General features: G+C 65.3%; 58 protein-coding genes and 1 pseudogene (1 of these 59 running past the window's edge). 50 read left to right on the forward strand and 9 right to left on the reverse strand.

The window, feature by feature from the left end:
- The 17 genes from AB3X08_RS00240 to AB3X08_RS00320 form a co-directional block, all read left to right on the forward strand.
- Nucleotides 1-1,246, forward strand: the 3' portion of a protein-coding gene (locus AB3X08_RS00240; protein ID WP_369935394.1) for a LamG-like jellyroll fold domain-containing protein. 2,603 nt of this gene lie to the left of the window's left edge; only the last 1,246 of its 3,849 coding nucleotides appear in the window; its start codon lies off the left edge, out of view; it ends in the stop codon at nucleotides 1,244-1,246.
- 577 nt (nucleotides 1,247-1,823) lie between these two features.
- Nucleotides 1,824-2,102, forward strand: coding sequence for a hypothetical protein (locus tag AB3X08_RS00245; protein ID WP_369935395.1), 279 nt, complete (start codon nucleotides 1,824-1,826; stop codon nucleotides 2,100-2,102).
- 80 nt (nucleotides 2,103-2,182) lie between these two features.
- Nucleotides 2,183-2,647 carry a hypothetical protein gene (locus AB3X08_RS00250; RefSeq protein ID WP_369935396.1) on the forward strand — a complete coding sequence of 155 codons (465 nt, stop codon included), beginning with the start codon at nucleotides 2,183-2,185 and terminating at the stop codon, nucleotides 2,645-2,647.
- Between the two features lie 60 nt (nucleotides 2,648-2,707).
- Complete coding sequence (locus AB3X08_RS00255) at nucleotides 2,708-3,103, forward strand: hypothetical protein (RefSeq protein ID WP_369935397.1); 396 nt, start codon at nucleotides 2,708-2,710, stop codon at nucleotides 3,101-3,103.
- A 76-nt stretch (nucleotides 3,104-3,179) separates the two neighbouring features.
- The gene (locus AB3X08_RS00260; RefSeq protein WP_369935398.1) at nucleotides 3,180-3,770 is read left to right on the forward strand and encodes a mobilome CxxCx(11)CxxC protein; all 591 of its coding nucleotides are present in this window, start codon (nucleotides 3,180-3,182) and stop codon (nucleotides 3,768-3,770) included.
- 274 nt (nucleotides 3,771-4,044) lie between these two features.
- Complete coding sequence (locus AB3X08_RS00265) at nucleotides 4,045-4,911, forward strand: AbiJ-NTD4 domain-containing protein (RefSeq protein WP_369935399.1); 867 nt, start codon at nucleotides 4,045-4,047, stop codon at nucleotides 4,909-4,911.
- Nucleotides 4,912-4,971: 60 nt separating this feature from the next.
- Nucleotides 4,972-5,559 carry a hypothetical protein gene (locus tag AB3X08_RS00270; RefSeq protein WP_369935400.1) on the forward strand — a complete coding sequence of 196 codons (588 nt, stop codon included), beginning with the start codon at nucleotides 4,972-4,974 and terminating at the stop codon, nucleotides 5,557-5,559.
- Between the two features lie 1,452 nt (nucleotides 5,560-7,011).
- On the forward strand, nucleotides 7,012-7,260 hold the full coding sequence (locus tag AB3X08_RS00275) for a SymE family type I addiction module toxin (protein WP_369935401.1): 249 nt from the start codon (nucleotides 7,012-7,014) through the stop codon (nucleotides 7,258-7,260).
- 109 nt (nucleotides 7,261-7,369) lie between these two features.
- Complete coding sequence (locus AB3X08_RS00280; protein WP_369938622.1) at nucleotides 7,370-8,395, forward strand: transglutaminase family protein; 1,026 nt, start codon at nucleotides 7,370-7,372, stop codon at nucleotides 8,393-8,395.
- Between the two features lie 5 nt (nucleotides 8,396-8,400).
- A complete protein-coding gene (locus AB3X08_RS00285; protein ID WP_369935402.1) occupies nucleotides 8,401-8,994 on the forward strand; it encodes an RHS repeat-associated core domain-containing protein in 594 nt (197 codons plus the stop codon).
- Nucleotides 8,991-9,356, forward strand: a complete 366-nt coding sequence (locus tag AB3X08_RS00290; RefSeq protein WP_369935403.1) for a hypothetical protein — start codon at nucleotides 8,991-8,993, stop codon at nucleotides 9,354-9,356. Before AB3X08_RS00285 ends, AB3X08_RS00290 begins: the two co-directional genes overlap by 4 nt.
- 325 nt (nucleotides 9,357-9,681) lie before the next feature.
- A complete protein-coding gene (locus AB3X08_RS00295) occupies nucleotides 9,682-10,032 on the forward strand; it encodes a SymE family type I addiction module toxin (protein WP_369935404.1) in 351 nt (116 codons plus the stop codon).
- 452 nt (nucleotides 10,033-10,484) lie between these two features.
- Entirely contained in the window at nucleotides 10,485-10,865 is a 381-nt protein-coding gene (locus AB3X08_RS00300) for a hypothetical protein (RefSeq protein ID WP_369935405.1), read from the forward strand.
- A gap of 322 nt (nucleotides 10,866-11,187) precedes the next feature.
- Entirely contained in the window at nucleotides 11,188-11,541 is a 354-nt protein-coding gene (locus tag AB3X08_RS00305) for a hypothetical protein (RefSeq protein WP_369935406.1), read from the forward strand.
- 91 nt (nucleotides 11,542-11,632) lie between these two features.
- Nucleotides 11,633-12,103 (forward strand): OmpA family protein, encoded by a 471-nt coding sequence (locus AB3X08_RS00310; RefSeq protein WP_369935407.1) that lies wholly within the window; start codon nucleotides 11,633-11,635, stop codon nucleotides 12,101-12,103.
- A gap of 64 nt (nucleotides 12,104-12,167) precedes the next feature.
- Complete coding sequence (locus AB3X08_RS00315) at nucleotides 12,168-12,386, forward strand: hypothetical protein (RefSeq protein WP_369935408.1); 219 nt, start codon at nucleotides 12,168-12,170, stop codon at nucleotides 12,384-12,386.
- 210 nt (nucleotides 12,387-12,596) lie between these two features.
- Nucleotides 12,597-12,995 (forward strand): DUF4431 domain-containing protein, encoded by a 399-nt coding sequence (locus AB3X08_RS00320; RefSeq protein ID WP_369935409.1) that lies wholly within the window; start codon nucleotides 12,597-12,599, stop codon nucleotides 12,993-12,995.
- A 45-nt stretch (nucleotides 12,996-13,040) separates the two neighbouring features.
- On the opposite strand, the gene AB3X08_RS00325 is transcribed toward AB3X08_RS00320, so the two are convergent.
- Nucleotides 13,041-13,469 carry a Dabb family protein gene (locus tag AB3X08_RS00325; RefSeq protein WP_369935410.1) on the reverse strand — a complete coding sequence of 143 codons (429 nt, stop codon included), beginning with the start codon at nucleotides 13,467-13,469 and terminating at the stop codon, nucleotides 13,041-13,043.
- Nucleotides 13,470-13,623: 154 nt separating this feature from the next.
- Here AB3X08_RS00325 and AB3X08_RS00330 point away from each other — a divergent pair, with 154 nt between their 5' ends.
- Nucleotides 13,624-13,869 (forward strand): hypothetical protein, encoded by a 246-nt coding sequence (locus tag AB3X08_RS00330; protein WP_369935411.1) that lies wholly within the window; start codon nucleotides 13,624-13,626, stop codon nucleotides 13,867-13,869.
- 58 nt (nucleotides 13,870-13,927) lie between these two features.
- Nucleotides 13,928-14,443, forward strand: coding sequence for a hypothetical protein (locus tag AB3X08_RS00335; RefSeq protein ID WP_369935412.1), 516 nt, complete (start codon nucleotides 13,928-13,930; stop codon nucleotides 14,441-14,443).
- 77 nt (nucleotides 14,444-14,520) lie between these two features.
- Here the strand turns inward: AB3X08_RS00335 and AB3X08_RS00340 are convergent, their stop codons facing one another.
- Nucleotides 14,521-15,204, reverse strand: a complete 684-nt coding sequence (locus AB3X08_RS00340) for a hypothetical protein (protein ID WP_369935413.1) — start codon at nucleotides 15,202-15,204, stop codon at nucleotides 14,521-14,523.
- 316 nt (nucleotides 15,205-15,520) lie between these two features.
- Between AB3X08_RS00340 and AB3X08_RS00345 the strand changes: the two genes are divergently transcribed.
- The 9 genes from AB3X08_RS00345 to AB3X08_RS00385 all read left to right on the forward strand — a co-directional run bounded on the left by AB3X08_RS00345 (nucleotide 15,521) and on the right by AB3X08_RS00385 (nucleotide 20,946).
- Nucleotides 15,521-16,510, forward strand: coding sequence for a DUF1028 domain-containing protein (locus tag AB3X08_RS00345; protein WP_369935414.1), 990 nt, complete (start codon nucleotides 15,521-15,523; stop codon nucleotides 16,508-16,510).
- Between the two features lie 92 nt (nucleotides 16,511-16,602).
- Nucleotides 16,603-17,283, forward strand: coding sequence for a hypothetical protein (locus AB3X08_RS00350; protein ID WP_369935415.1), 681 nt, complete (start codon nucleotides 16,603-16,605; stop codon nucleotides 17,281-17,283).
- Nucleotides 17,280-17,675 carry a VOC family protein gene (locus AB3X08_RS00355; protein WP_369935417.1) on the forward strand — a complete coding sequence of 132 codons (396 nt, stop codon included), beginning with the start codon at nucleotides 17,280-17,282 and terminating at the stop codon, nucleotides 17,673-17,675. Before AB3X08_RS00350 ends, AB3X08_RS00355 begins: the two co-directional genes overlap by 4 nt.
- Before the next feature lie 110 nt (nucleotides 17,676-17,785).
- Entirely contained in the window at nucleotides 17,786-18,319 is a 534-nt protein-coding gene (locus AB3X08_RS00360) for a hypothetical protein (RefSeq protein ID WP_369935418.1), read from the forward strand.
- 234 nt (nucleotides 18,320-18,553) lie between these two features.
- On the forward strand, nucleotides 18,554-19,102 hold the full coding sequence (locus tag AB3X08_RS00365) for a hypothetical protein (protein ID WP_369935419.1): 549 nt from the start codon (nucleotides 18,554-18,556) through the stop codon (nucleotides 19,100-19,102).
- A gap of 195 nt (nucleotides 19,103-19,297) precedes the next feature.
- A complete protein-coding gene (locus tag AB3X08_RS00370) occupies nucleotides 19,298-19,555 on the forward strand; it encodes a type II toxin-antitoxin system Phd/YefM family antitoxin (protein ID WP_263111662.1) in 258 nt (85 codons plus the stop codon).
- Nucleotides 19,543-19,860, forward strand: a complete 318-nt coding sequence (locus AB3X08_RS00375; protein ID WP_369935421.1) for a type II toxin-antitoxin system RelE/ParE family toxin — start codon at nucleotides 19,543-19,545, stop codon at nucleotides 19,858-19,860. Before AB3X08_RS00370 ends, AB3X08_RS00375 begins: the two co-directional genes overlap by 13 nt.
- Before the next feature lie 151 nt (nucleotides 19,861-20,011).
- The gene (locus tag AB3X08_RS00380; RefSeq protein WP_369935422.1) at nucleotides 20,012-20,416 is read left to right on the forward strand and encodes a Na+:solute symporter; all 405 of its coding nucleotides are present in this window, start codon (nucleotides 20,012-20,014) and stop codon (nucleotides 20,414-20,416) included.
- 134 nt (nucleotides 20,417-20,550) lie between these two features.
- Nucleotides 20,551-20,946, forward strand: a complete 396-nt coding sequence (locus AB3X08_RS00385) for a hypothetical protein (protein ID WP_369935424.1) — start codon at nucleotides 20,551-20,553, stop codon at nucleotides 20,944-20,946.
- A gap of 6 nt (nucleotides 20,947-20,952) precedes the next feature.
- On the opposite strand, the gene AB3X08_RS00390 is transcribed toward AB3X08_RS00385, so the two are convergent.
- On the reverse strand, nucleotides 20,953-21,690 hold the full coding sequence (locus AB3X08_RS00390; protein ID WP_369938625.1) for an OBAP family protein: 738 nt from the start codon (nucleotides 21,688-21,690) through the stop codon (nucleotides 20,953-20,955).
- 299 nt (nucleotides 21,691-21,989) lie between these two features.
- On the opposite strand from AB3X08_RS00390, the gene AB3X08_RS00395 reads away from it, so the two are divergent.
- From AB3X08_RS00395 to AB3X08_RS00430, 8 genes are all read left to right on the forward strand, one after another.
- Nucleotides 21,990-24,383, forward strand: coding sequence for a TonB-dependent receptor (locus AB3X08_RS00395; protein WP_369935425.1), 2,394 nt, complete (start codon nucleotides 21,990-21,992; stop codon nucleotides 24,381-24,383).
- Between the two features lie 385 nt (nucleotides 24,384-24,768).
- Nucleotides 24,769-27,030: a TonB-dependent receptor gene (locus tag AB3X08_RS00400; protein WP_369935427.1), complete on the forward strand. Its 2,262-nt coding sequence runs from the start codon at nucleotides 24,769-24,771 to the stop codon at nucleotides 27,028-27,030.
- Nucleotides 27,024-27,320 carry a hypothetical protein gene (locus tag AB3X08_RS00405; RefSeq protein ID WP_369938627.1) on the forward strand — a complete coding sequence of 99 codons (297 nt, stop codon included), beginning with the start codon at nucleotides 27,024-27,026 and terminating at the stop codon, nucleotides 27,318-27,320. The genes AB3X08_RS00400 and AB3X08_RS00405 overlap by 7 nt, the downstream gene beginning before the upstream one ends.
- On the forward strand, nucleotides 27,310-27,582 hold the full coding sequence (locus AB3X08_RS00410; protein ID WP_369935428.1) for a hypothetical protein: 273 nt from the start codon (nucleotides 27,310-27,312) through the stop codon (nucleotides 27,580-27,582). The genes AB3X08_RS00405 and AB3X08_RS00410 overlap by 11 nt, the downstream gene beginning before the upstream one ends.
- Nucleotides 27,579-29,123 (forward strand): PepSY-associated TM helix domain-containing protein, encoded by a 1,545-nt coding sequence (locus AB3X08_RS00415; RefSeq protein ID WP_369935429.1) that lies wholly within the window; start codon nucleotides 27,579-27,581, stop codon nucleotides 29,121-29,123. The genes AB3X08_RS00410 and AB3X08_RS00415 overlap by 4 nt, the downstream gene beginning before the upstream one ends.
- 269 nt (nucleotides 29,124-29,392) lie before the next feature.
- The gene (locus AB3X08_RS00420; RefSeq protein ID WP_369935430.1) at nucleotides 29,393-30,574 is read left to right on the forward strand and encodes a GGDEF domain-containing protein; all 1,182 of its coding nucleotides are present in this window, start codon (nucleotides 29,393-29,395) and stop codon (nucleotides 30,572-30,574) included.
- A 60-nt stretch (nucleotides 30,575-30,634) separates the two neighbouring features.
- On the forward strand, nucleotides 30,635-31,165 hold the full coding sequence (locus tag AB3X08_RS00425) for a hypothetical protein (RefSeq protein WP_369935431.1): 531 nt from the start codon (nucleotides 30,635-30,637) through the stop codon (nucleotides 31,163-31,165).
- 159 nt (nucleotides 31,166-31,324) lie between these two features.
- On the forward strand, nucleotides 31,325-31,609 hold the full coding sequence (locus tag AB3X08_RS00430) for a hypothetical protein (protein ID WP_369935432.1): 285 nt from the start codon (nucleotides 31,325-31,327) through the stop codon (nucleotides 31,607-31,609).
- A gap of 234 nt (nucleotides 31,610-31,843) precedes the next feature.
- Here the strand turns inward: AB3X08_RS00430 and AB3X08_RS00435 are convergent, their stop codons facing one another.
- Together AB3X08_RS00435 and AB3X08_RS00440 are read right to left on the reverse strand one after the other, a co-directional pair.
- Nucleotides 31,844-33,505 carry a carboxylesterase/lipase family protein gene (locus AB3X08_RS00435; RefSeq protein WP_369935433.1) on the reverse strand — a complete coding sequence of 554 codons (1,662 nt, stop codon included), beginning with the start codon at nucleotides 33,503-33,505 and terminating at the stop codon, nucleotides 31,844-31,846.
- Between the two features lie 180 nt (nucleotides 33,506-33,685).
- A complete protein-coding gene (locus AB3X08_RS00440; protein ID WP_369935434.1) occupies nucleotides 33,686-34,837 on the reverse strand; it encodes an alpha/beta hydrolase in 1,152 nt (383 codons plus the stop codon).
- Nucleotides 34,838-35,111: 274 nt separating this feature from the next.
- Here AB3X08_RS00440 and AB3X08_RS00445 point away from each other — a divergent pair, with 274 nt between their 5' ends.
- The 11 genes and pseudogenes from AB3X08_RS00445 to AB3X08_RS00495 all read left to right on the forward strand — a co-directional run bounded on the left by AB3X08_RS00445 (nucleotide 35,112) and on the right by AB3X08_RS00495 (nucleotide 47,181).
- Nucleotides 35,112-35,936 (forward strand): 2-keto-4-pentenoate hydratase, encoded by an 825-nt coding sequence (locus AB3X08_RS00445; protein WP_369935435.1) that lies wholly within the window; start codon nucleotides 35,112-35,114, stop codon nucleotides 35,934-35,936.
- A gap of 36 nt (nucleotides 35,937-35,972) precedes the next feature.
- Complete coding sequence (locus AB3X08_RS00450) at nucleotides 35,973-36,965, forward strand: TRAP transporter substrate-binding protein (protein ID WP_369935438.1); 993 nt, start codon at nucleotides 35,973-35,975, stop codon at nucleotides 36,963-36,965.
- A gap of 10 nt (nucleotides 36,966-36,975) precedes the next feature.
- A complete protein-coding gene (locus AB3X08_RS00455) occupies nucleotides 36,976-37,494 on the forward strand; it encodes a TRAP transporter small permease (protein WP_369935440.1) in 519 nt (172 codons plus the stop codon).
- A 3-nt stretch (nucleotides 37,495-37,497) separates the two neighbouring features.
- Complete coding sequence (locus AB3X08_RS00460) at nucleotides 37,498-38,781, forward strand: TRAP transporter large permease (protein ID WP_369935442.1); 1,284 nt, start codon at nucleotides 37,498-37,500, stop codon at nucleotides 38,779-38,781.
- 47 nt (nucleotides 38,782-38,828) lie between these two features.
- A complete protein-coding gene (locus AB3X08_RS00465; RefSeq protein WP_369935443.1) occupies nucleotides 38,829-40,412 on the forward strand; it encodes a family 43 glycosylhydrolase in 1,584 nt (527 codons plus the stop codon).
- 47 nt (nucleotides 40,413-40,459) lie between these two features.
- Entirely contained in the window at nucleotides 40,460-41,518 is a 1,059-nt protein-coding gene (locus tag AB3X08_RS00470; protein ID WP_179570398.1) for a LacI family DNA-binding transcriptional regulator, read from the forward strand.
- A 531-nt stretch (nucleotides 41,519-42,049) separates the two neighbouring features.
- A complete protein-coding gene (gene kduI, locus AB3X08_RS00475; protein ID WP_369935445.1) occupies nucleotides 42,050-42,904 on the forward strand; it encodes a 5-dehydro-4-deoxy-D-glucuronate isomerase in 855 nt (284 codons plus the stop codon).
- A 58-nt stretch (nucleotides 42,905-42,962) separates the two neighbouring features.
- Nucleotides 42,963-43,718, forward strand: coding sequence for a 2-dehydro-3-deoxy-D-gluconate 5-dehydrogenase KduD (gene kduD, locus AB3X08_RS00480; RefSeq protein ID WP_369935447.1), 756 nt, complete (start codon nucleotides 42,963-42,965; stop codon nucleotides 43,716-43,718).
- 172 nt (nucleotides 43,719-43,890) lie between these two features.
- Nucleotides 43,891-44,547: an RpiB/LacA/LacB family sugar-phosphate isomerase gene (locus AB3X08_RS00485; RefSeq protein WP_369935449.1), complete on the forward strand. Its 657-nt coding sequence runs from the start codon at nucleotides 43,891-43,893 to the stop codon at nucleotides 44,545-44,547.
- A 163-nt stretch (nucleotides 44,548-44,710) separates the two neighbouring features.
- On the forward strand, nucleotides 44,711-45,847 hold the full coding sequence (locus AB3X08_RS00490) for a GDSL-type esterase/lipase family protein (protein ID WP_369935451.1): 1,137 nt from the start codon (nucleotides 44,711-44,713) through the stop codon (nucleotides 45,845-45,847).
- A 272-nt stretch (nucleotides 45,848-46,119) separates the two neighbouring features.
- Nucleotides 46,120-47,181: pseudogene (locus AB3X08_RS00495) on the forward strand (serine hydrolase domain-containing protein).
- A 411-nt stretch (nucleotides 47,182-47,592) separates the two neighbouring features.
- On the opposite strand, the gene AB3X08_RS00500 reads toward AB3X08_RS00495, so the two are convergent.
- On the reverse strand, nucleotides 47,593-48,204 hold the full coding sequence (locus AB3X08_RS00500) for an NAD(P)H-dependent oxidoreductase (RefSeq protein WP_369935453.1): 612 nt from the start codon (nucleotides 48,202-48,204) through the stop codon (nucleotides 47,593-47,595).
- 71 nt (nucleotides 48,205-48,275) lie between these two features.
- Here AB3X08_RS00500 and AB3X08_RS00505 point away from each other — a divergent pair, with 71 nt between their 5' ends.
- Nucleotides 48,276-48,941: a TetR/AcrR family transcriptional regulator gene (locus tag AB3X08_RS00505; protein ID WP_369935454.1), complete on the forward strand. Its 666-nt coding sequence runs from the start codon at nucleotides 48,276-48,278 to the stop codon at nucleotides 48,939-48,941.
- Nucleotides 48,942-49,154: 213 nt separating this feature from the next.
- Here AB3X08_RS00505 and AB3X08_RS00510 read toward each other — a convergent pair whose 3' ends face one another.
- Together AB3X08_RS00510 and phhA are read right to left on the reverse strand one after the other, a co-directional pair.
- On the reverse strand, nucleotides 49,155-49,601 hold the full coding sequence (locus AB3X08_RS00510) for a hypothetical protein (protein WP_369935455.1): 447 nt from the start codon (nucleotides 49,599-49,601) through the stop codon (nucleotides 49,155-49,157).
- 57 nt (nucleotides 49,602-49,658) lie between these two features.
- Entirely contained in the window at nucleotides 49,659-50,549 is an 891-nt protein-coding gene (gene phhA, locus AB3X08_RS00515) for a phenylalanine 4-monooxygenase (RefSeq protein WP_369935457.1), read from the reverse strand.
- A 126-nt stretch (nucleotides 50,550-50,675) separates the two neighbouring features.
- Between phhA and AB3X08_RS00520 the strand changes: the two genes are divergently transcribed.
- Both AB3X08_RS00520 and AB3X08_RS00525 read left to right on the forward strand, forming a co-directional pair.
- Nucleotides 50,676-51,155: an Lrp/AsnC family transcriptional regulator gene (locus AB3X08_RS00520; RefSeq protein ID WP_369935459.1), complete on the forward strand. Its 480-nt coding sequence runs from the start codon at nucleotides 50,676-50,678 to the stop codon at nucleotides 51,153-51,155.
- Between the two features lie 270 nt (nucleotides 51,156-51,425).
- Nucleotides 51,426-53,621, forward strand: a complete 2,196-nt coding sequence (locus AB3X08_RS00525) for a TonB-dependent siderophore receptor (RefSeq protein WP_369935461.1) — start codon at nucleotides 51,426-51,428, stop codon at nucleotides 53,619-53,621.
- Nucleotides 53,622-53,963: 342 nt separating this feature from the next.
- On the opposite strand, the gene AB3X08_RS00530 is transcribed toward AB3X08_RS00525, so the two are convergent.
- A complete protein-coding gene (locus AB3X08_RS00530; protein ID WP_369935463.1) occupies nucleotides 53,964-54,992 on the reverse strand; it encodes a patatin-like phospholipase family protein in 1,029 nt (342 codons plus the stop codon).
- Nucleotides 54,993-55,058 lie beyond the last annotated feature (66 nt).

The raw sequence follows: 55,058 nt of genomic DNA on the forward strand, positions 1-55,058 counted from the left end.
CCTGCACCCGGCCATGCTGCTCGGCGGCTACAACGCCGACCCCAGCAGCCGCCGCATCGTCACCGGCCTGGCCGACGGCTACCTGGCCCACGCCTACACCGACGCCAAGGGCCAGTGGGCGCTGCCCAACGAGATCAACTGGAAGACCGGCAAGACCCGCGGCGGCAACCTGTTCGAAGGCAGCGGCGGCCCCGACACCCTGCACACCTTCTGGGCCGCCTACCGCTGGACCGGCGAGGCGCGCTACCTCAAGCCCATCGACTACCGCGTCGCCAACGCCGGCCCCAACGGCCTGTCGCTGCTCAACGAGAACTTCCTCGACGTGCTCGGCAAGCGCGACAGCTGGGGCGCCAGCCTCGCCAAGGCCGCGGCCGACGCGGATGCTAACGACACCCCGGACTTCGCCAATCACGTCGCCTGGGAACAAAGCGGCGACCCACGCTGGCTGGAAACCCTCTACCGCGCCGAGACCCGCGACAAGCTGCAGAGCTTCTACATGAACACCGAAGGCCACTGGTGGAGCGACCGCGTCGAATCGCCCACCGTGAACCTGCAACGCGCCCGCCTGGGCGGCGTGGCCCTCAAGCGCAACCAGACCTACCCCGGCCACACCGTCAGCTGGCGCTTTGCCGATCCGGAAGGTGCCGTGCAGGTGGCGCTGTTGCTGCCCAAGCCGCGGCAGGATCGTTTCACCGTCATCGGCTACAACACCGGCAAGGCGCAGCGGGCGCAGATGACTGGGTGGAACGTTGCGGCTGGGCAGTGGCGCATGCGTTCGGGTGTCGATCGCGATGGCGATGGGAAGATCGACGGCAAGGCCGCCACGTGCAAGTTCGCGTTCGAGAAGAGCGCCGCGATTGAGGTGGAATTCCCGGCCGGCAAGACGGTGGTGATGGAGTTCGAACTGGTCACGCCTACGGCGGTGCCGGTCGAGCAGCGTCCGGACCTGGGGATTGGGCGTGGCGATGTGCGGGTGGGTGCGGATGCCATCGAAGTGACTGTGCATAGCCTTGGCCATGCGGATACGCCGGCGGGGTTTGTGGTGCTGGAAGACGCGCGTGGCCGGGAATTGGCGCGGGCGGCGTTTGCTGGGTTGGAGGCGCCGCGGGATTTGGAGCCTAGGACCGCGAACGTGCGGTTGGCTTTGCCGGATAGCGGAAGCGTAAAGGGCGCACGGTTACGCGTGGTGACCGGAGGGGAGATGGCCGAGGTCACCCAACGCAACAACATGCTGGAGTTGCGGTGAAATCCGAAAGCGGCGCGCAATCTGGTGCGTTGGCATCTCGGCAGGGCCTTCATTACACCCTTAAATGAGCGGTGGTAACGGTTACACCCGCAGAAATGCGGCATAACGTCCCGCGGTGAAGTTGGCACAACGCCGGCGGAGGCAAGGAACTATAGATGTTTCGGCCGGATTGACGGCGTCTTACGACTCAGCGAGGATTGTGTTATTCCGCGTTTAGGCGGTCCATTAGTAGTTAGGCGGCAGCGCTTGGCATCTTTGGTGGCTTCTGTCTTCGGCAACACCTTGGTGGTTTACCGGCCGGCTCCGGTACGCGGTCTTTGCGTAACAGCGATCGTCCCGTTTACCACTTCGCCTTACAACGTCACCACTGCGCTGCGCTCAGTGCTTTGGCCTCGGTTGCTCTGCGCGGCAACGCTCCCTTAGCAAGCCACGTGACTTCGGTTGTGGCATGCTTGGCCCAGCGATGGTCGTGCTGGGGAGCAGAGGTCATGCGTCACTGCTCTGCGGCACCACCGTCTAACTATTCATTCAGGCCGACGCCGCTTCGCGGCGCAGCTTAATTCAGGCGTTAGGTCTCATGAAGCCGGTTCTCCCAGACATCTTCTGCGATTTGAACGCACGCATGACTGACAATGGCTACGCTTTGACAAGGGGCTCAATAGAAGATCTGGCACGCCTTGGACTCACTCCAGAGCGAGCAGTCGGAATACCGTTTACTTTCAACGGCGGCGATGACACTCCTGATGGAGGCGATCCAGTCGAGATCGTGTTTGATGGAACGATAGAACGGGATTCAAAGTGGGGTTATCTTGCAGTCTCGGATCCGAAGGGCGTTTACTGGCGGGCCAAGACATGAGGCCTAACAATTCATTCAAGCCGAAGCCGCTTCGCGGCTCGGCTTAACTCAGGCGTTAGCCATTAATAGCAGCATCACCGATGACCCGAGAAGAAGCAGCTGCGTTAGTGAACTCCGCGATTGATCAACTCGTGCAGAACGACTCTGCGCTGCTTGATCTTGGCGTGACAGAGCGTTCGCTCTCGTATCGACTGGCTCACTACATCGCGCTATCGGAGGCTATTCAACCGCCACTAACTGTGGACTGCGAGTACAACCGCCACTTCGGAGACCCCAAAAGACTCAGGCTGCCGCCTCGCAAAGCCTTGGATTGCGAGATTCGCGCAACGACAGTCTTTCCGGACATTCTGGTGCATGAACGCAACACGGATACGAACAATCACGTCGTGCTGGAGCTTAAGAAGCCTGGAGAAGACATCGCCTATGACGAGCTCAAGCTTCGCGCTTTCCGTGAGGAGCTTGGGTACACGCATACGGCACACGTCATCATTGGCCGTGCAGCCAACGGTACCATAGTCCGCGAGGTCACGTGGATTGATGGCTAACTATTCGTCCAAGCCGACGCCGCTTCGCGGCGCGGCTTAACTCAGGCGTTAGACCTTGCCATGAACAACTATGCGATCTGGATGTTGCTGCTAGCTATTGCCACGCCAGTCGCTGGCGTCGTTGGTTTTGCTATCCAGCTTCGGCAAGTCAAGAAGATCCGCCTCGAAAATGAAAAGCTACAACTTGAGATCGCCGTCCTAAAGGCTAGCGCGACTGCAGCAGAACAACGAGTCGTACTCCCTACCAATCGAGAAGTGCTTAACATCACGCGCCCTGACGGTCCGCTCTTCAGCCGGCCTGATCCAAATCCTGATAGAGAGAAGACCCCTTGGCCAAAACCATCTCTCAAAGAGCGCTTCACAACTCTGGCTTTTGGCTTAGTATTCTTGCTTGTAGCTCTGTATTTGCTTTATGAACTTTACCGCTTAGCCTCGTGGCTTTGGGGCAAGGTCTAACAATTCATTCAAGCCGAACCCGCTCCGCGTGTCAGCTTAACTCAGGTGTTAGCGCCCACGGGAGCGCCGCTTCCAAATGACGACAACAGCAAACGACGCTGAATTGAGAGACTGCTGGGAAAGGTCAATATTTGCCTACGGCACCGCGGAGGTTTTCGCAAAGAGAGCACGCAGCTACCGTAAGCTGCTCAATGCAATATCTGCCTTAGGCATCGCAGTCCCGCTCCTGCTTGGCGGTGCGGTCATGACCTACGGCACAACCATGCCTTATCTAGCACAGGCCGCATTTGTAGCGGGCAGCGCTGGTCTCGTCCAATTGTTACTCAGCGGAATGTCCTTGATTTATAGCTGGCCATCGTCGTTGGAGTACGCTTTAGATTCCAGCATAGGAAACAAGGCAATCTCTGAAAAATTCAAACAATTAGGGTCGCTGGCTAGTAACTTGCCGACGGACTTTGACGCGCGTTATCGGGAGCTGATCGCCGCTGACGACGCGCGACGAGCGCAAGACGGTAAAGTTGGAGTTAGCGACAAGGAACTGCGGCGCGGGCATCGTGCAGCGCTTAGGCAGTTTCAACGAAAGTGTTCAGGGTGCGGAGTTGTTCCGCTAAGCATGCAATCAACCGATTGCGATATTTGTGGGAGATTCGAATGGAAAGCGAAGTAGCAAAGGTAATACGTGGCTGGATCAGCTTGTCGGCAAGTGAGCGCCGCGAGTTCCAGAGCTTTGTAGAGCAATACGAGCGCGGCGGCAGCGCCGCACAGGAGTCACTCCGCGAAAGCGTGTATAGCTCAGTAACCAAACTTCAAACTGGCCCGCTGGGTGGTACATGTCCGTGCTGCGGCAAGTAGGCGGGCGCTAACAATTAGTTCAAGCGGACGCGCGAAAAGCCGCGCGCCGCTTAACTCAAGCGTTATGCCCTCTACCGAAAGGTCACTAGATGGCGAAGTTTTCTTCACGGCATGGCTATGATCCGCGCGACTCAGGACCCGAGCGGTTGGAAGATGCGCCCGAATGGATGCGCATTCAGTACACCAATGGCGTCCTCTCCCCGCTAACGTACGTCGACGACGACTCGCGATACCAAAACCGGGAAGACGCCCCGCTAGGCATCAAAGCTTTAGGAGAAAAGTTCTTTGTCGCCCTGCGGCAAGAAACCGATTCGAATTTGTACGATTCTTTTTATTGTTGGGAGACCCTAAAAGATCTCGTACGCGGCGTCGAATGGTATCACTTCTATGACTTTGTTGAGATCGTTGGAACCGAGCTCCGTAAGGCGAAGCCACAACACCCCAAGTTCTCGTTCGAGCAGTATCGAGCCAACGTAAACGACTTGTTCTCCGAGAATCGCGTCGCCTGGCGGCTAAATGCGGCGGGCGAGCTACAGCGGGAAATGCCGGGTGCGCTTCAACAGCTGAACGAAAAGACGGATGCCGCGCTCAAGGATGAGTTTGAGCCGGCGCGAGCCCACTACAGAAAGGCATTTCGCTACACGTTCGAGCGCCCAGTTGATCCGGAAAACAGCATCAAAGAAATCGTTTCGGCGATCGAGAGCGTCGGAAAGGTCTTTTACCCTTACGCGTCCACGCTCGGTCAGGTAATTAAGGAAATGCGCGCAGAAAACAAGCTGCCTTCAACCATGATTGCCGTCCTCGAGAAGTTCTACGTCATGTCGAACGCGGAGCCAGGCGTACGCCATGGAAGCGACAAGAAGTCGAACATCAGTGTGCAAGACGCCGAACTTGCACTCCATCTTGGAGTGGCTTTCATCCGCTACCTCATGGCAAAGTATGGCAAGAGTGCCTAACAATTCGTCCAAACCAATGCCGTTTTCCGGCATGGCTCAATTCAGGCGCTAGGCCTCCGAATGACGACTTACTCCGACCGCTGGGAGCGCTTCCTAGATCCAGATGTTGTTAGGCCGTCACTGTTCCTCGCGGCCATGTTCATCACAACGTTCGAGATCCTCAAGGACTCGATCGTTGACCGCATCCGCGACTTCTACTCGATTGGCTTCGGCCCAGACGGGGCGACCGTCTCACCGGGGTACCAGCGTGAGGTTCTGAGCCGCAACAAGAGTCCTATCTACGCATCGCTTGGCTGGCTTCAAGAGCACGAAGCCATCACGTCAGAAGACGTAGCGATCTACGAAGCAATGAAGGCAACACGCAACTTGCTTGCGCACCAGCTTTTCTCCGTGGTGACTGGGCAAGTCGAGTCCAACCACTCGCAGCAGTTCGATCAACTTGTTGGACTATTGCGCAAGATCGAAGTGTGGTGGGTAGTCAACATTGAGGTTCCAACAAACCCCGACTACGATGGCCAAGACATAGACGAAGCAGGCATCGTTCCGGGACCGGTTCTCTCACTCCAAATGCTTATCCAGGTAGCATCGGGCAGCACGGAACTCCTTGAACACTGGCGCAAGATGGGCAATCGCGCGGCGGGGGCCTAGCCCGTCGGTCGAGGCGACACCCAACGAGTACTGGGGTCAGAGTGCACTTTCTTAGAAATGCACTCTGACCCCCATTCTCCAAGAGTCTCTAGACCATGTATCAGTATCAGCGGCTCATGCGGCGACGCGGTTCCAATACCTACTCAGACAACGAGCGTCGCCAGCTTCTTGAGCTTCTTGAGACTGCTCCTGGGGTGGCGGGCGTTACTCTCATTGAGAGACATCCCCGGGGCGGTTACCGCGTAAAATTCGAGTTGTCACGTGACTCAATTGATGCGTCGTCTCACTACTTGATGAGCATGATTGGATGTCAGTGGTGTAATCGACGGGCTGACTGGCACGCGGCCTAACAATTCATTCAAGCCGAACCCGCTTCGCGGGTCGGCTTAATTCAGGCGTCAGGACACTGCGGATGATTCTTTACCATTTCACTAGGCACCAGAATGTAGCATCTATACAAAAACTTGGAATTTATCCAGGGAAATTTCCTGGTAGCGAACTTGCGGCTTTTCAGTTGGTCTCTTTGACGTCCCGATTGAGCCCACTTGGACATGGCTTATTTCGCGGAGAGACAATTCATGAAGGCACCAGAGCCTTTGATGTGCTTTCTGGAATATTTCGACAGCTCGTAGTTGGCATTCCACCTAATCGATCCATGAAGATGTTCGACCAAACTGAGGTGGCGATTGAGATTGAGATACCCTTGCCAGATCATAATTTGTGGGGGCTTTGGTACTTTGCCAGTCAGTTTATTTTGCCTCTAAAATCGACTGAACAGGATCTCTTTATCGCGGCCTCGCTTGCGTCGGCTGACTTTCCTTGCAATGACGCTTGTAACGCTACGCTTGATGCCCGAACCATCTTCTATCGACCACTTGTTCGAGCCGGTCTAATCAACAATAGGGGGTGGCACTTCTACAACGGCGCAGTGTCGCCTGCACTGATTAATCGTGTACTGTATCGCCAATCCGACGGGTCGTACGCGCCCTAAAAATTCATTCAAGCCGAATCCGCTTCGCGGCTCGGCTTAATTCAGGCAATAGTAACGGGGTCAGGTTAACTTATATTTCTGCGCGGATGCTCTTTCCCGCTTGACATTCGGGGACGCCAGTAGCAATCTCTTCCCTAAGGAGCGTAGAAACTCCTCTAACAGCGGCACCCACCTCCGACAAACCGGTGGTTTTTTTGTGCCTGATCCTCAGGCACAACCGACGCGATGCCTACGCCGGGAGGGCGGCTAATACAACACCCTTCGAGGAAATACGCCCGCCGTCTGTTAGCGGTTTCTAACCTCCCGACATCCCGTCGCCGGTCGGCGGCGGTTTTCTGGCCGTCAAGGAGGGCTTCGCCATGCATCAATCGTCATCCCGTCCCGCCCCTGCGCGCAAGCGTGCCACGCGCAAGGCAACCTGCTGCCCGAACTGGACCATCGTCGAGTCCGAGCTCATTCCCATGCTGACGCCCGAACAGATCGCTGCGGCCGACGCCGCCGATCTCGCCCGCCAGCAACGCGCCCCGCGCCGCACACGCCCGCCGCAGCACTGCACCGTCGGCTGCGGCCATGCCGCCAACGGCAAGCGCATGCCCGCGTTGCGCCTGGCCGGCCGCTGGATGGAGGAACTGGGCTTCGCCATCGGCAAGAAGTTGCACGTCCGAGTGCGCGACGGCGAACTGGTGGTGAGCCTGCCCACCGAGGAATGACGCGGGCGTCCTGCACCTGCTGAATAAATGGAGTCAGAGTACACTTTGCCCGTGTACCGGCACTCTAGAAGTGTACTCTGACCCCAGTTCTTAATGAATTACGGACGTGATGATTAGCAAGGGTTTTCGATCACTTGGGTGTTTTGGAACATCATTTCTGCTCCAGATGGCGTTTATGGCAATGCATATGGATGTTGCCGTGGCGGCGGAAAAGCTGAGAAATTCGGTGCCATCTCATGACCAAGCTGACGAGATTGCAACTCTCATTGCACTCTTGGCAACACCTAACGATAAAATCGACTTAGCAAAGGCAAAGATCACCATTGATCGACTCATCGACCCAACTATCAATTCCGAAGAAGTTTTAAATCGAATAGATGCTCTTGCGCAAAGAATAAAATACCGCTTTCCAATAGGAGCTACCAGTCAAGAAAAATTGGAATTGCTGGTCTCATCCTTGGCAACGCCCGGCCCGTGGAATGACTACAAACCTTTCGCCTACGATCTTGATGACCCGTATGGTAGAAATATTAAGAACAAACTAATATCAACCTATCTTGATACGCGCAAAGGAAATTGCGTATCGATGCCTGTATTGTTGGTAATATTAGGGCAAAAACTAGGCGTCGATATTAGTCTCGCCACTGCGCCCGAACATGTCTTGGCAAAATTTAAAAGTGATCAAGGCCAATGGATCAACATTGAGGCGACGAGTTTTGGAACGAAAAGCGATATGAGCTACCAAAAAGATATGGGCATATCGCCAAAAGCCTTGAATAACCACGTCTACTTGCGCCCTCTCAATAGACGAGAATCGATTGGCGTAATGATGGGAACTCTCATGGAATTTTATGGGCGCAACGGTCAGCAACATAAGCGGATTGATATTTCAATGCTGGCTTTGAAGGTCAACCCCAAAGATACCTTAGCGATGCTGCAGGCAGGGAACGCTTATTACAAGCTCATGATGCAAGCAAAATCCGCCGCGCCTGATGAAAAGCTTGCAGCATTGAGGGAAAAAAATGTAATGTGGTTCCACAAGGCTGAGGCGCTAGGATGGGTTGAGCCTACTTCCGCCCAAGATGCTAGCTACATAGAAACCATTAAACGGACGAAATTAGGCGCAAAGGATTAAAAATTATGATCAAGCCAGTGTTCTTGTTTACTGTCTTGTTTGTTCTTGTGGCCGGCAGCGGGCATGCTGACGCCCGCTATGTGCAATCTGATCCGATAGGACAGGTGGGCGGGGTTAACACATATGCTTATGTCGACGGGAACCCTTTAGATTTTGCAGATTCGTTGGGGCTAGATCGACAAATTATCTTCTGGAACCCGCTTCCAAATCCAGGGTCAATGTTTGGACATGTGTCGTCAGTTGGCGGTAATGGCCAAAACTATTCTTTCGGCGAACTTGGGTGGGATACAACTTATCCAACTGCGGATAAATACATACAACGACAAACACAAAAGGTAGGCCGAGGCGGCCTGGGCGTTATGATTGAAATGAACCCTAAACAGGACGCGAAATTTGATGCTTGCATGGCGGGTGAAAAAAGTAACCCGACAATGGGCTCTTACAAGTTGCCCAGCAACAACTGCACAACGGCGGCACAGGCCTGTTTGGTCCAAGCCGGCGTGCCTGTCCCCATGTCCATGAGCCCAGCACAGCTTCAAGAAAATCTTTTTGATGCCAATCTTGTGAAGTCTATTATTCACTACAGGCCTGGCCCATGAAAATCTCTAGCATTCTGATGTTTGGGTTAACCACATTTTTCCTGGGTACATGGATCACTCTGGCGTCGGTGAGCTTTTCAGCCAAGACACTGACTACTACCCCTATTTATCAAGACATATCCGCGCAAAATATCGTTGCGCAAATGCCGCCTTCGACAAGGCTTGATATCATTCATTGCTTTGATACAGGCAGTGATTTTTTTTACGCAGTCAAGTCCGATACGGGAGCTGAGGGATATGTTTATGAGTTGAGCATGAATTACAAAAGATCTTGGCACATGCCCAGCTTTCGCAAGCTTTTCAGTAATCCAATTGCTAACATTTCATGCCTGACAATGACGAAAAATTGGGATGTCAATTAGAATGGCGACAGGGCCGATAATGGATTAATTTTTACTCTGGCGAAAATTTCAATCCTAACTATTTCAGTCGCTTGACATCCCAAGCAAGTAGCGGAATTTCAAGTTAAAGAATGTAGAAGCTCCTCAGACAGCGGTAACGACCTTCGATAAACGGGTGGGTTTTTGTGCCTGATCCTCAGGCACAACCGACGCGATGCCTGCGTCGAGAGGGTGGCTAATACAACGTCCTTCGAGGAAATACGCCCGCCGCGTTAGCAGTTTCTAACCTCCTGATATCCCGTCGTCGCTTGGCAGCGGGTTTCTGGCCGTCAAGGAGGGCTTCGCCATGCATCCACCGTCATCCCGTCCCGCCCCGGCGCGCAAGCGTGCAACGCGGCAGGCAACCTGCTGCCCGAACTGGACCATCGTCGAGTCCGAGCTCATCCCCATGCTGACGCCCGAACAGATCGCCGCGGCCGACGCCGCCGATCTCGCCCGCCAGCAACGCGCCCCGCGCCGCACGCGCCCGCCGCAGCACTGCACCGTCGGCTGCGGCCATGCCGCCAACGGCAAGCGTATGCCCGCGGTGCGCCTGGCCGGCCGCTGGATGGAGGAACTAGGCTTCGCCATCGGCAAGAAGCTGCACGTGCGCGTACGCGACGGCGAACTCGTGGTGAGCTTGGCCGCCGAGGACTGACGCGGCCATGTTGCATCCGCGGCACCGTCGCTCGGCCCGCCGCGCCTGTGGCCGCGGCGTGGGCGGGAGCGCATCGCCGCGCGTCTGGCGCAAGCGGTAGACTTCTTCCCACGTCGAACACTGTGGCTGAGATGACCGAAGAGAATCCTACCAAGCTCCATCAACGCTGCCTGTAGCTACCCCGACACATCGGCGCTGATGTCGACAAACAGGGGTCAAAGCGCGTCCTCTAGTGCAATACCTTTGAACGTTTACTCCCGAACCCAGTTTCTACCCACCCTGGTTAGCCCTTGCGTATGCTCCTTCATGACTACAACGGGAAAGGCATGTGGAGCGTTGAGGCCGTTCAGGAGCGCTACCTAAAGCATTGCGCGCGTCTGTGTGTTCAGACGCCTCGGGCGCTTGAACCAACGGTCTACAAACGGCCTGGGACGACATGGATCTATCCGGTCATGGACCCCGTCATAGAGGGCATCGTGGCTGGAGATCCGGCCTGTGCTTTGCTCGGTGTCGAATTCATAGAGCAAGACAGCACATTTCCATTTGGGCGGGTGCTCAAGAGCAACGCCGCGCGGGCGCTAAGACGTACTGAGCTGTCGCCGGTGCTCAAGACCCGCATTAGGCATCGGGTAGCGTCCATGCTGGCTGCAGGCAACACGCCACGGGAGTTCAAGGAGTACGCCCGCCTGCTACGCAAAGTCGGCTTTGAGGAAATTTGGCCAAAAATGGCAGCCGCAGCACCTGTAGGTAACAAGTACGCTATGCGTTACTTCACATATTTTCGTGCCATCCAAGAGCGGTCCTCCAACGAAGTGATCGCTGAAAAAACTTGAGGAACTGAGGGGATAGACGGTAGTTCCTCTCTCAACCGATGTCCAAAAATGGAAGAGGCGGCACCGACGGCAAGCGCATGCCAGCGCTGGGCCTGGTCGGCCGCTGGATGGGGGGAACTGGGCTTCGCCATCGGCAAAAAGTTGCACGCGCGCGCGCGACGGTGAACCGGTGGTAAGCCTGACCGCCGAGAAACGATGCGGCCTCCTACACCTGCTGCGCTGCCGATCAGTCCGCCACGCCGGCGGCCGCGGCCCACGCTTCGCAGCGCGGATCGTTCAAGCGTTAGACTCCTTCCCCAGGCGTAGACCCCTTGTGGCTCCAATGACCGAAGAGAATCCTTACCAAGCGCCAGCAACACGCTCTGCCGCTACCCCAGCAGATCGGCGCTGGCGGATCGCGGTACTTCCTTTCGTGTGCATTCAGGCGCTGCTGGCGGCGCTATATGCACCGATCGCCCTCGAGAAGTTCCGCAATGGCGAAATCAGCGCAATCGACCTCTTGCTCTGGTTGTTGGCCAACGTCGCCCTGGTGTTTGGTGGGTTTCGTCTTCTGCGCAACCCCAGGAAGGCCAGCTATCTCTTCGCCACCTCGTCATTGCTGGCAGTTGCCGCTTACCTGCAATGGCGCCCGCGTTTTGTCCTCATTGGGCTGGTCATCGCCGTGTTGCCAGCCTGATAAGCCTCGTGTCTTCCTATCGATTGGCAAAGATCTAACCGCCCGGTCAGGCCCAAACCGCTTCGTACGCCGGACAACCAGGGTGACGTACATGCCGCGTATCGTTGTTACTTCAATCAGGATCCTGGCGGTCTTCGCTGCGGCGCTGGCAGCCAGTCCCGTGCAGTCGACATCGCTTGACTGGCGAACGATCGCATTCAAGCAAGGGCATCCGCTTGAGGGGGAGAGCCTTGAGCAATCATTGGATAACTCGGCTAAAAGTCAAACCGAGAACTTACGGGTGAACGTCTCGATCTTGAGAGAGTATCCAAATGTTCCCTACGACCTGATGGGCAGAGCAAGCGAGCTCGAGTGTAGTCCTGCATCCTGCATGGCGTTATCGGGGCGTCGCGCTCAACTTGTGTATGACTATCTTCTGGAGCAGGGAATTCCCGCTTGCCAGATCAAGTCAGTCATAGCAGCCGGTACCAACAGCCCGATCGCACTGCCTAGCGAGGATGCGTCATATGACAGGCGCGTAGAACTGCTGGTGACTCGCGGCGAGTCCTGCGGATTGCCATGAAACCCGGGGAAGATGGGCTTATTATGTTAGTATGTAGTGATATAGGAGATCATGGAGTTCCAAGGTGGCAGTGAAGATTAAAGATAAATTCGCCATTTGGCTCTTCCCCTGCGCGCTACTGATTATTTTCCTATTTAGTGTTTTGACGATTTGGCTGTCAAATTTTACGTTTCCGGGTCGCGAAGCTTATGTAGCCTATGCTGGTGTCGTAGCTTCCGGAGTTTTAGTGCTCATCTGTGTGCGTCCTTTTACCAAGGCTGTAGCTAGGAAGCTAAGAAATTGACCGAAGGTAGAGGGATGGAGGAAGTTAGTTCCTCTTGGCCTTAACTCTCAACCATGAACTGACGCTACGAGTAGCAAGGTCTAGACGAACCGCCTGCATCCATGCTGAAAAGGACGGGATGCCTTGGAGCCTGGGATGATTGACGGCAGTCAATGACTCGGCAAGGATCGTCGATCGCCACGTCTATCGGTCCAATAACAGTTGGCGTCCATGCCCCGATCTCTCGCTCTTCTGCTGCCTTTGCTCCTCGCGGCATCGAATGCTGCGAACGCCAAGTGTCTGCCAAGTCAGCCGGCGACGGTTCGGCTCACTGGCGTCCTTGAGCGCGTCACGTTCCCTGGTCCACCCAACTACGAGAGTGTCCAGAGCGGCGACGCGCCCGAAACCTACTACGTCCTGCGATTGCCAGCGCAGGTATGCGTGCTCGATTCCGATCAAAGCGTCATCTCGGCCAACCGCCTGCAACTGTTTCTGGAGCCGGGGCAATACGACGTGTTCCGACCTCAGCTCGGCAAGCGCATTACGCTGCCGGGAGAACTGTGGCCGGCTGAAACCGGGCACCACCACACGCCGCTGATGTTTACGCCGGCACGCGACAAGCTGGGTTAGCAATTCAAAGAATGGGGTCAGAGCGCACCTCTAGTCGCAAACGAGCTACGGCGCGGCAGCCTTGACGTCATACACCACCACGCGTTGCCACAGGTGCTCGCAATCTGCGACGAATTGCTTGTGAATGGGGTGCACCTGATAGGCGTTCTGTCCGGCGACATCGTCGAAGAACAGGAGTTCCGAGGCGCTGTAGCTGCCATCGACCACGCCGCGTTGCTCGGTCTCCGCGGGCACGCCGATGTGGATGCCGCGCACGGTGTCGATGCCGGCCAACGTGCGCAAGCCGGCGAGCAGCTTGGTCAGATCTTCCTTGGAATCCGGACGCTTCAGCCAGAAGAACACGTGGTGCACGACTGGCGGGAACGCTGCTTTGTTGGCAGGCGTGGATGTGGCCGCGTGGGAGCCGGTGGCTACCACGCCGGCAGCCAAAGCGGTGGCGGCAACGATGAGATCCCGGCGCGTGCGATCGGTCATGATCAGGCCCTTCCGTTCATGGTCTGCGGGCCTGCGAGTATAGGACGGCAAGAACGCGCTCGGCTTCACTTGAGAGGAACTCAGCCTGACCTCGCTTTTCTGCGTCTATCCTTGACGGCCCACGGCTGGTCGAGGATCGTTTCAATCAATCGCCATGAGCACCTTCCAATTCCAACCGCGCTGGAAAGAAGAACTGGTCTGCACCGGCCCGGGTGGCGCGTTCGTGCTGGACTTCCCGATGGGCGTGCCGACCGTGTATGCGCCGACCGAGCATGCCTGGGCGCAGAGCGCGCCGGCGTGGGCGCAAGCGCTGTGGCCGGTGTTCAAGGCCGAGCTGGAGGCCTGGTGCCAGGCGCATGACGTGCAGTTCTTCCTGGACGGAACGGCGAAGTGCTACTGAGCGGCGGGCGGAAAGCGCCAGCAGCAGGGCCCAGGTTGGAAGCAAATGGATTTTCGGAGTGCACTGGCGCCGCCTGCAGGAGTTCCGCCGTTGTGGCCATATCGCCCTCGATCGCATGAAGACAATCCTCCTGCTGTGCTTCGTCGCGATGGCGTCGGGTTGCCATGGCGCCGGGCCTGCACGAGACAAAGACGGGCAGGACCAGGACCGCGCCATCCGGTTGTCAGGATCCGATTGCCCCCAAGGCATCGGCCCTACCAAGAGTGTTCGCCTCGAAGATCTTTTGGCGAACGCGCCGGCCTACGAGGGCCGCAGCGTCTCGGTGACTGGCTATTACAACCACGGTTTCGAGCACTCGGCCCTCTATGCGTCTCCTGGTAGAGATCCATTTGCCCGAACGTTCGCTGACGGCATCTGGATAAACGGCATCTCTCCCTTTTCGGACGGCAATGGACAGCACATCGGTGTCACAGGAAGCTTCTCGGAAATCTCCAAGGGACACCTGTCGAAGTGGTCCGGCTCGATCTGCGTGACCACGGTGGCGCTGCTTGAGCGCGATGCGCCACAGGACTGAGCGGGCCATGCACCGCGGCGCATGGCCCGCCGACAGGTCCTGCCGACACGGGGTAAAGCCACGTCCAATATCAGGCCTCAACGCCGTGGCGGCGCCGCGCGCCGGTACACGCCGTTGAAGGTGACATTGGCGCCGCCGCAGTCCTGGTTGTCCGCGGCCACCAGCAGATCGCCGAGCAGCTGCAGGCGGACCTTGCACTGGTCCTCGCTGACCTCGACCCGGTTGCCGTCCGGGTAGCCGCGCGCGGTGACGGAACCCGTGTGCGGGCCGCCTGGCACCTGCTCCGGATCCGGGTTGGCGCCGGGCCAGTAGGCATCGCCGTTGACGGTGACGCTGCCGTCGCCATTGGCGGTCAATTGCAGTGCGTTGTCGCCATCGTGCCAGTTGCCGTTCCAGGCCTGTGGCGTCGGCTGCGCCGCGTTCGGCAACGCCTGCACGCTGGCCTGCGCGACCCAGCCGGCGCTGCCGCCCACCTTGTTGGGATAGAACGCGCAGGCGAATCCGTCGCGCCGCTGCGCCAGCACCACCACATCGCCCTTGACCACGTAGGCGCGCTGCCGGCACGCGGACTCGCCCTTGGCCGGGCAGCCGTCATCGTCGTTGAGCAGATACAGGCGCGGCACCGCGACCTTGGCGAGGGAGAAACCGGCCGGGCTGTTGGTGAACAATCCATTGCGGCAGGTCGCCGCATCCGCATCGTCCGGCGCGGCATGCGCCAGCGTCGATACCGCCAACAGGGGGAGCAGCCAAGCTCTGTGCATCACGATCACTCCAGGAATGGGGGCCGGTAGTGTGAGCCAAGAGCGGCGAAAGTGCGCCAAGCGAGCGGGCGATTCAGTGCCGGCTGCGTCGTGCAGGCGCGGGACCGAGCGCGGCCTGCTTGCGGCGCCGGTGCTCGAACACGGGTTCCGGCCGTCCGCCGCGGCAGTGCGTTGGACGATTGACGCCGGATGAAGGCTCGGCGAGGATCGCGCTGGGCCGCGTTGTGGCGGCCGTGTGGTGGCAAGGCGTGACGAACGAGCGGTATCCCGATCAATCCTCGGTTTTGAATCGGCCCCATTTCCTGGAGATGCCGCAATGCATGTTCTTGCCAGACTCGCCATGGTTTTGCTATGCCTCGCCTTCCCGCTCAAGGCGTATGCGACGTTCTCGATCGCGGCATGCGCCCCGGATGGCGCGTGCGGTGTGGCGGTCGCCACCAACAATCTGGCGGTCGGCGCCAGCGTGATCTATGCCAGGGCCAGGGTCGGCGCATTGGCCACGCAGTACGAAACCAATCCCGCCTACGGTCCGCGAGGGCTCGACTTGCTTGCCGACGGGCTGCCTCCCTCGAAGGTCATGGCCGAACTGTTGGCGAAGGACGGGAACTTCGACGGAACGACCATCGCCGCGCGCCAGGTCGGCATCGTTTCTGTCGCAGGCGCTTCGATGGCCTACACGGGCGAGGAAGCGGCGGCCTCGGCGTGGGCTGGCGCCCGTCATGGCAAGGGATATTCCGTCCAGGGAAACGGGCTGGCCTCCGAGCGCGTGCTGACTGCCATGGAGAAGGACTTCCTCTCGTGTCGGGCGACATTGGCAAACTGCCTGGTGGCCAGCCTGGAAGCGGGCGAGAACGCGGGCGGCCAGACCATCGGAAGGTTGTCGGCCGCGCTGCTGGTCAAAACGCCTGGCGGCGCATGGGAGGACATCGATCTGCGTGTCGACGCGTCGGCGTCTCCGGTTCCGGATCTGCGCCGGCTGCTGGACCGCTATTACGCCCATCAAGCGATCATCGACGCCGAGCACTTGGCCGATCGTGGCAAGATCGCCGAGGCCAAGGTGGCGCTCGCCCAGGCGCTGCACCTGAGTTGGCAATGGGACCGGATCTGGCGGCGTGCCGCGCGGCTGTCGATGCAGCTCGGCCGGCCCGAAGACGCCCTCAGCGAACTCGGCGTCTTCGCGGCCGGGAATCCGACGTGGGCGAGGATCGAATTGCAGGATCCCATCTACCAGCCGTTGCACGATAATGCGCTTTTCAAATCTTGGGCTGACGCGGTTGGCAGCGCTGGCGATGAGCGACCGAAATGATGGATTGGTGCCAGTGAAGCAATGCTTTGGCGAGGACTGCATCGAGAACATGAACCGGCCCCTCGCGCAGCGACCGGCGATGGATCCACACGTTGAGCGACGCCGCGCGGGCGGCAGAGTTTGCGTTCCGGATGTCGGCGATGGAAGCGGACATACAGTGTCTCGACGAACACGTCGTGCTCGGTGTGCGGCCCGAACGCAACACGCGCGTCGTCACCGTCGAGGTGGTGTCACCCGAGCGCACGAACACCGAAAGAGCCTTGCGGCTCGATCCGCCAACGACCTTGATCGACTGGCTGTCCGAGGCGCCGAGTCATGATGCCGGGGACACCGTCATGACGATCGATGCCAGCTGCCGCGATGCCAGGCAGACGATGGTCAACCTGCGGCCTCGCCTCGACGAGGACGTCACCTTGATGATGGCGGTCGAAGGCATGATCGCGGTCGAAGAAGACCATTTCCCGGACCGGGCGACGTTCGAGGCGGCGGCGCATATCGAGGCCTGCGATGCGTGCCAGCGCTGGAGCGCCGACTGGCTGGATGGCCTGTTTCCGGAGCGGGTGGCGTATCGCGAACGCCTGAGCCGCTACTGCTGCCAGCAGATGTACCATGCTGCGACGAATCCCGATGCCGAGGTCCGATTCGCGTTCGAGATGTTCAGGGGAGAAGATCCCAGCTGGTCCATCAACGAACAGTACGCGTTCGCGCGATTCTGTCCCTGGTGCGGCCAGGAACTGCCCAACCGCGCCTTCGAACCGGAGCCGAATGCATGAGCGCCTCCAACCCCGTGCACGCCCTTACCGTGGTCTACGCCAGGAACATCGAGCGGGTCGCCGAGTTCTACCGGAAGACGCTGTCGCTTGAGCTGGTGGAACAGGACGATGCGTTCGTGGTGGTGGGGAGTCCCCACTACCAAATCGCGGTGGTCCGCATCGCGGCCGACAGGGCACCCGCTCCGGTACCAGGACCGCTCCACCTGAGAACCGCAACGCCCATCAAGGGCTCGTTCCTGGTGGAGAACCTGGAGCATGCCCGGTCCGCGGCCGAGTCCTGCGGCGGGGGCTTCAAGCCACTCGCGTCCGCGTGGCGCTGGCGCGATCAACTGCATCTGGACGGACACGATCCGGAAGGCAATGTGGTGCAGGTCCGCGCCCTGGTGCCCTGACGATTCGCAGCGCCATGCGGCGCGGCAGGGTCTTGTCATTCTTCAGCATTCGATCCGGATCACGCTGTCTTGCGGTCGACTAGGCCGCCGGACATCAGCAGGGGGCGATCATGGCAGTGCTACTTCTTCCATTCATGGCATTGGCCGCGCTCGGGTTGCTGTTGAGCATCGGCGTCCATGTTGCCTCCCTGCTGGGCCTGCGGATTCCGGGCGGCGAGCTGGTATGGGGGCTGCACCTCGGCATCTTCGTGGTGTGGATCCCTGCGGTCCTGGTCGCCAATCGCGTCACGCAAGGGCGCCCGCAAACCGCGTACTGGAAAACGGTGCTATCCGGCTGCCCGGCATGGATGCGCTATGCGGGCTATGTCCTGTTCGCCTATGCGATCGCCAATTTCATCTGGTTCATGACGCTCGGCGAATCGCAGCCGCACCACGGGAGCGATGGCGAAGCAGCCGCCATCCACGGATTCTCCGGGCATTGGCTGCTGTTCTACGGCGCCGCCTTTGCGATTTTCTACTCGGCCTACCGCAACCCGCGCTTGCTGGTGCGGCAGACATGTCCCGACGGGCATGAGATCTCCGCCACCGACGCGTTCTGTTCCACCTGTGGTAAAAAGATCCGGCCGCCCGCGGTCACCGATTGACGCGAGGCAGTCTTGTAGGGCCGTGGGGTACGGCGGGGTAAAGCGGCGCAGGGCGTCATCGGCATGGGGCAATCGATGCCGAGACAATCGGCCTGCCATGATCGACATGGACGCGGGCGCGCGCCGACGATTCGAGATGCCGATACCACGTCGTAGTCCACATGGCGCCAGCCGAGCTGTCTGGCCGATTGGGTCGGCACCCGACACCCTGCGTCTTAAACGAAAGGAGACACCATGCGTGTGCTTGCAGGGATGCTTCTGGCAACGGCCATGGCGCTTGCGGGCTGCGCGTCGATCCCGCTGTCCACGGCGCTGAGCCTGTCGTCGCTGTCGCCGCGCACGCTGGCGCAGACCGATCCGGCCCAGGTACGGGTGCGGCTGTCCGTTCCGGAAGGGTACGAGGTCGGCGTTCCCGCTGCGCGCCTGACGTTGCGGCTCGAGGGAGCGTCCGGCATCAAGTCCGCCTCGATGGGATTGTCGCTGCTCGGCACCTCGCGCGAGACGCGTTCCGGCGGCCTGTTCCGCTCGGATGTGCCGGTCTCGACCTATGTGCTGGCGCTGAACCCGGATGGCGTGCGCGAGCTGAAGGAGCTCCAGCGCTTTGTCCTCGCCGGCGATCCCTCGAAGTTCCTGTTCGGCGTGCAGGCGCCGTTCGCCAAGATGCCGCCGCACGCCAGAGATGTGACGTTCTGGGCGGACCTGAAGCTTTCGCTCGCCGAGCCGTACAAGCCGTTGATCGATGGCGCCAGGCTCCGGTTCGAAGGCACGCCGCCCGGTGGATGACCGGCGCCAGGCAACAGGACTCAGGATCAAACACACGTCTCCCCAAGACCAACGAGATTGCGGGAAGGCGTATCAAGCGCCACGCACGACGGTGCCGGATGGCCTGCCATCCCGGCGCCGCTTCGACATCGTCTCGGTCACAGGCCTTGCGCCGCCTGCTTGTACGTCGCAAAGTGATACTGGAGTTGTCACATCATGCGCACTGAACTCGTCACGACCCTCAAACGCCAGGCCACCGAGCTGCTTGCGGATATCGAGCGGGACAAGCAGCCCATCCTGATCACCCAGCACGGTCTGCCCAGTGCCTACCTGGTGGATGTCGAGAGCTACCAGCTCATGCAGCAGCGCATGGCGGTGCTCGAAGGCATTGCCCGGGGCGAACAGGCGATCGCCGAAGGGCGCGTGGCGAGCCATGCGCAAGCGAAGAAACGTCTGGCCAGATGGCTGAAATAGTCTGGTCGGAGCCCGCACTTGCCGACCTGGATGCGATCGCCGACTACATTGCACTGGAAAATCCGGTTGCCGCTTCCGAGTTCGTCCATTGCGTGTTCACGCATGTCGGGCAGTTGGTGGACCGCGCGGAGAGCGGTAGCCGTCCGCCGGAGCTGGGGCGCTCGCGTTATCGTCAGATCGTCGAACCGCCTTGTCGCGTCTTCTACCGTTTCGATGGGCATAAGGTATTTATCCTGCACGTGATGCGGTCGGAGCGGATACTGCGCAAGGCGCGGCTCGCACCTGCGACCAAGCAGGATAAGTAGTCGCCGGTAACCGGCGTACTTTGCTTGGGCCACGTCATGACGATGTCGTGGCCGGGGCGCGCCAGTTTGATTGCGGTAAGCGGAGGCTGTCCAACCCTTCACCCAAGTCGATTCCGTTGTGGGATTCGGCCTGCTCCAAGGCGCAACGTCCATGCTGATCAATCGCGGTCGTGCAGTGACTTATGGCCTCGCCGCCATCCTCGGGGTGGTGGCCCTGCAAGCTTTCAATAGCGTCGCCTGCTATCACCACGGCTTCGGGGAATTCCTGGCGGCACTGGGAACGTTTCTGCTCGTTCCCCTGCTGGCGCCCATCGTCGCGCTGGCGACCGCCAATCCGTTGCGGGCCGTCGGTGGCTGTCTCCTGTTCGCGCCATGGCTGGCGCTGGCCTACTACATCGACTGCGTGCGCCCGTACACGGGCGGCGGGGCGTCGATGATCTATGTCGGCGTCCTTCTTTGGGGGACACTGAGCTCGATCTTCGGAGTCCTGGTGGCCGGCCCAATCACGCGCATGCTCGGCATCTCCATAGCCGGCGCTGGCGCGAACACGCGTTAGGCTGAAAGGGCATTCAAGCCACCACTTCTGCGGTAGCGAGCCGCAAAAGCGCCCGAAACCGTCGCTTCCCGTTAACGCGCAGCGGTCATGCAGCTCCCGTATCCTTGCCCGCCTCTCTGTCCACGGATGATCCGATGTCGCTGCGTACCGTGTTCTTGTTCGCCTGCCTGTCGCTCGGCGCGGCGCCGTTGGCGCAGGCGCAGCCGCACTGCCTGCCCCAGGGCCCGATCAAGGTCACGCTGTCCGGCAAGCTGGAGCGCCCTACCTCCGCGCCGGCGGCGCCCGAACCCGAAAGCCGGATCCTGGTGTTGCCCAGACCGGTCTGCGTGGCGGCGTCGCCCGCCGCGCAGGCGCCGCGCCACGACGCCGTGCGCCGCCTGCGCCTGGGACTGAGCCAGGACCAGGCCGCGCACCTGCAGGAAGAAGGCGTCGGCCAGATCGTGCGCGTCACCGGCACGCTGTCGGAGACCCAGACCGCAGAAGGAGACGTGCCGCCGTTGCTGACCGTCGTTGGTATCGACAGCGACTGAGGCGTCCTACCGTGGCGGCGCCTTCGCCTCGACTACGCCGGGAATCGGCGTGGCATCGGGAAATGCCGGACGCAGCAGATCCACGCCTTCCTGCGGCTTCGCCAGGCCGGTGAGCTCCTTGCGATCGGCGCGCAGTTCGGCGGCACTGTGCGCGGCGACCCGGTCGCGGCGTGCCTGCAGCGGCGCCTGCAGTTCGCCGTCGCGGTTGAACGACCAGGCCAGCATCGCCGCGCCGGTGGGCATCGCATCACCAGGGCCGAGACCGTCGCGCGAGTGCCAGGTGTGCCAGGTCTTGCCATAGCTGTTCATCTTGTTGCGCATCAGTTCCTTTTCCGCGGCCGGCGGCAGGCCGGGTGCCGACAGCTGCCCGGAGAGGATCTCGCCGTTGTGCGGATGCCAGTAGCCGCGCTCCTCCGGCGCCAGGCGCTGGAACAGGGACTCGGAAATGATGTATTCCACGCCGGTCAGGTTGGCCTGCGCGCTGTCGCCGTCGAACAGGGCGCACTGCGCGAAGTCCTGGTTGACCTGGCGGCAGAAGTGATGCGCTTCCATTTGCTGGTGCGGATGGTCCTTCATCGGGTGGAAGCCGACCAGGTGGATGTCGAGCTTGGCCACCGGGCCGTTGTCCTGCAGCGCCTTGGCGCCGGTTTCGAGCAGGTTGGTCTTGGCGGTCTCCTTGGCGCCGGGCGGGTGCGTGGCGGGGTCGGTGTGGTCACGCGTGCACGCGGCCAGCGCGAGCAGCAGCGGAGCCAGCAGAATGATGCGCATGCGGTGCCTCCAGCGGGCGGGACGATCGGGTGCGACCCAGCATTGGCCGCTGCGGGTGAAACGTCCGTCACCGTGGCGTCGTCGTCAGGTCGGGACCAGCGTCCGCGGAACCGGAGGAGCGCGTCCGGCGACGCGTGCGCGGCCACGCGGTCACACTGAAACCGGGATGCAATACATGTGACATATCGTGCCGCGCTACGCCATCCCATGGCACGCCGTCGCGAGCTGCTGCGCAAGCCGAACGGAATCGTCATCCCGCGCCCAAAGGAATCGCCATGTTGTTGCATCCCGCTCTTTCCGTGTGCCGCCCGGCCGCGCGTTCGTCGCGCCTGTCCGGCGCCCCGGTCCGTCACCGCCTGGCCCAGGCCTGCGCCGGCCTGTTGCTGGCGTCGATCGCCACCGCGGCCGCCGCGCAGGAGACGGCGCCGTCGCTGGCCGGCAGCGCGCCGCAGGCCGCGCGCAGCGCCACCGGCGATGCGGCGACCTCGCTGGATACCATCACCGTCACCGCCGAGCACCGCGAGCAGAACCTGCAGGACGTGCCGGTGTCGGTGGGCGTGGTGCAGGGCGATGCGATGCGCAACTACACCGCCGGCGGCGACGACACGCTGCTGGCGCTGTCCGGCCGCGTGCCCAGCTTCTACGCCGAGACCACCACCGGGCGCATCTTCCCGCGCTTCTACATCCGCGGCCTGGGCAACATCGACTTCTACCTCGGCGCCTCGCAGCCGGTGTCGATCATCCAGGACGACGTGGTGCTGGAGCACGTGGTGCTGAAATCCAATCCGGTCTACGACCTGGACCAGGTGGAAGTGCTGCGCGGCCCGCAGGGATCGCTGTTCGGCCGCAACACCACCGCCGGCATCGTCAAGTTCGACAGCATCAAGCCCAGCGACGATTACAGCGGCCGGCTCAGCGCCAGCTACGGCAGCTACGGCACCACCTCGCTCGACGGCGGCTTCGGTGGGCCGATCAACGACGTGCTGTCGTTCCGTCTGTCGGCGCTGTACCAGCACCGCGACGACTGGGTGGACAACACCTACAGCGGCCCCAGCGCCGATGGCACGGTCACCCCGAAGAAGGATGCGATGGGCGGCTACAACGACCGCAACGCGCGCCTGCAGTTGCTGCTCAAGCCGAGCGAGAATTTCTCGCTGCTGGCCTCGGCGCATACCCGCGACTACGACGGCACCTCCACGCTGTTCCTGCGCAATGCCATCACCAAGGGCTCCAACAAGGTCGATGTGCCGCGCGACCAGGTCGCCTATGACGAGGCGCACGACAATCCGCAGGCGTACAAGACCCATGGCGGTTCGCTCAAGGCGGTGTACGACTTCGGCGGCGTGTCGCTGACCTCGATCAGCGCCTACGAGACCACTTCCGGCTACAGTCGCGGCGACACCGACGGCGGCGCGGCGGCGAACTATCCGGTCAACGGCGTGCCCAACGGCTACGGCCAGTCGATGGGGCAGATCCGCGACCTGGACCAGTACACCCAGGAGCTGCGCCTGGCCAGCGAAGGCGACGCGCCGCTGCAGTGGCAGGCCGGCGCGTTCTATTTCGACGGCAAGGACACCACCGATTTCTACCAGCGCGCCTACTTCCTGCAGACCGCGGCGCACAACCCGAACAACTGGGTGCGCCTGCGCAACAGCAACACCTCGTGGGCCGGTTTCGGCCAGCTGACCTACAAGGCCACCGACGCGCTGACCTTCACCGCGGGCGTGCGACAGACCCGCGACAGCAAGGAAACCAAGCTGCTGAAGACCGCCGATACCGCCGCCGGCGTGGTCACCTATCGCGGCCGCCGCGACGTGCGCATGGCTGATACGCAGCCGAGCTGGGACTTCAGCGCGATGTACGCGATCGACGACAACGTCAGCGTGTACGCCAAGGTGGCGCGCGGCTTCCGCGGCCCGACCATCCAGGGCCGTTCGGCGGTGTTCAATTCCGACTTCACCACCGCCGATTCGGAGACGATCCTGTCGTGGGAAGCGGGCATCAAGAGCAGCCTGTTCGACAATCGCCTGCGTCTGAACGTCACCGGCTTCACCTACACGGTCGACGACATCCAGCTCAACGGCAACGACTCCAACGGCAACGGCGTGCTGTTCAATGCGGACAAGGCCAAGGCCTACGGCATGGAAGCCGATCTGGACTGGCGTCCGATTCCGAACCTGTCGCTGAGCGCCGGCCTGAGCCTGCTGCACAGCGAAATCCAGGACAAGCGCGTCTATGCGCAGGTGTGCGCGCTGAACGGCGTGGTGGTGTGCACGGTGAACGATCCGACGATCAAGGTCGGCGCCAACACCTTCGCCCAGATCAATGGCAATCCGCTGCCGAACGCGCCCACCTACAACGTCAATCTGGCCGCGCGCTACGACATTCCGGTCGCCGACGGCGGCGCGTTCTTCGTCGCCACCGACTGGAACAAGCAGGGCAAGACCAGCTTCGTGCTGTACGACTCGACCGAGTTCAATTCCAAGGGCAGCTTCGAAGGCGGCCTGAAGCTGGGTTACAGCGGCGACTACGGCGCGTGGGAAGTGGCGGCGTTCGCGCGCAACATCACCAACGAGAAGAACCTCAAGGGCGTGATCGAGAACTACATGGCGGCGGTGTACAACGAACCGCGCATCGTCGGGTTGTCGGTCGACGTGCATTGGCATTGATGCGCGACCGGCCGGTAGTGGTCCCATAACGCGGCTGGCCAGCGCCGCGCAGCCTGCCGCTTGCAGGTTGCGCCGTCGCGATTGATTGTTTGTGTAGGAGCGGCTTCAGCCGCGACATGGTGCTGCCGATGGATCCTGTCGCGGCTGAAGCCGCTCCTACAGAAAACCGCTTCGCTCATGCTGGAGATCTGCTGTGGCCCAGGCGCAGCCAACCGCTGTGCGGCCCTTGATACACAGCACAAATTTGTAGCGGGCATCTTCACGCTCTGTTAAAGTCCGCGCCCAGCGCTGCCGGGTCCGGCAGCCGGGCACAGCCGCCGCCATGCCTTCATCCGTGAGTCTTTCGGGGGAATGGTGCATGCGCGTCGCGCGGTCGGTGTTGTCCTTGTCTGTCGTTTCCGTGGTGCTGGGCTGGGCGTCGCCAACGCGCGCCGCCGAGGGCGACGCCGCGCCTCCGCCCGATCCCACCACGCTCGACCGGATCGTCGTCACCGGCGAGAAGAGCGGCCGCAGCGTGCAGGACACGACCAGTTCGGTCGCCGTCACCACCGAGGCGCGCATCGAGCAGGAAAACCTGCAGAGCGTCTACGAGGTGTTCAACCGCACCGCCAACGTGGCGCAGACCTACGGCGATGCGGGCTTCAGCATCCGCGGCATCCGCGATACCGACGGCGGCGGCGATGCGCCGCTGGCCACCATCTATCTGGATGGCGCGGCGTTGCCGCAGACCGCGATCAGCTGGGCGCCGCTGAGCCTGTGGGACCTGCAGCAGGTGGAGATCCTGCGCGGCCCGCAATCGACCCTGCAGGGCGAGAACGCGCTGGCCGGTGCGGTGATCCTGCGTACCGCCGAGCCGACCATGGACTGGCAGGGCAAGCTGCGGGTGCTCGCCTCCGATCCGTCCGACCGCAGCCTGGCCGGTGCCGTCGGCGGGCCGATCGTCGCCGACGAACTGGCGTTCCGCGTGTCGGTCGAGCAGCGCAGTTTCGAGGGCTACAACTGGAACCTCACCCGCCAGGCCTCCGACGACGCGCTGGTCTCGGCGATCTACCGCGGCAAGCTGCTGTGGACGCCATCGGCGCTGCCCGGGCTCAAGGTGCAGCTCGGCTACACCCGCGCGCACCGCACCGGGCCGTACATGTACAGCTACGTGCGCACCGACCTGCCCGACTACTTCGAGCACCGCTACTCCACCAACAACACCCCGGACCGCACCCGCACCGACAGCGACATCGTCACCCTGCAGGCCGACTACGCGCTCGCCGATGCCTGGACGCTGTCTTCGGTCAGCGCCTGGAACAAGGTCGATTCGTTCAGCACCTGGGACCTGGATCGCGGTCCGGCCAACACCGCCTATTCGCAGCGGGATATCTCCACCACCACCGCCTCGCAGGAACTGCGCCTGCGCTACGAGGGCGCGGCGCTGCAGGGCCTGGTCGGCGCGTACTGGGCGCGGCACGTGGAAGACAACGATGCGCGCTCGCTGACCAACGTCGCCACCCCGACCGCGACCATCGCGCGCCTGCTGGGCAGCGCCGGCTTCCCGACGGCCAGCGCCAACGCCATCGCCGCGCGCTATGCGCAGGTGCTGCCGGTGATTCCGGTGGACTACAGCTCCGCCACCCCCAGCCGCTCGAGCAACCGCGCGCTGTTCGCCGACGGGCAGTGGCGCATCGGTGGCGGCTTCTCGCTGCTGGGCGGCCTGCGCTACGACCGCCAGCGCTATGCCATGGCGTCGGATACCGCGGCCACCTTCGCCGGCCAGTATCCGGACCCGGCCGCGTTCGCCGCCAGCGGCACCGCGCTGTACCGCGCGATCGTCGCGATCAACCAGGGCGTGGCCGGCATCGTGCGCTCGGCCAGCGGCGAGGTGGCGTGGAATGCGCGCGACTTCGATGCGCTGCTGCCCAAGCTGGGCGCGCGTTACGAATGGAGCCCGGACCTGTCGGCGAGCCTGGTGGTTCAGCGCGGCTACCGGTCCGGCGGCTCCAGCTTCAACGTCGCGCGCAGCCAGGCCTTCGCCTACGACCCGGAATACACCTGGAACTACGAAGCCTCGCTGCGCTCGCAGTGGCTGGACCGGCGCCTGACGCTCAACGCCAACGCCTACTACATCGACTGGAAGGACAAGCAGGCCACCGCCTACTTCGGCCTCAACAGCTACGACTACAACACCGTCAACGCCGGCCGCGCGCACCTGTACGGCGGCGAGCTGGAGCTGAACCATCACCTGGACGAAGCGTTCGACTGGTACGGCTCGCTGGGCTTCTCGCGCACCCGCTACGACAGCTTCGCCACCATCGTCGGCGCCGAAGTGACCGACTATGCCGGCAGCGAGTTCGCCTATGCGCCGCGCTGGACCGCCGCGCTGGGCGCCAACTGGCGCTTCGCCGACGGTTGGCTGGCCAACCTCAATGCCAGCTACCGCGACCGCGTCTACACCAACGTCGGCACCGGCGCGGTGCAGCTGGCCTCGCGCACGTTGGTCAACGCCAAGCTCGGCTACGAGACGCTGGACTGGAGCGCGTGGATCTTCGCCAACAACCTGCTGGACCGGCACTACGTGCAGTACCGCTGGGCCACCGACCCGATCGCGCTGCTGGGCGCACCGCGCGTGGTCGGCATCGGCTTCGAGGCGCGCTGGTGACGTCCGCACTGGCCACCATTGCCTATCTGCTCGCCGCGGCGCTGGCGGCGCTGGCGTTCTACCTGGCCACTGCGCACCAGCGGCTGCGCCCGGCATGGCGCCGGCATGCGCGCGCGCTGCGCCTGGCCGGCGCGCTGCTGTGCCTGGCCGCGTTGCTCGCGGCGATCGCCGCGCTGGGCGTGTGGGCCGGCGTTTTCGCCGCGCTGAGCGCGACGATGCTGGCGGCGGTGGCCCTGCCGTATCTGGATGCGTGGCGGCAGCTGCGCGGAGGCCACGCCGATGTGGGCTAGGTGGCTGGCGGCGATCGTGCTCGGCCTGCCGCTGGCGGCGGGCGTGGTCGGGCTGTGCGTGCTGCTGTGGCCGGGCGCGTTGCAGGTGCATACGCTGCCCTGGTTGCTGCTGGTGTTCCCGCTGTGGATCGGCGCAATGTCGCTGGCGTTCGTGTTCCGCAGCGGCGCGCGCGCTTGGCTGTGGCTGGGCCTGGCGACGCTGCTGTGCCATGGCCTGCTGTACGCGTTGAAGGCCGCCGGCCTGGTGCAGGTGACGGCATGAAGGCGGCGACCTTGCGCCAGTTCCTGTCGGCGCACAGCTGGATGGGCCTGCTGGCCGGCATGGCCTTGTTCATCGCCTTCTATGTCGGCGCGATCACCGTGTTCACCCACGCGCTCAACGACTGGCCGCGTCCGGCCGTCGTCGCCCCGGCGACGCAGACGCCGGAACAGGCGGCCCAGGCGCTGCTCGATGCGGTACTGGCGCGGCATCCGGCATTGGCCGAATCGTTCTCGCTGATGCTGCCGGGCGAACACGGGGCGCGGCCGCGGCTGTATGCGTTCGGGCCGGCGGCGCAGCCGTTCGGCGGCGCGGTGCAGTTCCAACTCGGCGCGGAGGGGCGACTGGTGCAACTGCCGCAGCGCAGCGGCTTCGTCGATTTCCTGTACGACCTGCATTTCACCGCCGGCTTGCCGCGCACTCTCGGTACCTATCTGTTCGGCGTGGTCTGCATCCTCTACGGACTGGCCCTGGTCAGCGGCGTGGTGCTGTACGCGCCGGTGTTCCTGAAGGATCTGTTCGCGCTGCGTCTGGGGCGCAACGTCAAACGCCTGTGGCAGGACGCGCACAACGCGATCGGCATGCTGTCGCTGCCGTTCCACGTGATCTTCGCCTGGTCCGGCGCGGTATTGGCGCTGGGCGTGCTGCTGCTGGCGCCGTTCCAGTACCTGGTGTTCGACGGCAAGCTGATGCAGGTGCTGGAGCCGGATCTGGAGCTGACGCCGCATGTGCAGCCGGCGCAGATCAAGGCGCCGCCGCTGCCGGTGGCCGACCTGCTGGCGCGGGCGCGCGCGGCCAGTCCGGGCTTCGAGCCGGAAAGCCTGTCCTTCCACGACGCCGGCGATGCCAATGCGCGCGTGGAGATCTATGGCCAGCACCCGCAGCGCCGGCTCAACACGCTGGCTGGCGTGGCCATGGAAGCGGCCACCGGCAAGGTACTGCGGGTGCTGGCGCCGCAGACCATGTCGCCGGGCGTGGCGTCGTTGCGCGGACTGCAGGCGCTGCATTTCGCCAACTTCGGCGGGGCGCCGCTGCAATGGCTGTATTTCCTGCTCGGCTTGGGCGGCGCGTTCCTGTTCTACAGCGGCAACCTGCTGTGGGTGGAGGCGCGGCGCAAGCGGCGCCAGCTGGCGCAGCCGTGGCGCACGCATCTGCTGGCGCGGCTGACGACCGGCGTCTGCCTGGGCTGCGTGGCCGGCGTGTCGGCGCTGTTCGTCGCCGCACGGCTGTTGCCGCCGGGGCAGGAGCGCGACGTGTACTACGCCGTGTTCGGGCTGGGCGTGGCCTGGGCGCTGCTGCGGCCCACCGCGCGTGGTGCCTACGAACTGCTGCTGGCGTGCGCCGCGCTCACCGCGCTGGTGCCGCTGGCCGCGCTGCGCGGCGCCGGCGGCTGGGTGGCGCCGTGGAGCAGTTCGCTGCTGCTGGCGGTGGATGGCTGCGCCTTGGCCCTGGCCTGGGCGTACTGGCAAATGGCGCGTGCCACCTGGCGCCGTGGCCGCCACGGCGATCCCAACAGCGTGTGGGCGCTGCCGGCGAAGAGCTGAGCCGCTCTACTTCTGCCGTCGCTCGGGCCGCTACGGCACCGCACACACGCTGTCGTGTGTGTCGGCCACGACACATCCACGCTGCGTCCTGTCGCTTGCAGGCGCCGCGCAGCGCACGCATGTGCGGCGGGCAAAAGTGGACAATCGTGCGCCAGTGATTTCTCATGTACCCCGAAGTCGAAGTCTGCAGCGTTGGCGCTGGGCGTCGTACGGTGAATTGTGTGACAGCCGCCGCGTTCTGTTCCACGCTGCCGTGTACAGGGGATCGCATGCACCAACGCTACGAAGGACCGCCGGACGCGCCGTCCGGTGAGGACTACGCCAGGCAACTGCATCAGGGCTTTGCCGCGCTGCGCTTCGACCCGCCGCTGGAACAGGCATATCGCCGCTACACCGCATCGACGATGGGCTTCGCGCAACGCGTGGCGGCCTCGCTCGGGGTGCTGATCGCGCTGGCGTTGCTAGCCTGGGATGCGCTGCATTTCGGTTGGTCGGGCAGCACCGGGCTAGTCGGCTATGCGGTGGCGGTGCGCGCGGCCACGTTGCTGGCGTTGCTGTGGGTAGCGGTGGCGATCCATCGCGCGCAGGCGCACGGGGCGGGCCGGGCAGCGCTGTTGCTGCTGATCGGCGGCACCGGACTGGTGCTGTCGAGCATCGGCTATCCGCCGCAGGAGCTGCGCTACGCCGCCGCGGTGATGACCCTGGTGATCGTTGCCGGTTTCTTTCCGCTCGGCCTGGCGCTGTGGCAGAGCGTGGCGGTGGCGATCGCGCTGTGCGCGATCAGCGCCGCGGCCGCGCACCTGTTGCTGGACGGTCCGGCGCGGGATGCCTACCTGCAGCTGCAATGGCTATTGTGGGCGGCCGTGCCGGTCGGCGCGATCGGCGGCTACCTGCGCGAGCATTCGCGACGCGAGGGTTTCCTGCAGCGCCGGGTGCGCGACGACGAGGCCTTGCGCGACGCCCTCACCGGCCTGGGCGATCGCCGCCGCTTCGATGAACACCTGGCGGTGGCGCTGGCCGAGACCCGGCGCCTGCAGCGCGGGCTGGCCTTGATCCTGGTCGAACTGGATGGATACGCCGCCTTCGTGCAGCGCTACGGCGCGCGCGAGGCCGATCGCGCGGTGGTGGACGTGGCCGAGGTGCTGCAATGCCTGCTGCGGCCGATGGACGTGACCATGCGCATCGCCGCCGACCGTTTCGCGCTGGTGCTGTACGACGCCAGCGGCGCGCACCTGCGGCAGGTGGCGCCGGCGTTGCGCGACATGGTCGAACTGCTGGCGATCGCGCACGCCGACATGGCCAACCAACAGCTCGGCGTCAGCGTCGGCGCCTTGCTCGCCGCGCCCACCGACACCGCTGCCACGCTGATGCAGCGTGCCGAGGGGTTGCTGCTGCGCGCGCGCATCGGCGGCGGCAACCAGGTGGTGCTGGCCGAGGACACAGGCTGGTAGCCCGGGTCGGTACGGCATGCAATGCTAGTGAGCGTGCACAGCCCTTCGCCGAGGTGATCGATGCGTCTGGTCAAGCCGTTGCGGGTTCTCGCGCTGTTGCTGGTGATCCCCGCGGGGGCGCTCGTGCAGCTGCAGATGGTGTTCATGATGATGCGCAACTACCTCGCCGTCGGCATGGTGGGCGATCAACTGCAACGCAGCGGGCTCAGTCAGGTCACCTCGTTGCGTGGCAAGCCGCAATTCTGCGATGACGTCGGATTTGTCGATGGGTTTTTCTACTCCTATGCCGTCGATGTGGCGAAGATTCCCGACGCGTACTGGGTCACTGACGCGGCGCGGCGGCAGTGGCAGCGCGGTCCTTTCGACCGCGATCAGCAGCTTGAGCTGGCGCGTTGGCTCGAACTCAAACCCAGCCGGATTAAAGGTTGCCCCAAGCTTCCTGTAGTAGCGTCCTCGCGTTTCGTCGTCACCTTCCTTTTAACGCCCTCGGGCAAGTTTGGTCCGCAGACCGAGTCCTCCAGGGGAACAGGAGTGATGATCTACGACACGCAGACCTCCAGGCTGTATTGGAAAGACCCCGGCTCGTCGTAACAGACGGGTGTGGTGGACTGTCTTGCAGATGTCGCGCCCGCCGCCACCGCCGCCACGCTGGTGCAACGCGCGCGCAGCGGCGGCGGCAACCGGATGGTGCTGGCCGAGGACACGGGCTGGTAGCATCGTTGCGTCGATGCTGGTCGGGATCGCGGCGCGATGGCGACCGCGCACGGATTGGTCTTTCGCGTAATGGCGCTTTCCATGCAGACGAGAAACATCGCGCTGGCGCTTGTGATCGTGGTGGCAGCGGTGGTGCAAGGCTGCGTCGTACTCGAACTGCTCCCGCCCAACCACATTTCCAGGGCCATCGACCGCAACGACGATGACGACTTCATGCGCGAGAAGCTGCAGCAGGCCGGGCTGGATGCAGTGACGCACGTGCGCAAGATGGACCACGCCTGCAAGCCGCCCGATGCGTTGGGGCAGTGGGATTACTCCTAACCCAGACTTCAAGCTCTACTATGTTTCTGCCAGCTTGTGAGTGGGATGGCGTGGTGCTGAGGGCAGCGAGCCGCGGCAGTGCATCCAATGTACTGCATGTTGTAGGAGCGGCTTCAGCCGCGACAGGCGGTAACAGGAAATCCTGTCGCGGCTGAAGCCGCTCCTACAAAAAGCCGATGCGATCTCGATAGCAGACGCTCAAGCTGCGCCATCGAGGGCGTGCCATCGGCTGCCTCAGAACGTCCCGCGCTGCACGAACGGTACCTGCTGGTAGAGCCGCCGCTCGCCGCCGCGCGGGTCGTGCGCCAGGCGGTTGTCGGTGTCGAACAGCATGGTCTGGCGCTGCGCCAGCGAATACGGTTCCCAGCGCGGCAGCCCGGCGTGGTTGGGGTCGCCGTGGCGGGCGAAGGCGAGCAACGCCTCGCTCATCGCATCGGCCATGCGTTGCGCGTCGGCGCCGTCGCCGGTGCGCGAACCGGGCTGGCGAATGTTGTCGAACAGCAGCGGGATGTCGAGGGTGTGGAAGGCGCCGAACTTGCCGCCGTCCAGCGGCGAACCCCAGTCGAGCTGATAGGCCCAGGTTGGCGCGCCCTGCCGTGCGCGCGCCTCGGCCTCCTCGATCGCACCGCGCCACGAGCGCCCGGCGGTGGTCGCGGCGAAGAACACCTCGCTTGGCGTGTAGTGCGGATACAGGCGCCGGTATTCGGCGATCACCACCTGCGGCAGCAGGTCCACGTACTGCTCCTGCTCCAGTTTGGCCGGCAGCGTGTCCCAGGTAAGGGCGAAGTTGGCCGGATCGTTGCCGAGGAAGGCGCGGGTCTCGTCGTGGGTGTTGCCGATCACCATCGGGATTTGCGCTGATTGCGGCGGCGCGTCCGGCCAGAACGGATGCCGGTACAGCACCTGCGCATCCAGCACCGGGCCCAGGTACAGGGAGGTGTTTTCCACCCGCGACGGATCGCGCGTGCGCGTGGCCTCGAGCAGGCGTTGCAGCGGCAGGGTGCGCAGCGTCGCCAGTTGCGTGGCATCCAGTTGCAAGGCCTGCAGCAGCAATTGCGCGCGCTGCGTGGCCGCGCGCGGCCCGGCGGCGGTGACCTGCTGGCCGCTCATGGTCCACGCGCGGTGGAACAGGCCCTGCGCGGCGGGCATCGCCATCAGCGTGGCGATCTTGGCGCCGCCGCCGGACTGGCCGAACACGGTGACGTTGCCGGCATCGCCGCCGAACTCGGCCGCATGCGCGCGCACCCACTGCAGCGCCTGCACCAGATCGAGCTGGCCGACGTTGCCGGACGCTGCGAACTCGGCGCCGCCGAGCTGCGCCAGGTACAGGTAGCCGAAGGCGTTGAGGCGGTGGTTGACGCTGATCACCACCACGTCGCCGCGCCGGCACAGGCGCGCGCCGTCGTACAGCGGGTCGCTGCCGGAGCCGTTGTTGTAGGCGCCGCCGTGGATGTAGAACAGGATCGGGCGCTTTGCGCCGTCGCGCAGCGCGGGCGTCCACACGTTGAGGAACAGGCAGTCCTCGCTGACCGGGTCGAGCTTGAGTTGCGGCGCGGAAGCGGCGTAGCTGGCGCAATCGCGTACGCCGCGCCACGGGTGTTCCTGCAGTGCCGGCTGGAAACGGCGCTGTGCGGTGTCGGCGCCGTAGGGAATGCCCTTGAACACCTGCACGCCGTGGTCGCGATAGCCGCGGATGCGTCCGCTGCGGGTGCGCGCCAGTGGCGCTTGCGGGTCGGCGGGCGCGGGCGCGGCGCCGGCGCTGGCGCCGGGCAAGGCACCGCTCAAGGCCAGTGCGCCGAGCGCGCTGCCGTGCAGGAAGCGGCGCCGGCTGTGGTCGTCGGGCGCGGTGGACGTGGCGGCGTCAAGCTCAGGCGGGAGAGTGGCGGGCGTGGTCATGGGTGGCGGAATCCGTGGGCAAGCGCGATCGGCCATGGGCGATGGCCCGGGCCTGCGGCGAAAAGGATCGGGTGGGTGCAAGGCGGCACGCCCGTGGCGCGCACCGCGCAAAGCGGCCCGAGACTGGCGTTCGGGCGCTGGTTCATGGCGAAACGGCGCATGGCAATGCGGTGGCGCCCGCTACTGCTTCGGCGCGGCAGGCGGGATCGGCGCCCGCGCGGCTGGATCGCCCTGCACGTTGCGCATCCATTCCAGCGCCTGGGCCGGCCACGCCGCCAGCGGCAGGCCGGCGATGCCGCGGGTGCCGAAGCCATGGCCGCCGTGCGCGAACAGGTGCAGTTCCGCCGGCACGCCGGCCTGGCGCAGGGCCTGGTAGAACAGCAGGCTGTTCTCCACCGGCACCACGCGGTCGTCCTGCGCGTGCACCAGGAACGTCGGCGGCATCGCCGGGATGACGCGGTTCTGCAGCGAATAGGCGCTCATCGTGGCGGCCTCGGGATGGTGGCCGAGCAGCCGCAGACGCGAGCCGGTGTGCGCCGCGGTGCCACTGCCCATGTCGATGACCGGATACAGCAACAGCAGGAAGTCCGGCCGCGCGCTGAGCCGGTCGATCGCGTCGCGCGCCGGATAGACGCGGTCGTCGTAGCGGGTGCCGAGGCTGGCGGCGACGTGGCCGCCGGCGGAGAAGCCGATCGCGCCAACCCGGTGCGGGTCCACGCCGTAGTCGGCGGCGCGTGCGCGGATCAGGCGCAGCGCGCGCTGCGCGTCGGCCAGCGGCAGGTCGCGCTGCGCCGCGGCGTCGGCGCCCGCCGCGTCCGCATCGGGCAGCCGATAGCGCAGCACGAACAGGGTGATGCCCGCCTGGTCGGCGAAGATCGGCAGCAAGGCAGTGCCTTCCTTGTCCAGCACGATGCGCGCGTAGCCACCGCCGGGCGCGACCAGCAGTGCGCTGCCGTTCGGCGCCTTCGGCCGGTACACCACCAGGTAGGGCTGGTAGCGGCCGCTGATGGCGCGATCGGGCAGGGCCGGATCGTCGCTGCGGTCGACGATGCGCGCCTGGTCGGGGCCCGGCGCTGAGCCTGGCGCCGGATCCGGCCACAGTGGAAGACGCGCCGCTTGCTCGGCAGCGGTTTCGCTGCTCGGGTGCTCGGCGGCGAGCGCGGGGCCGGCAAGGCCAAGCGCCAGTGCCAGCAACGCGCCCAGTACACCGAGCCGTCGATGGCACCAGGCCGGCGCTCGCGCGCCTGCCGGATACTCCAGGATCGGGTGCGGGGCCCGGCCCGGCCGGCAGTCGTCGTCGATGCGGCCGTCGGTCGCATCCGCATGCGCCATGCCCGCGCGCTTCGTTGTCGTCGTGTTCCGCATCCGTCGCCCTCCCAGGTCAAGGATGTGCAGCTAATCCGCTCGCACGGCGCCGCGCAAGCGGCCGGCCTGCAGCAAGGGATCAGATCGCAGCGCTTCAGCGAATCCCGACTCCCGACTGCCCAATCCCGGCTTTTTGCCGCACCGCACATTGCCAATGACACCGGTTTACCATATACAACTGCGCAGCGCGCTGTCGATGAGCGGCGCAACAATTCTTCCGATCCCCCACCTTCTTGCGGAGATGCCCTTGAGCACTCATTCCGGTCCTTCGGACACGCCACCGCCCGCGCTGGCCGACATCGCGGCCCGCTTCGTCCAGGCCCGCCAGCAGGGCCGCTCGCTGCCCGATTTCCCCGGGATCATCCCCGACGACCTGGAAACCGCCTACCGCGTGCAGGACCTGGCGATCGCGCAATGGCCGGACCGGGTGGTCGGCTGGAAGGTCGGCTACATCGCTGCCGAGCGCCGCGACCACTCCGGCGACGAGCGCCTGCTCGGCCCGATCTTCGCCCGCAACCTCTGGAATGCTACCGGTGGAACAACCGACATTCCGGTGTTCGACGGCGGCTTCGGCGCGGTCGAGGCCGAGTACGTGATGCGCCTGGATGCGGACGTGCCGGCCGACCAGCTGCAGTGGACGCCGGAGCAGGCCGCGCAGGTCCCGTCCACGCTGTTCATCGGCGTGGAAGTGGCCAGCAGCCCGCTGGCCACGATCAATCAGCTGGGGCCGCGCGTGGTCATTTCCGATTTCGGCAACAACAACGGCCTGATCCTGGGGCCGGAGGTCGCCGACTGGACCACGCTGGACGAGACCGCGCTGCTGGCGGAAACCTTGATCGAGGGCCAACGCGTCGGCAGCGGCGGTGCCACCCTGTTGCCGGGCGGCCTGCGCACCGCGTTCGCGTTCGCGCTGGCGCGTTCGGCGCGGCGCGGCCGGCCGCTCAGGCGCGGCGAACTGATCGCCACCGGCAATGCCACCGGCATCCACGACATCGCCATCGGCCAACACGCGACGATCCGTTTCGACGGCTACGGCGAACTTCATTGCAGGGCGGTCGCGGCGTAAGCCGCGGCACGCCGACGACGCGCGGGAGGGCGCAGCATGATCACTCGTAGAGGCTTCCTGGGCGCAGGCTTGGCCGCGGCCGCGGCGGCGCCGCTGGGCACGCTGGCCCAGGCCGGCGGCGGCAGCCAACTGCTCACCGCCACCGACGTGCACGTGGCCGACTATCCCACCGTGGAGGCGGTGCGCTGGTTCGGGCAGACCCTGGAGCGGCAGACCGGCGGCCGGCTGAAGCTGCGCCAGTACCACTCCGGCCAACTCGGCCGCGAAGCGGAAGCGATCGACATGGCCCGCTTCGGCGCCATCGACATCACCCGCGTCTATTCCGGCGCGCTCAACAACACCTTCCCGCTGACCCAGGCGCTGTGCCTGCCGTACGTGTTCGACTCGGTGCCGCACCTGCGCCGCGCGATCGACGGCCACGTCGGCGACAGCATCCTGGCCAGCTTCGCGCAGCGCGACCTGATCGGCCTGGCCATCTACGATTCCGGCGCGCGCTGCTTCTACAACACCAAGCACCCGCTGTACCGCCCCGAAGACCTGCACGGTCTCAAGCTGCGCGTGGCCTCCTCGGACATCTTCCTCAAGCTGATGCGCATGCTCGGCGCCAATCCGACGCCGATGTCGCTGGGCGAGACCTTCTCGGCGATGGAGACGCACATGATCGACGGCGCCGAGAACAACATGCGCAGCTTCCAGTCCAGCCGCCATTTCGAGGCCGCGCGCTACTGGTCGCAGAGCGAGCATTCCTATGCGCCGGACGTGCTGGTGATGTCGCAGCGCAGCTTCCAGGCGCTGTCGCCGGGCGACCGTGCGCTGGTGATGGAGACCGCGCGGCAATCGGTGGCGGTGATGCGCAAGCTGTGGGACGCGTCCGAAGCGCAGGCGCGCCAGGAAGTGCTCGACTACGGCGTGGCGGTCAACGAGGTGGACATGCCCGCCTTCCGCAAGGCCGCCGCGCCGCTGCTGGCCGACTACCGGCGGCAGCCGGAGATCGAAGCCCTGTACCGCCGCATCCGCGATTTCGCCTGAGGCCATGCCGATGACCGACCACGCCCACGCCGTCCCGGTGGCGCCGCTGCAGCGGTTGCTGGACCGGATCTCCAATCTCGCCATCGGCATCGCCGCCGCCGCCCTGCTCGGGCTGGTGGCGGTGCAGGGCTGGCAGGTGTTCACCCGCTACGTGCTCAACGATTCGCCGAGCTGGACCGAGCCGGTGACGTTGCTGCTGCTGAGCACCGCGATGAGCCTGGCCGCCGCGGCCGGCGTGCACACCCGGCGCCATTTCGGCTTCTTCCTGCTGGCCGAGAAGCTGCACGCCCGCGTGCGCCGGGCCATCGACCTGATCCGGCCGCTGATGATCGCCGCCATCGGCGCGGTGATCGCCTGGTGGGGCGGGGTGCTGCTGCTGGACGGGCTGGACATCAAGATCGCCGGTGCCGCGTTGCCTCAGAGCATCAACTACCTGCCGCTGTCGATCGGCGGCGCGCTGATGAGCGTGTTCGCGCTGTACCAGGCGTGGCAGGTGCTGCGTCCTGCCACCGCTGAAGGAGTGAACTGAGCCATGGCCATTGCAATCCTGCTCGGGCTGTTCGTGCTGTTGCTGTTGATCGGCGTGCCGGTGGCCTATGCGCTGGGCGCCGCGGCGCTGGCGACGCTGTTGTACCTGGATCTGCCGGCGGTGGTGCTGGTGCAGCAGATCTCCGCCGGTAGCGGTTCGGCCTCGCTGATCGCGATTCCGTTGTTCATCTTCGCCGGCGAATTGATGCTGCGCGGCGGCATCTCCGATCGTCTGATCGCGTTGGCCTCGTCGCTGGTCGGGCGCATGCGCGGCGGCCTGGGCCAGGTCAGCGTGTTGTCCTCGCTGTTCTTCGGCGGCGTGTCCGGCTCGGCCATCGCCGACGTGTCGGCGGTCGGCGGCACCATGATTCCGCAGATGATCAACCGCGGCTACGACCGCGACTATGCGGTCAACGTGAGCATGACCGCGGCGCTGGTCGCGCTGCTGGTGCCGCCCTCGCACAACCTGATCCTGTTCTCGGCCGCGGCCGGCGGCGGCTTGTCGATCGCCGATCTGTTCGCCGCCGGCATCGTCCCGGCGCTGCTGATGACCGCGGCGATGATGATCACCGGCTATGCGGTGGCGCGCCATCGCGGTTACGGCACCGAAGCGTTTCCCGGCTGGCGCGCGGTGGCGCTGCGCCTGGTCGGCGCGCTGCCCGGGCTGGGCCTGGTCGCGCTGATCTTCATCGGCATCCGCGCCGGCATCTTCACCGCGGTGGAAAGCGCGGCGATCGCGGTGGTGTACGCGTTGCTGGTCACCGCGCTGCTGTACCGGCAGTTGCGCTGGGCCGAGTTCTTCGCCGCGGTCACGCATGCCTCGCGCACCACCGGCGTGATCCTGTTCGTGATCGCCACCGCGGCGGTGTTCGGCTGGCTGCTGGCCTATCTGCAGGTGCCGGCGGCGGCGGTGAAGTTCCTGCAGTCGATCGCCGACGGCAAGAACGCCGTGCTGCTGATGATCGTGGTGATGCTGCTGCTGCTGGGCATGTTCATGGACCTGGCGCCGAAGATCCTGATCTGCACGCCGATCTTCCTGCCGGTGGTGAAGGCCTACGGCATCGACCCGATCCATTTCGGGCTGGTGATGGTGCTGGCCGGCGGCATCGGCCTGATCACCCCACCGATCGGCTCGGTGCTGTTCATCGGCACCTCGATCGGCCAGATCACCGTGGCCCAGAGCATGCGCACGATCTGGCCGTTCTGGCTGGCGGCGTTGTGCGTGTTGCTGATCGTGGCGTTCTTCCCGGAACTGTCGCTGTGGTTGCCGCGCGCGCTGCGCGCCTGATGCGCCGCGCCGCACGCAACCGCTGCGGTGAACCAAGGAATGCATGCATGACCTCGCCTGCCACCTTGTCCTCCCTGCGCTGGTTGCTGCTGGCCGGCCTGCTCGCCGCCAGCGCGCTGGCCGCGGCGGCCGACTGGAAGCGCGGCATCGAGCGGCAGCGCATCGCCGACCAGGGCGACGGCAGCTTCCTCAACCCGGTGCTGGCCGGCGACCACCCCGATCCGTCGGTGCTCAAGGACGGCGACGACTACTACCTGACCCTGTCTTCGTTCGACGCCTATCCCGGCCTGCCGATCTGGCATTCGCGCGACCTGGTCAACTGGCAGCCGTTGGGCCACGCCATCGGCGAGAACGTCGGCGCGATCTGGGCACCGGACCTGATCAAGCACGGCACGCGCTACTACATCTATTTTCCGGCACGGCGCGGCGAGCAGGGCCAGCGCAGCAACTTCGTGGTCTGGGCCGACGACATCAAGGGCCCGTGGAGCGCGCCGATCGACCTCGGCCTGGCCAAGTACATCGACCCCGGCCATGCGGTCGGCGAGGACGGCAAGCGCTACCTGTTCCTGAGCGGCGGCGATTACGTGCAGCTGTCCGACGACGGGCTGAAGGTGGTCGAGACTCCCAAGCACGTCTACGACGGCTGGAAGTACCCGCAGGACTGGGACGTGGAAGCCTATGCGCAGGAAGGGCCGAAGATCACCCGCCACAACGGCTGGTACTACATGACCACCGCGGTCGGCGGCACCGCCGGCCCGCCGACCGGGCACATGGTGATCAGCGCACGCTCGCGCTCGATCCACGGGCCGTGGCGCAACGCGCCGAACAACCCGATCACCCGCACCCGGAGCGCCGCCGAACCATGGTGGTCGCGCGGCCATGCGACCCTGGTCGAGGGCACCGACGGCCGCTGGTGGATGCTCTACCACGGCTACGAGAACGGCTACTGGACGCTGGGCCGGCAGGCGCTGCTGGACCCGATCGAATGGACCGCCGACGGCTGGTTCGTGGCCAAGGGCGGCGATCTCGGCGCGCCGCTGAAAAAGCCCAGCGGGCAGGCGCTGCCGCACGGGCTGGCGCTGTCGGACGATTTCCGCGGCGGCCGGCTCGGCCCGCAGTGGTCGTTCTTCGACCCGGGCCGCGACGAGGACCGGCGGCTGACGTTCGGCGACGGCACGCTGAGCGTGCAGGGCAAGGGCCGCGCGCCGCGCGACAGCTCGCCGCTGACCGTGATCGCGCCAGATCCCGCCTACCAGTTCGAGGTGGAGATGGAGATCGAACCCGGCGCGCAGGGCGGCGCGCTGCTGTTCTACAGCGAGCGCCTGTACGCCGGGGTGGGCAGCAACGGCGAGGCCTTCGTGATGCACCGCTACGGCGAGGAGCGCCCCGCGCAGCTGGCGCCCAGCGCCAAGGGCGGCCGGCTGTGGCTGCGGGTGCGCAACGATCGCCACATCGTCACCATCCACAGCAGCCGCGATGGCAGCCACTGGACCAAGTACCCGGTGCGGATGGAGGTGTCCGGCTATCACCACAACGTCGCCGGCAAGTTCCTGGCGCTGAAGCCGGCGCTGTATGCGGCCGGAAATGGAAAAGTGCATTTCCGCCAATTCCGCTACCGCGCGCTGGAGTGAACATGACTACCGGTAGAATCCGTCCCCTTCCGTCCGGTTTTCCGTCCATGGCGCCGAGCAAACCCCCTTCCGCCGATGTCCACGCCTCCGTCCACGGCAAGGCCGCGACGATCAACGACATCGCGCGCCTGTCCGGGGTCTCGAAGAAGACGGTGTCGCGGATCATCAACAACTCGCCGCTGGTGCGCAAAGACACGCGCGAGAAGGTCGAGGCGCTGATGCGCGAAGTCGGCTACGCGCCGGATCCGCTGGCGCGCGGGCTGGCGTTCCGGCGTTCGTTCCTGATCGGCATGGTCTACGACAACCCGACCGCGCAGTACATCGTGGACATGCAGTACGGCGCGCTGGACGCGCTGCGCGGCTCCAGCTTCGAACTGGTGGTGCATCCCTGCGACAGCCGCAGTCCCGGCTACATCGAGGGTGTGCGCCGCTTCGTGCAGCAGCAGAAGCTGCACGGCGTGATCCTGGTGCCGCGCGCCTCGGAAGACCAGGCGCTGGCCGACATGCTCGCCGGCATCGGCGTGCGCTACACCCGCATCGCCTCGCTGCCGCTGGACGAGACCTCGCAGATGGTGGTCACCCACGACCGCGACGGCGCCGCCGAAGCAGCCGACTACCTGCTGTCGCTGGGCCACCGCGAGATCGCGCTGATCACCGGTCCCAGCGCCTACCGCTCCGCGCACGAGCGCACCGCCGGCTTCATCGACGCGCTGACCCGGCGCGGCATCGAACTGCCGCCGGAGCGCATCGTCGAGGCCGGCTACACCTTCGAATCCGGCGTGGCCGCGGCCGAGAAGCTGCTGCTCGGCAAGCAGCGCCCTAGCGCGATCTTCACCGGTAACGACGAGATGGCCGCGGGCGTGTACAAGGTGGCGCTGCGCGCCGGCATCAACATTCCGCGCCAGCTGTCGATCATCGGCTACGACGACAGCCCGCTGGCCTCGCGCCTGTGGCCGTCGCTGACCTCGGTGCGCCGCCACACCCGCGACACCGGCCGCACCGCCGCGGCGATGCTGATCCAGCCCGAAGGCACCCCGGCGCTGGCGATCGCCAGCGTGCGCCCGCACCTGATCGTGCGCGACTCCTGCCAGCCGCCGGAAGACTAGAGCCCCTCTCCCTGCGGGAGAGGGATTGGGGTGAGGGGTCCGGCGCGAAAGCGACTCGCGGCGTTTGGGTGCACGAGGCTGCGCCCGTACCCTCATCCGCCCTTCGGGCACCTTCCCCCGAAAAGGGGGCCATGGTCCCGATGGGAGAAGGGAGCAGCCGAACCCCTCTCCCGTCGGGAGAGGGGTTGGGGTGAGGGTCCGGCGCGAAGCGACTCGCGGAGTTCGGCTGCGCGAGGCTGCGCCCATACCCTCATCCGCCCTTCGGGCACCTTCTCCGGCGGGAGAAGGACACAGCCGAGCCCCTCTCCCGTCGGGAGAGGGGTTGGGGTGAGGGTCCGGCGCGAAGCGGCTCGCGGAGTTCGGCTGCGCGATGCTGCGCCCGTACCCCTCATCCGCCCCTACGAGGCACCTTCTCCCGGCGGGAGAAGGAACACCGCCGTTTCGTGCACTGCGCAATGACACCGGTTTACCAGAGCCGTTAGAATGCCTCATGCGGGCTGCCGCGTGCCCCTGCTTGCCCCGGAGATTCCCATGTCCCTGTACTGCAAGACCCATTACGCCACCCATCCCGACGCCATCAAGGGCGCCAGCAACGACCAGTTGCGCGAGCTGTACCTGCTCGATGGCCTGTTCGTCGCCGATGCGGTCACGCTGAAGTACACCCACTACGAGCGCTTCGTGCTCGGCGGCGCCGCGCCGGTGGGCAAGACCCTGCAGCTGCCGAAGCAGACCGAACCGGCCTCCGCCGCCGGGCATCCGTTCCTGGAGCGCCGCGAGCTGGGCGTGATCAATGTCGGCGCCGGCAGCGGCACGGTCACCGTGGACGGCGCCGCCTACGCGCTGGGCCCGAAGGACGGGCTGTACGTGGCGATGGGCAGCAGCGAGGTCAGCTTCGCCTCCGACGACGCGGCCAACCCGGCGCGGTTCTACCTGGTCTCGACCCCGGCGCATGCGCGCTTCGAGACCAAGCAACTGTCGATCAAGGACGCGGTGGCGCTGGACCGCGGCGCGCTGGAGACCAGCAACGAGCGCACCATCTACCAGTACATCGTGCCGGCCACCTGCCAGTCCTCGCAGCTGCTGCTGGGCCTGACCGTGCTCAAGCCGGGCAGCGTCTGGAACACCATGCCGCCGCATCTGCACGACCGCCGCAGCGAGGTCTATTTCTACTTCGATCTCGGCGCCAACGACCGCGTCTACCACTTCATGGGCGAGCCCGAGGCGCAACGCCACATCGTGATCCAGAACGACGAGGCGGTGGTCTCGCCGCCGTGGTCGATCCACATGGGCGCCGGCACCAGCAACTACGCCTTCATCTGGGCGATGGGCGGCGAAAACCTGGACTACACCGACATGCACGTGCTGGACATCTGCCAGCTCAAGTAAGCGGCCGCGCGCGCCGCCGCCCGCCACCGTATCCGTATCACTCTAGGGAGCACCCGCAATGACGAATCCGTTCAGTCTCGAAGGCAAGGTCGCACTGGTCACCGGCGCCAACACCGGCCTCGGCCAGGGCATCGCGCTGGCGCTGGCGCAGGCCGGCGCCGACATCGCCGCCGCCGGCATCGCCGCGCCCACCGAGACCGAGGAAAAGGTCAAGGCGCTGGGGCGCCGCTTCGTCGCCATCGAGGCCAACCTGATCAGCATCGAGCCGGTGCAGCGCGTGCTCGACGAGACCCTGGCCGGTCTCGGCCGCCTCGACATCCTGGTCAACAACGCCGGCCTGATCCGTCGCGCCGATGCGGTGGATTTCAGCGAGCAGGACTGGGACGACGTGATGAACGTCAACATCAAGTCCGCGTTCTTCATGTCGCAGGCCGCCGGCCGCCACTTCATCGCCCAGAGCAGCGGCAAGATCATCAACATCGCCTCGATGCTGTCGTTCCAGGGCGGCATCCGCGTGCCCTCGTACACCGCCAGCAAGTCCGGCATCGCCGGCATCACCCGCCTGCTGGCCAACGAGTGGGGCGCCAAGGGCGTCAACATCAACGCCATCGCGCCGGGCTACATGGCCACCGACAACACCGCGCAGCTGCGTGCCGATGCCGCGCGCAACCAGTCGATCCTGGAGCGCATCCCGGCCGGTCGCTGGGGCGTGCCGGAAGACCTGGGCGGCACCGCGGTGTTTCTGGCCAGCAGCGCTTCGGACTACGTCAACGGCACCGTGATCCCGGTCGACGGCGGCTGGCTGGCGCGCTGAGCCAGGCACGCCCACCGCCCGCAGCCGGCGCTCTTCCCTTCCCCGCCGGGGGAGGAGCCCGCAGGGCGGATGAGGGTCGGCACGCACACAAACCAAATTCAGATGATGGTCGGCACCACGCACGCAGCAGCGCCCGCATCCGCAACACTCTTCCCCGCAATCGGAGACACCCATGAAAATCGCACTAATGAATGAGTTCAGTCAGGCCGGCAAGAACCCGGTGATCCTGCAGCAGCTCAACGAGGTGGCCGGCGAACAAGGCCACAGCGTGTTCAACGTCGGCATGGACGGCGACAACGACCATCGCCTGACCTACATCCACCTGGGCATCGTCGCCAGCCTGCTGCTGAATTCCAAGGCGGTCGATTTCGTCGTCGCCGGCTGCGGCACCGGCCAGGGCGCGATGATGTCGCTCAACGCTTACCCGGGCGTGTTCTGCGGCTACTGCATCGAGCCGACCGACGCCTACCTGTTCGCCCAGGTCAACAACGGCAACGCGCTGGCGCTGGCCTTCGCCAAGGGCTACGGCTGGGGCGCGGAGATCAACGTGCGCTACATCTTCGAGAAGGCCTTCAGCGGCGAGCGCGGCATGGGTTATCCGGCCGAGCGCCGCGAATCGCAGCAGGCCAATGCCGGCATCCTGGCGCAGGTCAAGCAGGCCACCGCCAAGTCCTACCTGGATGGCCTGCGCGCGCTGGATCCGGAACTGGTCAAGCAGGCGGTCGGCGGCGCGCGCTTCCAGCAGTGCTTCTTCGACAACGCGCAGGACGCGGAGATCCGCGCCTACGTCGCCGGCGTGCTGGGCAAGCCGGAAGCCGCAGCGGCCTGATCACGTAGCGCCATGCTCAAGCCTCTCTCCCGCGGGAGAGGGGTTGGGGTGAGGGCCGAACAGGATCGACCATCCGGCACCACGCTTCCCTATCGGCTTGGCGTGCTTCCGGCCGACAGGCGCAGGGTGCCAAGCGCATACACAGCGCAGCGGAGTCCACCACATGCGCCTGCTCCTTTCTGCATTTCTGTTGCTCTGCGCCGGTGTCGCCTGCGCCGAACCGCAGCGCGTGTTCATCGCCGGCGATTCCACCGCGGCCGACTACGGCCCCGAGCGCGCGCCGCAGGCCGGCTGGGGCCAAGCTCTGCAGCGCTATCTGGATCCGGCCGCCTGGCAGGTGCGCAACCATGCCAAGGGCGGACGCAGCGCACGCAGTTTCATCGCCGAGGGCCGCCTCGATGCGATCGCCAAGGAGCTGCGCCGCGGCGACGTGTTGCTGATCCAGTTCGGGCACAACGACGCCAAATTCGAAGACCCCACCCGCTACGACGATCCGCAGCAGGCCTATCCGCAGTACCTGTCGCGCTACGTGGCGCTGGCCCGCGACAAGGGCGCCACGCCGATCCTGCTCACGCCCGCCGCGCGCCTGCTGTACGACTTCGGTTCCCTGCTGGACACCCACGGGCTGTATACCCAGGCGATGCAGCGTCTGGCCGCCGAGCAGCGGGTGGCGCTGATCGATCTCAATGCCAGCAGCAGCGCCTGGATCCGCGCGCTGGGCGAACAGGCGGCCCAGCCGTATTTCCTGTTCGTGCCGGAACAGGACAAGGCCGACGGCACCCATTTCAGCTACGCCGGCGCGAACGCGGTGGCGTGCCTGGTGGTGCGCGACTGGGCGGCATTGCAGCCGACGTTGAAGACGCAGCTGCGCCGCGACATCGATTGCGGGGTGCCGGCTGGCAGCATGGCAACGGCGGCGCAGTCGCAGGTCGCGCAACCGGCACCGTCGACATCGCAGGTGGTGCACGAGCGCGACTTGGCGCGCACGCAACCCGGCCCGCACGGCGGGCCCGGCGACACCACCGCCTATCCGTTCTTCGCCGACGCCCCCGGCCTGGCCTTCGTGCTGCGCAAGCGCGTGCTGCACAAGGGCGCCGGCATCGGCCTGCACCTGCACGACAAGGACGAGATCTACTACATCGTCAGCGGCCGCGGCCTGTACGCGCTGGACGGCAAGCAGTACGCCGTCGGCCCCGGCCACGCGCTGCTGACGCGGCCGGGCAGTACGCATGCGCTGCAGCAGGTGGGCGAAGAGGACCTGGTGGTGATGCTGGCGTATCCGGCCGCACCGCACCCATAAGCGCGCCACGCGCCGCTTTGGTCGCGTGTCTCGCTGGCTCCGTCGCAGGGCGCTGGCGCGGCTGCGTCAGCGCCGCTTAACATCGGGCCCGGCATCGCCACCGGCGTGGCGGAAGGATCCGCAAGATGCGTATGGCGAGCAGAGCGACGGCGGCAGTGGCGATGATGCTCGGGCTGCTGTGCGGCCAGGCCGCCGCCGGCGTGCCGGATGCGGCGCCGATGGCCGCGGCCGACCTGGACCGTGTCATCGCGCAGCGGATGCGCGAGGGCGGCATGGTCGGCGTCGGCGCGGCGATCGTCGTCGACAAGCGCTTGGTCTGGAGCAAGGGATACGGTTTCGCCGATCGCGAGCGGGCGATCGCGTTCATGCCCGACACGGTGATGAATATCGGTTCGATCAGCAAGACCGTCACCGGCGCGGCACTGATGCGTGCGGTGCAGGACGACAAACTGTCGCTGGATGCGGACATCAACACCTACCTGCCGTTCCAGGTGCGCAACCCGGCGTTCCCGGACGAGCCGATCACCCTCAGGCAACTGGCCACCCACACCGCTTCGATCGCCGATCGCTGGGCGGTCTACGCGAGCACCTACCACTACGGCGGCGATGCGCCGGAGCCGCTGGCGCGCTTCCTGGCGGACTACTTCACCCCGGGGTAGCCGCGCTACGCGCAGGACAACTTCGTGCGGGCCAGGCCGGGCACGCACCGCGAGTACTCCAACATCGGCGCCGGACTGGCCGGCTACATCGTCGAGCGCGCGGTCGGCGAGCGGCTCGACGCCTACACCCAGCGCCAGATCTTCGCGCCGCTGCGCATGCGCAATACAGCGTGGTTCCTGTCGCAGCTGCCGCCGCAGCGCCACGCACGGCTGTATGTGGCGCAGAACGGTCTGTCGGTTCCGATCCTGCCGTATGGCGGCACCACCTATCCCGACGGCGGCGTCCGCACCTCGGTCGCCGATCTGTCGCGCTTCTTTCTCGCCCTGCTCAACGACGGCGCCTATGACGGCGCGCGGATCCTGGATCGCCGTTCGACCGACGAGATGCTGCGCTTCCAGTTCGATGCCACGAACAAGCCCGACAACGTGGATCTGGCGCAAAAGAATTCCGGGATCTTCTGGGCGACGAAGTACGACGTCACCCGGATCGGACACGGCGGTTCCGATCCCGGAGTGAAGACGGAGACGTTGGCCGATCTGGACAAGGAGATCGGTGTGATCTTCTTCACCAACACCTCGCTCGACGAGCGGCAGTTCGGCGAATACGAAGGCATCCTCGACGCGCTGTGGCGGCGCGCGCGGACGTTGAAGCAGGAAAGTGCAGCGCGCCGTTAGCGCCTGTCCGACGCGCGTCGCGGCCGGCGGGCCTCGCGGCGCCAGCTTCGGGGTGCAACAGCCGTGAATGCAGAAGCTACACGTCGCTGGCGCGGCTCCAGCCCTCATCGCTGTCGCGCTGGAACACGTGATCGTGCGCCTGCATGTCGCCGGCGGCGATGTGTTCCTGCTGGCTCAGCTGCATGAAGCGGCGTAAAGGCCGGCGCGGTCGCCTGCACGGCTGCCTCGAAGCTGTTGGTGACGAAGGAGGGTTTCTGGAAGACGTCGATGCGGTAGCGGGTGCACCCGATCCGCACGAGATCGAAGCCGACGCGGTTGAACGCGGCGGATTTCGGTACGTCCGGCCGACTACCGACGTGCTCTGCCTGGCGCGGCTCAGGCGTCTCGACACGACGTATCGCCGCGTGTCATTCATTCCCCCATCGCCGTCTCGCGCTCGGATATCGGAAACAGGTTGCGGCCGATGGCCTGCGCGGTCTCCAGATGCGCTGCGGGTTCCTGCACTTCGGAGTCCGGCAGCAGCGTGGACGACACCACCCGCGCGCCGCAGTAGTCGAAGATGCCGTGGTCGATCTGCGTCTTCATCGCGTCGGCATAGCCATGCCGGGCATAGGTGGGGGCATCCGCGCCGGCGACGCCGAGCAGGTGCACCTGCAGATGCTGGAGCCTCTTCACCAGCCTGCCCTGGGGACTGAAGTCGAAGGCCCAGCCGTTGCTGAACACCCGGTCGATCCATCCCTTCATCAGGCCCGGCATGGACCACCAGTAGACCGGATACACCAGCACCAGCGCCTGGTTGCGGTCGATCCTGGCCTGCTCGCCGAGCACGTCGGCCGGCGGCGTCGCCTGGTTGCGGTGCACCGCGAGGTCGGCGGCGGTGAAGCGCGGATCGAAGCCTTCCGCCGCCAGGTCCGCGATTTCGAAGCCATGCCCGGCGGAGGCGATGCCCTGGCCGACGCGATGGGCGATGCCATGGGTGAGCGAGCCCGGTTCGGGATGGGAGACGACGATGAGCGCGTGCATTGGAAGTCCTGGGAAGGCAGCTTGCGGGCGTGGTAATATACGTTTAGTAACCTACCTTTGGTATATTGAAGATGTCAACGGTCTCCTCCCCGCTGCCCGAACGCACCCGGCCGCCCCGCCACCGGTTGACGCGCGAAGACCGCAAGCGGCAGCTTCTGGACGTCGCCTGGCGGCTCGTGCGCGAAGAGGGCACCGACGCGTTGACGCTGGGGCGGCTGGCCGAGCAGGCCGGCGTCACCAAGCCCGTGGTGTACGACCATTTCCAGTCGCGGGAAGGCCTGCTCGCGGCCTTGTACCAGGAGTACGACGCGCGCCAGAGCGCTCTGCTGGACGAAGCACTGGCCGCCAGCGAACCGACCCTGGCCAGCCGGGCGATGGTGATCGCGTCGGCCTTCGTCGGCTGCGTGATGTTGCAGGGGCGCGAACTCCCGGGCGTGGCCGCGGCGCTGGTCGGTTCCCCGGCGCTGGAGAAGGTCAAGCGCGATTGGGAGGCTGCATTCCTGGACAAGTGCCGCAGCGTGCTGGGGACGTTCGCGCGGGGACGGACGATCGCGCCGGCCGCGCTGCGCGCCATGCTCGGTGCCGCCGACGCGCTGTCCTATGCCGCCGCCGCGGGAGAGATCAGCGCCGAACAGGCGCAGCAGGAACTGTTCGCCATCATCGTGGCGATGGTGGAGAGGAGCCGGACGGCGGACGCGGTCCCGGTCGCGCAAACGAGGGTGCGCAAGCGGCCGTGACCCGCTGAACTGCAGACACCGGGTCCACGCCAGGCGCATGAAACGGCGCCAGCGGCGACGGGCTGTCAACGCGCGCGTGGCCGCGGCGCCATCCACGACTTGCCTGGTGCTGCGGTCGTTCGCTGAAACGTGCGTTTGTGCGCCACCCGGAGCGCAACGCATCCGATAGCTGCGGCACGGTTCACGCGCAGGCGCCTCGGCCGCCCAAGGCGGCTAGCGGCTCCCGTTCAACAGGCCCTGCGCCTCCTGCGTGTCCGCGCGATAGCGGAACTGGGCGCTGTCGGCCGGCAGGAAGGTGGGCCCGCGCAGCAGAAAGACGTACTGGGTATGGGCCATCGAGCGCTGCATCTGTCCCAGGCTGTAGTGCCACATCTGCCACTCGGGAACCACCAGCGTGGCCGGCACCTTGGCGGAGGTGGAGGTCACGACCCGATCCACCTGCAGGTGGTAGCGGATCAGATTCCGACTACCGGGGCCGGTCCGTGCCTGCGGATCGGTCACCGGCTCGCCCTCCGCGTCGACCATGTCCACGGCCGTGACCGTGGCCAGCACCACATGGTCGGTCTTGGCCAGCAATGCCTCCAGCGGCATCGGCTCGATCGAGGTCGACCACGCCGGTGCGGCCACCGCCAGTGCCAGCAACAGGATCCATCGCGTCATCGCATGCTCCAAGGCGCACCACTCCAGCGACGATACCCGCGATTGGGCCGCGTTGCCTCACACGTCGCCGTCGCGGCTCCAGCCCTCGCCGCTGCCGCGCTGGAACACGCGATCCTGCGCCTGCACGTCGCCAGCGGCGATGTGTTCCTGCTGGCTCAGCTGCGCATAGAGCGGCGTGAAGTCCGGCGCGGTCGCCTGCATCAGCTGCTCGAAGCTGTCGATGACGAAGTAGGTCTTCTGGAAGGTGTCGATGCGGTAGCGGGTGCGCATGATCCGCGCCAGATCGAAGCCGATGCGGTTGGGCGCGGCCGACTCCAGCGCGTACAGCGATTCGCCCTTGGACGAGACGATGCCGGCGCCGTAGATGCGCAGGCCGTCCGGCGTGTCGATCAGGCCGAACTCCACCGTGTACCAGTACAGGCGGGTGAGGTTCTGCAGCGCCTCCGGGCCGATCGCATGCGCCTTCACTCCGCCGCGGCCGTAGGCCTCCATGTAGTCGGCGAACAGCGGGTTCATCAGCAGCGGCACGTGGCCGAACAGGTCGTGGAACAGGTCCGGCTCGGCGATGTAGTCGATCTGCTCGGGGCGGCGGATCCACCAGGTCACTGGGAAGCGGCGGTTGGCCAGGTGATCGAAGAAATCCAGTTCCGGCAGCAGGCCTTCGACCCCGACCAGGGTCCAGCCGGTGGCCGCGCCCAGCACCTCGTTGAGCTGCTCGAAGCGCGGGATCGCCTGCGGACTCATGCCCATCGCGTCCTGCGCCTGCAGGAATTCGTCGCAGGCGCGGCCGACCAGCAGTTCGCGCTGACGCTGGTACAGCGCGCCCCAGGTGGCGTGGTCGTCGGCGCTGTAGCTGTCCCACGGCTGCGCGACCACGGCGGTGGTGTAGACCGGGACATAGCCCTTGTCGGTCTGCTGGTGTTCGACGCGGCGCGGTGCGGTGTCCATGGCGGCGGCTCCGAAAGGGATAGCGACGATGGTAGGCGCCAAGCCACGCAATGAGCTTGCGAAGTTGCACGATTCCGGCCGATCGGCGCAAGATTGTTGCGAAGAATCCATGTTGCAGAGCAATAAATGACCGAATCGGCCCTATTCGACCGCACCGATCTGCGCCTGCTGGCGCTCCTGCAACGGCAGGGCCGGGCCAGCAATGCCGAATTGGCTGCGCAGGTGAACCTGTCGCCGTCGGCCTGCCTGCGCCGGGTGCAGCGGCTGGAGGCCGACGGCGTGGTCGCCGGCTACGCCGCACGGCTGGTGCCTGGCGCGATCGGCCTGGGCCTGCAGGCGTTCGTGCGCGTGCAGCTGGAAAAGCACGGGCAAACCGGCATCGCCCATTTCGCCGACAGCGTGCAGGGCTGGGACGAGGTCGTCGCCTGCCACGCGCTGACCGGCGACATGGACTACCTGCTGCACGTCTACGTGCGCGACCTCACCCACTTCTCCGCGTTCCTGCTGGACAAGCTGCTCAACGCCGCCGGCGTGGCCGACGTCAATTCCAGCTTCGTGCTGCGCACGGTCAAGGAATTTACCGGCCTGCCGCTGCCGCGCGGCTGAGCCTGCGTCCGGGCTGCCCGGGCCTCCCGGGAAACGGTGGATGCATGTCGAAGTGTGACATCGCTTGTTAAGTTGTTGCTAACGATTTACATTTGCGTCTACGACGGCCGCAGCCGGCCAGCGCCTCCCGCTCGATCCCGCCAGCCCCGACCCCGGGCCAGCCATGCCGGACATCCGTGCCGTGGAGCCAGTCTGCGCCCGTCCGTTTCCTCTTCCTTTCCCGGTGGTGCGCCAGCGCTGGTGCCGCCGCCCAACGACGACGCCGATTCCATGACCCGCTCCGCTCCGCGCCATCTGCTGCACCTCGCCCTGCTGTCCGTCCTGTCCGCCGCCGCCGTGCCGTTGCGCGCCGCCGAGGCCGACGCCAGCCAGCCCATCACCCTGGACAAGGTCGAGGTCAACGGCAGCCCCACCCGCGCGCAGCCATCGACCACCACGCGCCTGCCGCTGACGCTGCAGGAGACGCCGCAGTCGGTCAGCGTGCTGGGGCTGCAGCGGCTGGAAGAGGAATCGCTGTTCAGCATCAACGACGTGTTGCGCAACGTCACCGGCGTCAACGTGTCCTTCTACGACACGCAGCGCCCGCTGTACTTCGCGCGCGGCTTCCAGATCACCGACTTCCAGGTCGACGGCCTGCCCACCTACAGCGGCTCCACCAACCAGGAATACGACATGGCCTTCTACGACCGGGTCGAGGTGATCCGCGGCGCCAACGGCCTGCTCAGCGGCGCGGGGATTCCCTCGGCCACGGTCAACATGCTGCGCAAGCGCCCGGGCAAGACCTTCGATGCGTCGGTCGCGGCCAGCGCCGGCAGCTGGGACTTCCGCCGCACTCAGGCCGACGTGACCGCGCCGCTCAGCGACGATGGCCGTTTCCGCAGCCGCTTCGTCGCCGCCTGGCAGGACCGCGACTATTACTACGACCATTACCACGAGCAGAAGATGTCGGGCATGGCGGTGCTGGAAGGCGACCTGACCGAGTCCACCACGGTGACCGTCGGCTACCAGCGCCAGGACAACGATCCGGTCGGCTCGACCTGGGGCACGGTGCCGTACTTCGCCGCAGACGGCTCTTTCGCCGACCTGCCCAGCTCGACCAACCTGGCGCCGAAGTGGGCGTACTGGAAGCGCAACACGCATACCGCCTTCGCCAATCTGGAGCAGCGCTTCGGCGAGGACTGGCTGCTGAAGGTCAACCTGGCCCGCACCGAAGGCGACGTGCGCAACCTGCGCGTGTACGGCAGCGGCTATCCGGACACGCGCGACGGCAGCGGCATCTACCTGCGCGCCGCCGCAGGCGAGACCACGGACAGGCGCGATGGCGCGGATGTATACCTGTCCGGTTCGTTCCCACTGTTCGGCCGCGCCCACGACCTGGTTGTCGGCGGCAGCTGGCAGGACCTGCAGTCGACCGCCTCCACCCTGGCGCTTGGTTATCCCAGCGACTGGGCAACGTGCGGGCGCGAGCGCTGCTACTACATTCCCAACGTCCACGACTGGGACGGCGACATTTCCGAGATCACCTACGCCCGCACCGGCGCCTCGCGCTTGGCTCGCACCACCCAGCGCGGCGTGTACGCGTCCACGCGCCTTCGCCTGGCCGAGCCGTTGTCGCTGATCGCCGGTGCGCGGCTCAGTTCGTGGACGACGCGCACGCACAACTTCAACGCCAGCGGCGTCTACACCGGCACCAGCGGGCGTTACCGGGTCAGCGACGAAGTCACGCCTTACGTCGGCCTGGTCTACGCGCTTACCCCGGACATCTCGGCCTACGCCAGCTACACCGAGATCTTCAATCCGCAGAACTACAAGGACAAGGACAACAACCTGCTGGCGCCGGTGCAAGGCTCCAACCGCGAAGCGGGCCTCAAGGCCACGCTGTTCGGCGGCCGCGCGCTGCTCGGCGCCGCACTGTTCGAGGCGCGCCAGGACAACTACGCGGTGCGCGACATGAGCCAGCCAGAGGCTTCGCTGCCCGACGGCAGTTCGGCCTACATCGGCATCGACGGCACCAAGAGCCGCGGCTGGGAACTGGACTTCAACGGCGAGCTGCGCCTGGGCTGGACGCTAAACGCCGGCTACACCCGCGCCAAGGTCACCCGCGCGCCCACCGATGCGATCTACGCCAACCTGCCCGAGGACTACCTGCAGCTGTCCACCCAATTGCGTCTGCCCGGCGCCTGGCAGCGGCTGAGCATCGGCGGCGGGCTCAGCTGGCAGAGCGCGGTGCGCGGCTACAACATCCCGCGCCCGGTCGGCGACGGCAGCGGCGCCGAGACCGCGGTCACCGTGGTGCAGGACGCGTACACGCTGGTGCACCTCAACGCGAACTACCAGCTCGGCGCGCAGTGGACCGCGACGCTGGCGGTGCGCAATGCGCTGGACAAGAAGTACTGGGCCAACCTGGACTACCAGAACTACGGCGAGCCGCGCTTCGTCAGCTTCACCCTGCGCTGGCGTTACTGAGGATTGGCACGGCGGTGGCTGTTCCTTCTCCCATCGGGAGAAGGTGGCCCGTAGGGCCGGATGAGGGTACGAGCGAAGCCTCGTGCACCCCAAACTCTGCGAGATCCTTCGCGCCGTACCCTCTCCCCAACCCCTCTCCCGCAGGGAGAGGGGCTCGGCTGCTCCCTTCTCCCGTCGGGAGAAGGTGCCCCGCAGGGGCGGATGAGGGTGCGGGCGCAGCCTCGTGCACCCAAAACTCCGCGAGTCGCTTCGCGCCGTACCCTCACCCCAACCCCTCTCCCGACGGGAGAGGGGCTATCCACGCGCGACGGCTACTTCTCACGCCTGATGCGCCGCGCCGGCTCAGTCCTGCTTCTTGCACGGGTCGTCGCGGCCGATCAGGCGGCCCAGGCGCGAACGCGGTTCGCAGGGCGGCGGCGCCGGCTGCGCGGCCTTGGCTGCGGCCGCTGCGGCCGCCGCGCGCTGTTGCTGCAGCTGCGCCAGTTTGGCCTTGATCTGCGGCATCGCCGCCAGCGCGGCCTTCTCGCCTTCCAGGATGGCGGCGTTGCGCTGGGCGAAATCGGCGGCACCGATGTCGTTGACCTTCGGGCGGATCACGATGTCCGCGCGCCCCAACTCCTGCTGGCCCAGGCGCTGGCCCATGATCGCGATCGACTGGTTGACGGTGCCGAGCATGCTGCCCGGATTCTTGCCGCTGGCCTTGCTGGAGATGTCCACCGCGACCACGAAATCGGCGCCGAGCTGGCGCGCGGCGTCCACCGGCACCGGGCTGACCACGCCGCCGTCGACGTAGTGGAACTTGCCGATGGCGACCGGTTCGAACACGCCGGGAATGCTGCTGGAGGCGCGTACCGCCTGGCCGGCGTTGCCGCGCACGAACACGGTGCGCTCGCCGTCCTCCAGCCGCGTGGCGACCGCCGCGAACGGCTTGGCCAGCTTCTCGATCGGCTTGCCCTTGAGCTGCGCGTTGACGTAGTCCTGCAGCGCCTGGCCCTGCACCAAGCCGCCGGAGAACAGGCGCATGTCGCGGATGCTGGTCTCGTCCAGCGCCACGGCGGCCTGCTGCATTTGGAACGCATCCATGCCGCTGGCGTACAGCGCGCCGACCACGCTGCCGGCGCTGGTGCCGGACACCACCACCGGCTCCAGCCCGTTGGCCTGCAGCATCTTGATCACGCCGATATGAGCGAAGCCCTTGGCCGCGCCGCCGCCCAGGGCGATGCCGATGCGCAGCGGCTTGGCCGCGGCGGCCGGCGCCGGCGCCACCACCACCGGTGCCGGCGGCGCCGGCTTGGGCTCGCCGCCGCACGCAGCGAGCAGGCCGAACAGGGACAGGGACAGGAGCAGGCGCGGGGAACGGAAGGCGGTCATGGATGCGACGTCGAGGTAGGGAGAGGGCGGAGCCGGCGCGAGCATACCGGGATCGGCCTGCACCGC

Origin of the sequence: Xanthomonas sp. DAR 34887 (assembly GCF_041245805.1) — a bacterium.
Taxonomy (GTDB): Bacteria; Pseudomonadota; Gammaproteobacteria; order Xanthomonadales; family Xanthomonadaceae; genus Xanthomonas_A; species Xanthomonas_A tesorieronis.

Bases quoted from the DNA above. Each gene is read 5' to 3' on its own strand.
- AB3X08_RS00245 (WP_369935395.1), top strand. From the start codon at position 1,824: ATGAAGCCGGTTCTCCCAGACATCTTCTGCGATTTGAACGCACGCATG.
- AB3X08_RS00250 (WP_369935396.1), top strand. From the start codon at position 2,183: ATGACCCGAGAAGAAGCAGCTGCGTTAGTGAACTCCGCGATTGATCAA.
- AB3X08_RS00255 (WP_369935397.1), top strand. From the start codon at position 2,708: ATGAACAACTATGCGATCTGGATGTTGCTGCTAGCTATTGCCACGCCA.
- AB3X08_RS00260 (WP_369935398.1), top strand. From the start codon at position 3,180: ATGACGACAACAGCAAACGACGCTGAATTGAGAGACTGCTGGGAAAGG.
- AB3X08_RS00265 (WP_369935399.1), top strand. From the start codon at position 4,045: ATGGCGAAGTTTTCTTCACGGCATGGCTATGATCCGCGCGACTCAGGA.
- AB3X08_RS00270 (WP_369935400.1), top strand. From the start codon at position 4,972: ATGACGACTTACTCCGACCGCTGGGAGCGCTTCCTAGATCCAGATGTT.
- AB3X08_RS00275 (WP_369935401.1), top strand. From the start codon at position 7,012: ATGCTGACGCCCGAACAGATCGCTGCGGCCGACGCCGCCGATCTCGCC.
- AB3X08_RS00280 (WP_369938622.1), top strand. From the start codon at position 7,370: ATGATTAGCAAGGGTTTTCGATCACTTGGGTGTTTTGGAACATCATTT.
- AB3X08_RS00285 (WP_369935402.1), top strand. From the start codon at position 8,401: ATGATCAAGCCAGTGTTCTTGTTTACTGTCTTGTTTGTTCTTGTGGCC.
- AB3X08_RS00290 (WP_369935403.1), top strand. From the start codon at position 8,991: ATGAAAATCTCTAGCATTCTGATGTTTGGGTTAACCACATTTTTCCTG.
- AB3X08_RS00295 (WP_369935404.1), top strand. From the start codon at position 9,682: ATGCATCCACCGTCATCCCGTCCCGCCCCGGCGCGCAAGCGTGCAACG.
- AB3X08_RS00300 (WP_369935405.1), top strand. From the start codon at position 10,485: ATGGACCCCGTCATAGAGGGCATCGTGGCTGGAGATCCGGCCTGTGCT.
- AB3X08_RS00305 (WP_369935406.1), top strand. From the start codon at position 11,188: ATGACCGAAGAGAATCCTTACCAAGCGCCAGCAACACGCTCTGCCGCT.
- AB3X08_RS00310 (WP_369935407.1), top strand. From the start codon at position 11,633: ATGCCGCGTATCGTTGTTACTTCAATCAGGATCCTGGCGGTCTTCGCT.
- AB3X08_RS00320 (WP_369935409.1), top strand. From the start codon at position 12,597: ATGCCCCGATCTCTCGCTCTTCTGCTGCCTTTGCTCCTCGCGGCATCG.
- AB3X08_RS00325 (WP_369935410.1), bottom strand. From the start codon at position 13,469: ATGACCGATCGCACGCGCCGGGATCTCATCGTTGCCGCCACCGCTTTG.
- AB3X08_RS00330 (WP_369935411.1), top strand. From the start codon at position 13,624: ATGAGCACCTTCCAATTCCAACCGCGCTGGAAAGAAGAACTGGTCTGC.
- AB3X08_RS00340 (WP_369935413.1), bottom strand. From the start codon at position 15,204: ATGCACAGAGCTTGGCTGCTCCCCCTGTTGGCGGTATCGACGCTGGCG.
- AB3X08_RS00345 (WP_369935414.1), top strand. From the start codon at position 15,521: ATGCATGTTCTTGCCAGACTCGCCATGGTTTTGCTATGCCTCGCCTTC.
- AB3X08_RS00355 (WP_369935417.1), top strand. From the start codon at position 17,280: ATGAGCGCCTCCAACCCCGTGCACGCCCTTACCGTGGTCTACGCCAGG.
- AB3X08_RS00360 (WP_369935418.1), top strand. From the start codon at position 17,786: ATGGCAGTGCTACTTCTTCCATTCATGGCATTGGCCGCGCTCGGGTTG.
- AB3X08_RS00365 (WP_369935419.1), top strand. From the start codon at position 18,554: ATGCGTGTGCTTGCAGGGATGCTTCTGGCAACGGCCATGGCGCTTGCG.
- AB3X08_RS00370 (WP_263111662.1), top strand. From the start codon at position 19,298: ATGCGCACTGAACTCGTCACGACCCTCAAACGCCAGGCCACCGAGCTG.
- AB3X08_RS00375 (WP_369935421.1), top strand. From the start codon at position 19,543: ATGGCTGAAATAGTCTGGTCGGAGCCCGCACTTGCCGACCTGGATGCG.
- AB3X08_RS00380 (WP_369935422.1), top strand. From the start codon at position 20,012: ATGCTGATCAATCGCGGTCGTGCAGTGACTTATGGCCTCGCCGCCATC.
- AB3X08_RS00385 (WP_369935424.1), top strand. From the start codon at position 20,551: ATGTCGCTGCGTACCGTGTTCTTGTTCGCCTGCCTGTCGCTCGGCGCG.
- AB3X08_RS00395 (WP_369935425.1), top strand. From the start codon at position 21,990: ATGTTGTTGCATCCCGCTCTTTCCGTGTGCCGCCCGGCCGCGCGTTCG.
- AB3X08_RS00410 (WP_369935428.1), top strand. From the start codon at position 27,310: ATGTGGGCTAGGTGGCTGGCGGCGATCGTGCTCGGCCTGCCGCTGGCG.
- AB3X08_RS00415 (WP_369935429.1), top strand. From the start codon at position 27,579: ATGAAGGCGGCGACCTTGCGCCAGTTCCTGTCGGCGCACAGCTGGATG.
- AB3X08_RS00420 (WP_369935430.1), top strand. From the start codon at position 29,393: ATGCACCAACGCTACGAAGGACCGCCGGACGCGCCGTCCGGTGAGGAC.
- AB3X08_RS00425 (WP_369935431.1), top strand. From the start codon at position 30,635: ATGCGTCTGGTCAAGCCGTTGCGGGTTCTCGCGCTGTTGCTGGTGATC.
- AB3X08_RS00430 (WP_369935432.1), top strand. From the start codon at position 31,325: ATGGCGACCGCGCACGGATTGGTCTTTCGCGTAATGGCGCTTTCCATG.
- AB3X08_RS00435 (WP_369935433.1), bottom strand. From the start codon at position 33,505: ATGACCACGCCCGCCACTCTCCCGCCTGAGCTTGACGCCGCCACGTCC.
- AB3X08_RS00440 (WP_369935434.1), bottom strand. From the start codon at position 34,837: ATGGCGCATGCGGATGCGACCGACGGCCGCATCGACGACGACTGCCGG.
- AB3X08_RS00445 (WP_369935435.1), top strand. From the start codon at position 35,112: ATGCCCTTGAGCACTCATTCCGGTCCTTCGGACACGCCACCGCCCGCG.
- AB3X08_RS00450 (WP_369935438.1), top strand. From the start codon at position 35,973: ATGATCACTCGTAGAGGCTTCCTGGGCGCAGGCTTGGCCGCGGCCGCG.
- AB3X08_RS00455 (WP_369935440.1), top strand. From the start codon at position 36,976: ATGACCGACCACGCCCACGCCGTCCCGGTGGCGCCGCTGCAGCGGTTG.
- AB3X08_RS00460 (WP_369935442.1), top strand. From the start codon at position 37,498: ATGGCCATTGCAATCCTGCTCGGGCTGTTCGTGCTGTTGCTGTTGATC.
- AB3X08_RS00465 (WP_369935443.1), top strand. From the start codon at position 38,829: ATGACCTCGCCTGCCACCTTGTCCTCCCTGCGCTGGTTGCTGCTGGCC.
- AB3X08_RS00470 (WP_179570398.1), top strand. From the start codon at position 40,460: ATGGCGCCGAGCAAACCCCCTTCCGCCGATGTCCACGCCTCCGTCCAC.
- kduI (WP_369935445.1), top strand. From the start codon at position 42,050: ATGTCCCTGTACTGCAAGACCCATTACGCCACCCATCCCGACGCCATC.
- kduD (WP_369935447.1), top strand. From the start codon at position 42,963: ATGACGAATCCGTTCAGTCTCGAAGGCAAGGTCGCACTGGTCACCGGC.
- AB3X08_RS00485 (WP_369935449.1), top strand. From the start codon at position 43,891: ATGAAAATCGCACTAATGAATGAGTTCAGTCAGGCCGGCAAGAACCCG.
- AB3X08_RS00490 (WP_369935451.1), top strand. From the start codon at position 44,711: ATGCGCCTGCTCCTTTCTGCATTTCTGTTGCTCTGCGCCGGTGTCGCC.
- AB3X08_RS00500 (WP_369935453.1), bottom strand. From the start codon at position 48,204: ATGCACGCGCTCATCGTCGTCTCCCATCCCGAACCGGGCTCGCTCACC.
- AB3X08_RS00505 (WP_369935454.1), top strand. From the start codon at position 48,276: ATGTCAACGGTCTCCTCCCCGCTGCCCGAACGCACCCGGCCGCCCCGC.
- AB3X08_RS00510 (WP_369935455.1), bottom strand. From the start codon at position 49,601: ATGACGCGATGGATCCTGTTGCTGGCACTGGCGGTGGCCGCACCGGCG.
- phhA (WP_369935457.1), bottom strand. From the start codon at position 50,549: ATGGACACCGCACCGCGCCGCGTCGAACACCAGCAGACCGACAAGGGC.
- AB3X08_RS00520 (WP_369935459.1), top strand. From the start codon at position 50,676: ATGACCGAATCGGCCCTATTCGACCGCACCGATCTGCGCCTGCTGGCG.
- AB3X08_RS00525 (WP_369935461.1), top strand. From the start codon at position 51,426: ATGACCCGCTCCGCTCCGCGCCATCTGCTGCACCTCGCCCTGCTGTCC.
- AB3X08_RS00530 (WP_369935463.1), bottom strand. From the start codon at position 54,992: ATGACCGCCTTCCGTTCCCCGCGCCTGCTCCTGTCCCTGTCCCTGTTC.